We start from the raw sequence: 57,671 nt of genomic DNA on the forward strand, positions 1-57,671 counted from the left end.
CCCTACCCGCACCCAAGAAATAGAAAATGATACTTTGGAAAAACCTTCATATCTATTCATTCTGGGACTGTTGTTTTTTCTAAGCTTTGGCGGTCTAACCAATATTTATATGAAAATCACACAAGACTATAATATGCCTAAATGGTCTATTGTGATGTATCTTATTCCAATAAGTATTTCATTTTTTTGGCTAATTAAGAATCCACTGAAAACCATCAAGACAGCCATTACCGGTTTGCCATTATTATTATTTTGTATTTTTGCATTTTTATCGTTCAAATGGTCCAATCAACCAGATGTTAGCATGAGGCAAGGCTTGTTATTGTGTTTAACGTATATGGTTGCAACAACATTCGCCGCAAGGTTCAATTGGCGTAGCTTTGGCTTTGTACTGATAACCATTATGGGATTACAAACATTCATTTCCTTAATTCTAGCAGTAATATTCCCTCAGTGGGGCGTTATGTCGGATATTTACCCCGGTGCGTGGGCTGGCATATGGGGGTTTAAACAAACGCTTGGCGTTGCAATGGCGTTGGGCATAGGCTTCACTTCTGGATACGCAGTTGCCTTTAGATCAGCACGAATATTTTGTATTCCAATGATTTTGGTAATGCTTTTAGTGGTTTATAAAAGTGAAGCAACAACCGCAACCTTAATAAGCGGCATGGTCATCGGCATTAGCATTGCATTGTTTATTGCAAGTCTTAATCCAGCAACAGCTGTAATAAGCTTCTGGGGAATTGTTGTCGCCGGCGTTACGCTGGTTTTATCATTTACAGTTTTTAAAGACGTTATATTTCACGCATTAGGAAAAGCCCCGACATTGACTGGGCGCACAGACATTTGGAAAGCAATGGAAGGGCCAATTTCAGAACACCCAACATTTGGTTGGGGGTTTCAGGCGTTCTGGACAGACAAAAGCATTGCATCGCCTGTAGAAGGCATACAGCAGGCCATGGACGGCTTTAGGCCACCTGATGCCCACTCTACCCCTATGGATGTTAAGGTTCAATTAGGAAGCATTGGCTTCTTCCTATGGGTCTGGATGTTTATTCAATTATGGGTAAGTGGACTTTATAATTTAATAAACACCAAATACGGGCCAATTATAATTGGTGTAATTGCCGCGTGGTCTGGAATTTGCTTTACAGAAGCAATGTCGCTCTACCCAATGGATTATGCGACTTTTTTACTCCATTCTATATTAGCTAAATCAAGCCTAGAGATGTTTGATAAAATTTTTAAAAATAGACAGAATAATTAAATATAGTTGCCAGTTAAAACAAAAGCCCCCGATGTTAATCAGGGGCTTTGTTATTTTTGAAATGGCGCGAGTGACGGGGCTCGAACCCGCGACCCTCGGCGTGACAGGCCGATACTCTAACCAACTGAGCTACACCCGCGCAAATCAAAATGTGTGGGGTTGATAGCTGTTGCCTCTTCGGTGGTCAAGCAGATTAACTGCGATAGAAAACCATTTTGGCAGCGGGCTAAAAACCCTATTCTCTAATGGTGGGTGGTGAGGGGTTCGAACCCCCGACCCTCTCGGTGTAAACGAGATGCTCTTCCAGCTGAGCTAACCACCCGTCCCATTCAGAGGTCGGCTTGTTACCTTACCGACAAAAAAAATAAAAGCCCCAATCTCAGTAAATAGCATAAAATTGCAGCATCATTCTGCAGCTAGACTAATGACGCTTTTCATCCATATTCCCATTATCATTAGGAATCCGTGCTTGAAGCGCATGTTCAACGTCATTTGCAGTCCATTCAATTGCACTGAGCTTTTGCGTTAAAGCATGTGCTAAAACTTCATCAGCAGTTGAAACCGGAATAATTTCCAAGCCAGATTTCACATTTGCAGGAATGTCGGCAAGATCCTTTTCATTGTCTTTAGGAATCAAAACAGTTTTAATCCCTGCCCGCAGAGCCGCCAATAACTTCTCTTTTAAGCCACCAATTGGCAGAACTTTGCCACGCAATGTAATTTCACCAGTCATAGCGACAGTTTTTGATACCGGAACATTGGTCAAAAGACTTACAATTGCAGTCATCATTGCAATACCAGCAGAAGGACCATCTTTTGGGGTTGCGGCTTCTGGTACGTGAACGTGAATATCCGTCTGATCAAATATTGTAGGTTTAATTCCAAACAAAGGTGCACGTGATTTAACAAATGAAGATGCAGCGGAAATTGATTCTTTCATTACATCTTTCAAATTGCCAGTCACCGTCATACGGCCCTTACCAAACATTTGAACCGCTTCGATAGTAAGTGTGTCACCACCAACTTCAGTCCATGCCAAACCAGTAACAGCACCAACCTGATCTTCAAGTTCAACTTCTCCAAAGCGATATTTGGTAACACCAGCATATTTTGCAAGGTTTTCATCACTAACAATCAGTTTTTCAACTTTTTTCTGGCTAATTTCCCTGATTGCTTTACGCGCAATATTTGCAACTTCACGCTCAAGTGAACGAACGCCTGCTTCACGTGTATAGCTTCGAATCAATTCGATAATTGCAGAATCTGCAATTTCTAACTCGCCAGCTTTCACACCATGCTCAGCAAAGATTTTTGGCATCAAGTGGCGTTTAGTGATTTCTAGTTTTTCCTCTTCTGTATATCCAGGGATTCGTATAATCTCCATACGATCAAGCAATGCCTGATGGATATTCAATGAGTTTGCAGTTGTAATAAACATTACATTCGACAAATCATAATCAAGTTCAAGATAATGGTCATTGAATGTATTGTTTTGTTCTGGGTCTAGTACTTCCAATAATGCAGATGCAGGATCGCCGCGGAAATCAGCACCCATTTTATCAATTTCATCCAATAAGAATAAAGGATTATTTGATTTAATCTTTTTAAGTGACTGAATCACACGACCAGGCATAGAACCGATATAGGTTCTACGGTGACCACGAATCTCTGCTTCATCTCGTACCCCTCCAAGGGCAACGCGCACAAAGTCACGACCCGTTGCTTTTGCAATTGAACGCCCCAATGAAGTTTTACCAACACCAGGAGGACCAACAAGACAAAGAATTGGGCCGCGAATCTTATTTACACGCCCTTGCACTGCAAGATATTCTAATATCCGCTCTTTTACCTTTTCAAGCCCATAATGATCTTCATTCAAAACCTCTTCAGCTTTGTTGATATCATTTTTAACTTTTTTATAGGTACCCCATGGCAAAGCAAGCAACCAATCAAGGTAATTACGAACTACGGTTGATTCAGCGCTCATAGGAGACATTTGTTTTAGCTTTTTAAGCTCGCTAATAGCCTTTTGACGGGCTTCTTTAGAAAGCTTTGTGCGCTTTATTTTTGTCTCAAGCTCTTTGATTTCGTCTTTACCATCATCAGCTTCACCCAACTCACGCTGAATAGCCTTCATTTGTTCATTTAGGTAATATTCGCGTTGGCTTTTTTCCATTTGGCGACGCACGCGGTTTTTAACCCTGCGCTCAACTTGGAGTGCACCAATTTCAGATTCCATAAAGCTAAGAATTTTTTCAAGGCGTTTTCCAACGTGTGTGGTGGCAAGCAAATCTTGTTTTTCAGAAACTTTAATATTCAAATCAGCAGCAATAATGTCTGCAATACTTGATGGATTATTATTTTCTTGCAAGCCAGCGGTGACTTCTTGCGGGATCTTACGGTTTAATTTTCCATAATTTTGGAATTGTTCCATAACAGCTTTTGAAAGAACCTGTGTTTCAGCACTGTCTTTATCGCTATCTTCAAGTTCAACAATATTAGCTATAAAAATATCATCTTCTTTTTCATAAGATTTAATTTTTACACGCTTCTGCCCCTCAACAAGCACACGAACTGTACCATCAGGAAGTTTTAGCAATTGCAAAACATTGGCAATTGTTCCGATTTCATAAATATCACTTACTTGCGGATCATCTACGCCGGCATCTTTTTGCGCAGCAAGCACCACAATTTTATCATTTGCCATGGCCTCTTCTAATGCGCGAACAGATTTTTCGCGGCCAACAAATAATGGAGAGACTCTCTGCGGAAATACAACGATATCACGCAACGGAAGTAATGGAAGTTTTTTCATTTCACTCATAGTTTAACCTTTAGCACACAAGTACGGAATTAATCGTTAAAAAACCCCATTACCTGTGCAGAAAAGAAAATGGCGCTTGTCCTTACTTGTTTCAAGGGGACAAAACGCCATTTATTGTTATAAATCTGTAAAAAATTGTTAACTAGCTTTATTTGTATTCTCGCGACGCTCTGAATAAATAAGCAATGGCTGCGCCCTACCCTCAACAACTTCAACATTGATAACAACTTCTTCGACGCCTTCAAAAGAAGGTAAGTCAAACATTGTATCAAGAAGTATTCCTTCAAGAATTGAACGAAGACCACGCGCACCAGTTTTACGCGCAATCGCTTTAGAAGCAACAGCGTGCAATGCCTCATCAGTAAAGGTTAGCTTGCAATTTTCCATGTCAAACAAACGCTGATACTGTTTAACCAAAGCATTCTTTGGCTCGGTAAGGATAGTAACCAATGCAGGTTCATCCAAATCTTCCAAAGTAGCAAATACAGGCATACGACCAACAAATTCAGGTATAAGACCGAATTTCAACAAATCTTCTGGCTCAAGATCTTTCAACAAATCGCCAGTTCTACGGTCATCAGGGTCACGGACATCGGCACCAAAACCAATACCAGCTCCTTTACCACGACGCGAAATAATTTGCTCAAGGCCTGGGAATGCGCCACCGGCAATAAAAAGAATATTTGTTGTGTCAACTTGCAAGAATTCTTGTTGCGGATGTTTACGACCGCCTTGTGGAGGAACAGACGCAACGGTTCCTTCCATCAATTTTAATAGCGCTTGCTGCACACCTTCACCAGAAACGTCACGGGTGATAGATGGATTGTCAGATTTACGAGAAATCTTGTCAATTTCATCGATATAAACAATGCCGCGTTGCGCGCGTTCAACGTTATAATCAGATGCTTGCAATAGTTTCAAAATGATATTCTCAACATCTTCACCTACATAACCAGCTTCGGTCAATGTAGTTGCATCTGCCATAGTAAATGGAACATCAATAATGCGCGCCAAAGTTTGCGCCAAAAGAGTTTTACCGCAACCAGTTGGACCAATTAGCAAAATGTTTGATTTTGCCAATTCAACATCATTATTTTTTTGCGCATGTGCAAGACGTTTATAATGGTTATGTACCGCAACAGAAAGCACACGTTTTGCTTTCGATTGACCGATAACATAATCGTCAAGAACATCTTTAATTTCTTGCGGCGAAGGAACACCTTCTTTAGATTTAACGAACTGTGTTTTGTTTTCCTCGCGGATAATATCCATACACAATTCAACACATTCGTCACAAATGAAAACAGTTGGTCCAGCAATTAGCTTGCGGACTTCATGTTGGCTTTTCCCACAGAAACTGCAATAAAGCGTATTTTTTGAATCACCACTTGCGGCTTTTGTCATTCACTCTCTCCGACCAGAGACTTCTCCGGATAGTCTGACCCCAACTTATGCAGGAGTCAATGTTGTTTTTGATGCCTTTTGATACACCACAAACCTATTAATAGTTACACAGCATCTTCCGTGCCAACCGCACGTTTTTCTAGCACATTATCAATTAAACCAAATTCCTTAGCTTCTGCCGCAGTCATAAAATGGTCGCGATCAAGCGTTTTCTCGATTAATTCATATGATTGACCAGTATGCTTAACATATATTTCGTTTAAACGTTTTTTAGTCGCCAGCATGTCTTCTGCATGGCGCTCAATATCAGATGCAGGCCCACGGAAACCACCAGAAGGCTGATGCACCATAACGCGTGAATTTGGCGTTGCTGCACGCAAGCCTTTTTCGCCAGCAGCCAAAAGCAATGAACCCATTGAGCACGCCTGCCCCATTACAAGAGTTGCAATTGGCGAACGAATATATTGCATTGTATCATAAATAGCCAAACCAGAGGTAACAACACCACCTGGGCTATTGATATACATTGAAATTTCTTTCTTAGGATTTTCAGATTCCAAAAATAGTAATTGCGCACAGATTAATGACGCCATACCATCTTCAACAGGACCAGAAACAAAAACAATACGTTCGCGCAAAAGGCGTGAAAAAATATCAAAAGCACGTTCACCACGTGAAGATTGCTCAACAACCATAGGAACAAGATTATCGGTATGGTCATATCCAGAGCTTAAAAGCGGATGGCGTGGAAATTCGTTAAACATATAAAACCTCAAACAGAGCGTTAAACTCAGGCAGATTATTTAAAAACGGCTTATTTAAGACCTGACACCCTAAATAATTTATGAATCTTGTCATGATATTTGCGCATTAAATGCAAAAATTCAATGTTAAACCTGTGGAAAAAAAAGCCGGCACGATGTCATGCCGGCTTTTTTAATAACAAATTCTCGTTTTAAACGATTATTCTTTTGCTTTAGCAGCTTTTTTAGCAGGTGCTTTTTTAGGCTTTTCTTCAGAAGCAGCTTCGTCCTTAGCTTTTGCAGCTTTCTTAGGTTTCTCTTCGCTGGTTTCTTCTTTTTTAGCCTTAGGAGCCGCTTTTTTAGCTTTTGCAGGTTTTGCATCCGCTTGTGGCTCTTCGTCTTCTGCCTCTAATTCTTCACGAGTTACTTTTACGTCGTCAACTTTTGCTTTTGAAAGTACGTAATCAACAACTTTTTCTTCATAAAGAGGTGCGCGTAGTTGCGCCATCATGTTTGGATTCTTTTGGAAGAATTCAAGAACTTGACGCTCTTGGCCTGGGTAGCGAGAAGCTTCACGGAAAAGTGCGCCTTGAAGTTCTTGATCAGTAATTTGTACTTCACCAACGCGACCGATTTCAGCCAAAACTAAGCCAAGACGTACACGACGTTCTGCAATAACTTTATATTCACCCTTAAGCTCGTCTTCTGATTTGCCTTCATCATCTGGGTCAACATTGCCTTGCGCTTTATCAGCTTGAACCTGCTGCCAAATAGCGTCAAATTCAGCCTCAACCATTTTTGGTGGCAATTCAAATGAATGTGAAGCATCCAACGCATCAAGCAATGAACGTTTTGCTTTTGTACGAGAAAGTGATGCAAACTGACGCTCGATATCAGCTTTGACAGCGTCTTTCAAAGAATCAAGGGTTTCAAGACCAACAGTTTTCGCAAGCTCATCATCGATTTTGCTTTCTTTTGGCGCCTTAACTTCTTTGACTTTGATGTCAAAAGTTGCTGCTTTACCCGCAAGCTCGACAACGCCGTAATCAGCAGGGAAAGTTACGTTAATGACAGTTTCATCTTCTGCCTTAACGCCAACAAGCGCATCTTCAAAACCAGGAATGAAGGTGTTTGACCCAAGAACAACTTGTGCGTCATTCGCCGCACCACCTTGGAACTCAACACCGTCAATTTTACCAACGAAATCACAAATAACCGCATCGCCATTTTTGGCTTTGCCAGTTTTTGCTTCATATGCTTTTGAGTTAGCTGCAATTTCTTCAAGTGCTTTGGTAACTTCTTCTTCAGTTGCTTCGGTAACTGGACGAGTAATTGAAAGCGTTGCAACATCAACAACTTCAAACTCAGGTAAGATATCCATAGAAACATCAAATACCAATGCAGCTTTACCATCAAGAATGGCATCAACATTATCAACATTGCCAACTTCTGGATTAGACGCCGGGCGAACATTATTGTCATTAACTGCTTGGTCGATACCTTTTTGAACCAATTCGTTCAAAAGATCGCCCATAATGCCTTTACCATAAAGACGCTTAACATGTGCAGTTGGCACTTTGCCTTTACGGAAACCTTTTAGGTTTAGAGTTGGTGCAATTTCTTTAATTTTCGCATCCAAAGACTCATTCAATTCGGCAACTTCAACAGTGATATTATAAACAACGGACAAACCGTCTTTTGATTTCTCAGTAATTTTCATCTTTTCTTCCTGCGATTGCAGCTTATTTAAACTTAGCTAACCCGCCGATTTATAAGGAAAACCAGACAGAATCCGCCATAAGCAAAACTCGAATGCGCGCCTATGCCACTAAATTGTTAATTAGTCTAGATTCTGTTATGCTTTTACGCAGTTAATATATAAAACAAATAAGGGCAGGAAATTGGATGTTATCGCAAATTTTATTTGTATTGGGCGCGGCATCAGCCGTGATTGGGTTTGGATTCCTAATTGGTTTATCACAAAACATTACGATTGATAATGAACTGGCAAGACAGGCTGCATATAATTATGATTCCAACATCATATTTGATAAATTGATTATTTCTGATGATAAAACAGCCGCACTTACGCTCTCTAATAAAGGAATACTATTATTTAAAGCTATAGGAAGCCGCGTTTCTGTTAGAATTATTAGCAAAAATAATATTGAAAAACATGGTGAAGTAATTCTTTTTGCTTTGCATGACTTAGGCTTTCCAGATTTCAAAACCCGATTTCATAATAATAATAATATTGAAACTCTGTTTGAAGAACCGAATTTAGGAGGGGCTGCAAATGCTTGATTATGTGCCGCTTAACCTTCCCTCGCCTGTTGTTTGGGCGACCCCATTTTTTGGATTTCTTGTAATTACAGAAATGCTATATTCAAAATTTGGAAAATCAAAAACTGCTAACTATGAAGCAAAGGATAGCTTCGCAAGCCTTATGATGGGGGTTGGAAATCAAATTATTGGCTTTGCGACCGCGTCACTATTTTTTGCAATTACTGTGTTTGCATACAAACATAGAATGTTTGAAATTGGCACGGGGCCAATTGTCTTTATCGTTTGTTTCTTTTTAGAGGATCTATCTTTTTATTGGTTTCATAGAATCTCACACGAAAGTCGTTATTTTTGGGCAAGCCATATAATACATCATTCTTCGCAACATTATAATTTATCAACCGCTTTGCGACAAACTTGGACTGGTACATTGTCAGGTGGTTTTATATTTTGGTTGCCTTTGGCCTTTCTAGGTTTCCATCCAGCGATGATTGGCTTCTTTTCTGGCCTAAGTTTGGTTTATCAATTTTGGATTCATACCGAAGCAATTGATAAAATGCCAAAATGGTTTGAGGCAATTTTAAACACCCCAAGTCATCACCGTGTCCATCATGCCGTAAACCCTGATTATCTGGATGCAAATTATGCCGGCGTTTTTATAATTTGGGATAAAATATTTGGTACATATGTTGATGAAAACGAAAACAACAAGCCAAAATATGGCGTTGTTACCAATATTGCCACCTTTAACCCATTACGGATTGCGTTTCATGAATGGTTTGGAATTTTCAAAGATATCACAACTGCAAAACCAAATCACATTATTGGATACTTATTTGGCCCACCCGGATGGTCACCAGATGGCAGTAGAAAGACCAGTAAGATTATAAAGCAAGAACGCATCGATAATAAAACTCAAACCTAATCATCCATCCCTTTCCCGTTCAATATTTTGGGAATATATTTTTCAATACGGGAAATTCTTGTTTTTTGTTGTTTAGCACTAGAAAAATAAAGTAGATATGCGCGTTGTCGCCCTGGCGTTAATTTTTCGAATGCCATCTTTAGAACTACATCCACATTAAATAAATTCAACAATTCGGGGACTATTACAAACTCTTCGGTTTTCTTAAATTCAACTTTTACACCTGAATTTTCAACTGCAACTGCCTGCGCAATATACTCCTTTATCATATTTTGCATTGATAGGATCTGTTGAGAATTTTTAAACCTAATTTGTCGGGCCGATTGCACGTTGTCTGTTTGTTTTATCAATATGTTGGCATTATCATTCAAAAGGGTACCTTTGAAAAACAATAATGCACAATATTCTTTGAATCCATGAATTAGGAATACATTAGCGTCGTTCAGGGTATAGCAAGGCTTACCCCATTTAAACTCTTCTAAAAGTTCTGTCTCTCTTGCAATATTTATCAATAGCCTAAATTCTTCATTCCAGAGTTTGGCTTTATCTATAAATTCAATGACTTTTGGGTTTTCCTTATATTGCATTTAAAACCTCGTTATGTGCAAGGTTAAATATATCTAAGAAAATAAAAATATTAATAGAGCAAAATAAAAAAAGCCTGAACTAAGTTCAGGCTTTAATTTTACTTATGGTGCGGACGGAGAGAGTCGAACTCTCACGCCTCGCGGCGCTGGAACCTAAATCCAGTGCGTCTACCAGTTTCGCCACGTCCGCACTACATAAGTGGCGGGTTTATTCCTAAAAAATAAGCCAAAGGTCAATCATGAATTTCAGGTTTTACTGCTTAAACTTTCAAAGCCTTTATAAATTCGTATGCAATAAGGCTGCAAGAACCCAAATCTGCGTTCTCCCATGCCATAATTAGATTGCGATCTTTGGCAACGATGAAGGGAATCTCCCCGCCTATTGCTGCGGTTTTTATTGCAGGAAGCAATTTATCAGCCAAAGTTTGCGCACTGTCCCGTGCAGTTAAGTTATTATATGACCATGCTTCACATAACAGTTCAGGCGGCAAAGTAACAGGAACCAGTTTTTTGTCGGTCGGCAACCCGTAAACCCAAAATTTTCCACGCGCATTGAATAGAACCATAGTTTTAAATGGTTCCTTGACCCTAATCACACAATATTTATATGGCGATGATTGTAGTAACACAATTGGGCAGTCTAAAAATTTGCCAGAAACACAATCTTCAAACTCGCGCATATCTTTTTGAATTAATGAAACTTTCTCAATTTCATCAAATGCCGCCATAATCGCGGCTTTGGCAATTGTACCACGTGTTTGCTTTTCAGGAAGCTGACTAGTTTTTTCTTCTTTCGAAATATCCAAAAGCAGTTTTATGGCAAGCCAAACACCAATTATAAGAACTAAAAATGGAATTATTGAAAATATTGTCTGAAATATGCCGGGCAATTTATATGCAACAGGCGCAAACAACGCCATTAACACAAAACCGAGAATCACCAACGCGGCAGAAAATGCAAGTTTCTGACCATTTCCGCCCATACGTTCTTTGGCAGCAGCAATGGCAAATTTTGCTTTTTGTATATTTTCTTTACTAAATGGGTTTTGCATACCAAAACGCTTAGCATGACTCGTATTTATGCACAGGCATTAATAATCGCATTAATTGCCGCACGCGCACCTTTTATTTTCGCATTATCAGTCTGCCAATTGCCATTAATAGTCATTTTGCCATCTGGACGAAGTCTGAACATTGCGGGCTGAGATTGAACCAAATTAATAAGCTTCATTGGATCTGGTGCAAATTCATCTTTAAAGTTTGCTATAGCACCATTTGGCGTAATAACGAGTTTTTCAATACCAACTTTCTTACATAATGCTTTTAGGCCTGCCACCTCTATTAAATGGCTAACCTCAAGAGGCATTTTGCCGAATCTATCAATTAATTCGGCGACAAAGCCATCACGCTCATCATCATTTTCAAGTTCAGCAAGACGACGATATAATGATAGGCGCAAGCCAAGGTCAGGCACATATTCTTCTGGTATCAATACAGCAAGACCAATTGAAATGTTTGGCGACCATGATTTTGAATTAGTGATGCCATCTTCATTTTTAAGCTCGGCGACGGCTTCTTCAAGCATTTGTTGATAAAGCTCGACACCAACTTCTTTTATATTACCTGATTGCTCTTCACCCAATAAATTACCGCCACCACGCATATCCAAATCATGACTAGCAATTTGGAAACCGGCACCAAGTGTATCAAGTGATTGTAAAATCTTTAGACGCTTTTCAGCTTGCGGAGTAATTTTAAATGTATCTGGAATGGTAAGATATGCGTAAGCTCGCGATTTAGAGCGACCAACACGGCCACGAAGTTGATAAGCAGCAGCCAAACCAAGCATATCAGAACGCCAAACAATCAAAGTATTGGCGCGCGGTATATCAATTCCAGACTCAACAATAGTTGTCGCCAATAAAACGTCAAAATCGCCATCGTAAAATGCATTGATTATGGGCTCAATTTCGGTTGGTGGCATTTGCCCATGAACGGTTCTGAATTTAACTTCTGGCAAATTGTCACGTAAAAATTCTTCAATTGGCTTTAAATGCTCAATACGTGGCGCAACAAAGAATGTCTGGCCACCACGATATTTTTCACGCAAAATTGCTTCACGAATTGTAACCGCATCGAATGGGGTGACATAGGTGCGAATTGCAAGCCTATCAACAGGTGGTGTCGCAATAATAGACATTTCACGGATGCCAGAAAGAGACATTTGCAATGTGCGAGGAATTGGTGTTGCCGTAAGTGTTAGGAAATGGGTATCGGCACGCATTTCTTTTAAGCGTTCTTTATGCTTGACACCAAAATGTTGTTCTTCATCAACAATTACCATCCCCAAATCATTAAAGGATACTTGTTTCGATAAAACTGCATGTGTACCAACAACAATATCAACGCGACCATCTGCAAGACAGTTGCGGGTTTCATTTGCCTCTTTTGAGCCAACCATACGCGATAATTGTCGGACACGAATTGGAAGGCCGTTAAAACGTTCGGAAAAGGTTTTATAATGCTGTCGCGCAAGAAGTGTTGTAGGGCAAACGACAGCAACCTGTCGCCCACTCATCGCAACAGTGAATGCAGCACGTAATGCAACTTCGGTTTTACCAAAGCCAACATCACCGCAAATAAGCCTATCCATTGGCTTGCCAGCTTGTAAATCTTCTAATACATCATCAATTGCATTGAGCTGATCTTCGGTTTCATCATATGGGAACCGCGCACAAAACTCTTCATAAACGCCCTGAATTGGGCTTATAACATCGGTTTTTTGCGAAGAACGAACTGCGGCAATACGAATAAGCCCAGCAGCCATTTCAAGCAGGCGTTTTTTTGCCCTAGCTTTGCGACCTTGCCACGCAACACCGCCAAGTTTATCAAGAATTGCCTCTGCGCCATCGGCCCCATAACGACTAATAAGGTCAATATTCTCGACTGGTAAGAATAATTTATCGCCGCCTTGATAAATAAGCTCAAGACAGTCGTGAGGCGACCCCATAACTTCGAGGGTTTTTAAACCATCATATCTGCCGATACCGTGATCAATGTGAACAATTAAGTCACCGGCATTAAGGCTTGATGCCTCCATTAAGAAGTTTGATGATTTGCGGCGTTTTCTTCCACGCCCTAACCTATCACCCAAGACATCTTGTTCAGAAATGATAACCAAATTACCAATTTCAAAACCGTGTTCAATTGGAAGAACAGCAAGTCCAATATTGGTTTTTAGCATCACACCCAATGCATCAAAATTCGGCAATGAATAAAGATTTTCCATGCCATGTTCGGTTAAGACATGCGCCAAACGTTCAGCTGAACCTTCGGTCCAGGCGGCAATTACCACATCTTTTTTATCTTTTTTAAGGGTGCGTATATAATCGCGCAGACTTTCCCAGACATTTATATTTGTATCGGCACGTTCTGGTGCAAAATCACGTGATGGCTTGGAATTTATATTTATTGCCGCCCCTTCAAGCCCAGAAACAAATGGATTAAATCCACGTTGCTTATAATTAGAAGATACCTTTTCAATATCTTTTAAATCAAGATATAAACTATTTGGTTTTAATGCCTTATATGGCGATGAGCCTTTTGGTGGCGGCACAAGACGTGCCTGATAATAGTCTTCAATAAGTTTTTCGCGCTCGGCAAGCGCGTTTTCAAGCCCATGTTCATAACAAAAAATTGTTGTGTCTGGTACATAATCAAACAAGCTTTCGAGATGGTCAAAAAACATTGGCAACCAATGCTCCATTCCATTGCGTTTAATCTTACTGCTTACACTTTCATAAAGTGCATCACCTTGCGGCGCACCAAATTTTTCAAGATAGTTGGTTCGAAACAAGCTAATGCAATCATTATCTAGCAAAACCTCTGAAACCGGAACCAGTGACAAAGCCTCTAGCTTATCTATTGAACGCTGGGTTTCGACATCAAAAGTTCTAATGCTTTCAATATTGTCACCAAATAAATCCAGCCTGACAGGTGATTGCATTTGCGGCGCAAATAAATCAATCACCCCACCACGAATTGCAAACTCACCCTTTTCACGGACCGTAGCAGTACGATTATATCCATTTGCAGCAAGATAATTTTGCAAATCATCAAGATTTATATCGTCACCAACTTTTGCCGAAAATGCCGATTTCAAAAGACGCGCTTTTGGCAATGTCTTTTGCATTAATGCCGATGCAGTAGTTATTAAGACAAAATTTGCATCACTTTTTAAATTTGCAAGACGCGAAAGTGTTGCCAAGCGCATTGCCGAAATTTCTCCCGCCGGCCCTACTCTATCATATGGCAAACAATCCCATGATGGTAGTCGTAAAACCTCAATTTTAGGGGCAAAGAACTTTATCCCATTTGCAAATTTCTGTGCCGCCTGATCATCAGTTGCAACATAAACAAATTGCCCACCCTTTGCCTTGATGCTTTCAGACAAAATAAGAGCATCAACCCCAGAGGCAGCACCTTCAAGGAGAATCTTACCTTCACCATTTTGGAAAATTTGTAAAAGCGTTTTGTCCATCACAAATGCCTATTAAGGTGTGTTAAGGCATTTTTGAAGTGCGTATTACTGTAAAAATTGGTTTTAAGTCTCTAAATCAGAAATTCAATCTTTGAGCTTAAGAATTAATATCACCGACCCAAAGCGTGTTTTTTAAAGTAGCGAATGATTGTAAATCACTTAGGACTTTACCTTTGAATTCTTCTGGGGCTTCGCGTTGACCAATAATCCAGTAATACACGTCCCAATCTTGTTGATTTAAAAGTGCATCAAACTGATTCAACTCATCATCTGAAAGCGCCTCAAGGGTTTGATCGGCATATGTGCCCATCAAAAAATCATGCTCCCTAAAGCCACGACGCCATGCGCGGAATCTAAGTTGTTTTATGCGGGTTTCACGGTCAATTGTATCTGTGGTCATGATGTGGTCTTTAGACAAATTTTAAACAAAAGAAAAGCCCCCACTTTTGGTGGGGGCGTTCATTGCGGCTTTGTTACTCCTAATTGCCGCTATAGAAGATGTGTGAACCAATTTGAGCAACTTTTGGGAAAACCCCTGCCCAGCTAGGTCTAACTCGTGAAGCATGGAAATATGTTGCATTTCCAACTACACCTGGTTTCCAGCCATCGTACACACGTTGTGCAATCTCCTGAGAACGATTCCATTGTGGACCAGCAGGAGGTGCATTTCTGGTGCAGACCCAAGAGAATTGGCAAACATTACCTCTTCTTTGACGAACAACACCACAATAAGTTTTTGGATAAGCACGATTGTTAACACGATTAACAATTACTTCGGCAACAGCAAGTTTACCGCGGTCTGGCTCTCCACGAGCTTCATAATAAACGGCTTGGGCAAGGCAATTGATTTCTCTATCGCGTTCTGAACCCGTAGCAGATATTTTGCTCATAGTCGGTTGCGGTTGGAAAGCAGCCGCAACTGGCTTTGTGATTGGGGCAACTACGCCCGCAATTTGTGACGCAGCAGCTTCAAGCGCCGCATCAATGGAACCCACAGTTGATGACGTCGCTACGGTCGTCTTCTGTGTGGTAATAGTTTCGGTTTCAACCGACATTGGCTTGCCAATATCCGGTCCAGCCATTGCCTGTGTCGAAATAAAAGACACCGCAATAACAGCCCCTAAAACGGTCGCAGCATCACGCGCGAGGGCTTTAAGAGTACCGCCTAATCTATTAGACATGGTCGGGGTTTGACCATAAATAATTAACAAAGGCAACCCAAATATTAATAAATATTCCATAAAAAAAGTGCGGCAACTTGGCGCATAAACAATAAGGCACGGAAATTATTGCATTTTTTCCCGTGCCTTATAATTGTTTTAAATTACATTAAAATGCTGCAATGCCACAAATATGCCACCGAATCAGGCAATTTTCGTAGTTTATTTTGCGTTATTTAATGCCGCTTGTGCCGCTGCAAGGCGTGCAATTGGAACCCGATAAGGTGAGCAAGACACGTAATCAAGCCCAACTTTTTCACAGAATTCAATTGATGCCGGATCGCCACCATGCTCGCCACAAATGCCTAGTTTAATTTTCTCGCGAACAGAACGACCTTTTTCTTTTGCAATCTTGATCAACGAACCGACACCGTCTTGATCAATTGTTACAAACGGATCTTTTTCAAAAATACCTTGCGCAATATAATCATTCATAAAGCGACCAGCATCGTCACGTGAAATCCCCAAAGTAGTTTGTGTTAAATCATTTGTTCCGAATGAGAAGAATTCAGCCTCTTGTGCAATCTCATCTGCGCAAACTGCGGCACGAGGCAATTCAATCATGGTTCCAACCATATATTCAATCTTCATACCGGCTTGAGCCATAACTTCTTCGCCAATAGCGATTACACGCCCTTTAAGGATTTGCAACTCTTTACGAGTTGAAACCAAAGGAATCATAATTTCAGGAATTGGTGCGGTTCCAGAAGCTTTTGCAACCTCAATTGCCGCTTCAAAAATTGCGCGCGCCTGCATTTCATAGATTTCAGGGAATGTAATACCCAAACGGCAACCTCGGTGACCAAGCATTGGGTTAAATTCATGCAAATCTTTTGCGCGTTGCAATAATTTATCGCCATCAAGCCCTGTTGCTTTTGCAACCGCCTCCACATCTTCTGCACTATGCGGCAAGAATTCATGCAAAGGTGGGTCAAGAAGACGGATTGTAACAGGAAGACCAGCCATGATTGTGAAAAGGTCTACAAAGTCTTTGCGCTGCATTGGAAGAATTTTTGCAAGTGCGGCTTCACGTCCTGATTTTGCCTCAGACAAAATCATTTCACGAACTGCTGCAATCCGTTCTGCATCAAAGAACATGTGTTCAGTACGGCATAGGCCAATACCTTCGGCACCAAAATCACGTGCAGTTTTTGCATCAAGTGGTGTTTCAGCATTCGCACGAACTTTAAGGTGGCGCACATCATCGGCCCAAGCCATTAATGTCGCAAAATCACCGGATAGTTCAGGTTGTTCAAGTTCAGCAGCGCCAAACAGTACTTCACCCAAGCCACCATCAACAGAGATGATTTCACCTTTTTTGATTTCACGACCTTTTACAACAAACTTTTCTGCCGCTTCATCAATACGAATTTCACCAGCGCCAGAAACGCAAGGACGCCCCATGCCGCGTGCGACAACCGCCGCGTGCGAAGTCATACCACCACGTGAAGTAACAATGGCACGCGCCGCATGCATACCGTGAATATCTTCTGGTGAAGTTTCTTCACGAACTAGGATGACTGATTTACCTGCCTGTGCCATTTGTTCGGCTTCATCGGCATCAAAAACAACCTCACCAACCGCAGCACCAGGAGATGCAGGCAAGCCTTTGGTTAAAACATCGCGTTTATAGCTTGCTTTGATTGTTGGGTGTAATAATTGGTCAAGAGCGGCGGCATCAATACGTGCAACACCTTCTTCTTTGGTAATCATACCCTCGGCAACCATATCAACCGCAATTTTCAACGCCGCTTTTGCGGTACGTTTACCATTACGGGTTTGCAACATCCATAATTTACCATTTTCTGCGGTGAATTCGATGTCTTGCATATCGCGATAATGGTTCTCAAGCTTTTTATAAACTTCATCCAATTGTGCATAAACATCTGGCAGTGACTCTTCTAATGACTCACCGCTTTCGCCCATAGTTACACGTTGTACTTTGGTAATTGATTTTGGTGTTCTGATGCCCGCAACAACATCTTCGCCCTGCGCGTTGATGAGATATTCACCATAGAATAATTTTTCACCGGTAGATGGGTTACGCGTAAACGCCACACCAGTTGCCGATGTGTCACCCATATTACCAAACACCATCGCTTGAACGTTAACCGCAGTTCCCCAGCTTTGCGGAATGTCGTGCATTTTGCGATAGAAGATTGCCCGGTCGTTCATCCAAGATTTGAATACCGCACCAACAGCGCCCCACAATTGATCATTTACATCTTGTGGGAAAGGCTTGCCCATTTCAGCTTCAACGGCTGATTTATATTTTCTGACGATTTCCTCCCAATCCTCAGCATTCAATTCAGTATCATCTTTATAATCGTTGATTTCTTTGAAAGATTCCAAAATATCTTCAAACATATGATGTTCCAATTCAAGAACAACGTTTGAATACATTTGGATAAAACGACGATACGAATCATAGGCAAATCGGCGATTTCCTGATTTATTTGCCAAGCCCTCAACTGTTTCGTCATTAAGACCAAGGTTAAGGACGGTATCCATCATACCAGGCATAGATGCACGCGCACCAGAACGAACAGAAACCAAAAGCGGGTTTTCTTTGTCGCCAAATGTTTTGCCAACAGTTTCACCAACTTTTTTCGTTGCCGCCTCTACTTGTGCCGCAAGCTCATCAGGATATTTTTGACCCAATTCATAAAACGCGGTGCAGACTTCGGTAGTAATTGTAAACCCCGGTGGAACCGGCAAGCCAATCTTGTTCATTTCAGCAAGGTTGGCACCTTTTCCGCCTAAGAGGTTTTTCATACTAGCATCGCCATCAGCGTTACCAGCACCGAAACTATAAACATATTTTGTCATTATAATCCCCAGTATGACGTTAATTGTTTCCAGTCTTAAGATACATTTGCGGCAAAATTTAGCCGCGAATACACTCAAAGTCTGCAACCTGAGACATCATTTGTCTTAAATCACATAAAAGCGCAAGTCGATTTTTTCGCTTATTTTCGTCACTATCGTTGACCAAAACATTGTCAAGGAAATCAAAGATAGGGTCTCTAAGCAGTGTAAACGTTTTCATTGCCCCTACATAGTCCTCATTTTCGAGGCTTGTAGCAAGCGCGGCTTTAGTAGTATCAATTGCCGAAAATAATGCCTTTTCTGCATTTAATTCTAAATATTGTGCAGATGCAACAAAAGTGCCATCCAAAGCACCTTTTTTCTCTTCGGCCTTAAGAATATTTGACGCGCGCTTGTAACCTTCAAGAAGGGTTTTACCTTCTTCAGTTTTTAAAAATTCGCTTAGCGTTTTTACTTTCTGGGTAATGCGATAAATATCATCATCAGCACCCGCAAAAACCGCATCAATCACATCATATTCAAGCCCCTCATCTTTGAGGAAGACTTTAAGGCGGTCAAGGAAGAAGGATTGAAGCTCTTCATTAACTTGTGAAGTAAGTGGCATTCTAACCTTATTCTCAAGAATAATCCGAATAATGCCCAATGCCGCACGGCGAAGTGCGTATGGGTCGCCCGAACCAGTTGGCTTTTCACCAATCGCAAAGAATGAAACCAAGCTGTCGAATTTATCCGCCAAAGCAACCGCAATTGAAACCGGATTTGTTGGTGCATAATCCGATGGACCAACTGGTTTATAGTGCTCGGCAATTGCATTCGCGACATCTGCAGTTTCTTGGTCATTCTTGGCATAATAACGCCCCATAACACCTTGCAATTCAGGGAATTCGCCAACCATTTCGGTCACCAAGTCCGCCTTGCAAAGTAATGCAGCGCGTTTTGCCAATTCAACATCCGCGCCAACAATTGGCGCAAGTTCACCAGCCAATTCAACGACGCGTTTAACCTTGTCGCCAATTGAACCAATTTTTTGGTGGAATACAATTGTGTCAAGTTTTGGAACGCGCGCTTCAAGAGTGGTTTTTCTATCCAAATCCCAGAAATAGCGTGCATCATTCAAGCGCGCCGCAAGCACGCGCGCATTACCATGCGCAATTGCTTTGCCGCCATCTGTTGCATTTACGTTTGAAACCACAATAAAATATGGCGCAAGTTTTCCTGTTGCCTTGGAATTTACCACGAAATATTTTTGATTGATGCGCAATGTAAGGCGGATTACTTCGGGAGGAAGGTCAAGAAAAGCCTCATCCATTTGCCCCAAAATAACAAACGGCTCATCAACAAGGCCGCAAACCTCTTCTAAAAGTCCAATATCTTCGATAAGTTCAAGACCATTATCTGCACATAGTTTTTGTGCCTGTGCCATAATTGATTGTTTACGTTCTTCACGGTCAATTAAAACATGTGCGGCACGGGTTTTGGCCTGATAATCAGCAAAATCGGTTACGGTAAAATCTTCTGGCGCATGAAAACGGTGACCACGAGTTACATTGCCAGATTTGATGCCGTCAATTTCAAAATCAACAATTTCACCATTAAACATGCAAAGAATTGAATGAAGCGGGCGAACCCAGCGTAATGTACCCTCACCCCAACGCATTGATTTTTGCCATGGGAAATTACGCACAATGCTTGGTACTAATTCTTTAATAATATCAGTAGTTTTTGCGCCCTTTTTTATAATTTCAACAACGTAAAAATCACCCTTTTTTGGGTCTGAAACAACTTTTGCCTCGTCAATTGAAGAAATACCCGCCGCACGTATAAAGCCATCAATTGCAGGCTGTGGCGCACCGACTTTTGGCCCCTTTTTTTCTTCTTTAACATCTGGAGTTTCATTTGGTAGATTTTCAATACAAAGACCAAGACGTCGTGGCGCAACAAAATTGGTAATTTCGCCAACGGTCACACCAGCTTTTTCAAGGCCATCTTTGACCATTTTCGCCAAATCTTCTGACGCACGTTTTTGGAAACGCGCAGGAATTTCTTCTGAAAATATTTCTAATAAAAACTGGCTCATTACTTCTCACCCGCCTTTAATTCTTCTTGTTTTTCCATCCATGCGGCAGCAGAACCTTTGGCAAGGTCGCGCACGCGGGCAATAAAGCTTTGTCGTTCGGTCGGGCTAACGACGCCACGCGCATCCATCAAGTTAAATAAATGCGATGCCTTTAACGCCCAATCAAATGCTGGAAGCGGTAATTTTGCCTCAAGAAGGATATTGCATTGGGTTTCGGCGTCTTTGAACCATTGTTCAAGAATTTCAACTTTGGAATATTCAAAATTAAATTTTGATTGCTCTACTTCGTTTTCGTGGAACACGTCACCATAAGTTACGCCATTGCCGTTGAAATCAATGTCATAAACATTTTCGACACCTTGGACATACATTGTCAAACGCTCAAGACCATAGGTTAATTCGCCAGAAACAGGCTTACAGTCGAAACCACCAACTTGTTGGAAATATGTGAATTGTGATACTTCCATGCCGTCGCACCACACTTCCCAGCCAAGGCCCCATGCGCCAACGGTTGGGTTTTCCCAATCATCTTCAACAAAGCGAATATCATGAAGTTTTGGATCAATACCAATTTCATAAAGTGAATTAAGATATAATTCTTGTAGATTTGGTGGGTTTGGCTTTAGAATTACTTGATATTGGTAATAATGGCCCAAACGGTTTGGATTTTCACCATAACGCGCATCCTTAGGACGACGAGAAGGTTGCACATAGGCTGCCTTCCATGGCTTTTCACCAAGCGCACGCAAAGTGGTTGCGGGATGCAATGTCCCTGCCCCAACCTCGGTATCATATGGTTGTAAAATCACACAACCCTGACGCGCCCAATAATCAGACAGCGTAAGGATAATATCCTGAAAAGAAGGCTTACGACCCTGCGCATAAGCCCGCGAGCAAGCAGTAGAATATTCAACGTTTTCCATAATTGCGAGTTAGCGCAATTATCTTAATTAGGAAACAATTTTTATCCCGTTTTTAAGGAAATTTCATAAAAAAACTGCAATAAATTACTTTTTACTGTTACGTTAGGTAATGGCGAAACACTTTGTAAGTAATTTACATTTACAACTACTATACCTTGTTTTACAATTAAGTGGTTTTTAGGTATTTAATACATGAGTAGACCTGTTATTTTAATTATTGGCGCAGATGACATTTTTCAAACTGTCGCCAAAGCGGGATTTACTACTACCGATAAGATAGAAGATGTACCTGTTAACAGAGCGATTATTATTGATTTGCGTAATGTTGATATAGCCGAAGCGCAGATTCTACTCGAAGAATTGCGAAATATTAAATCACAAAAGCATTTACAAATCTATGGTTGGACAGAACCCAACGCTAGCCTAAATCAATATGAAATCTTTAAATTTGATGGCCTTTTAAACGAAGAAACACCGCTTTCTTATATAAAGGCTCGCCTTGAATCTGCGTCACGGATTGCAGCAATGTCACGCGAGGCAATGACAAGATTTAATACACTTGCACAATTTGGTGCGCAGGCAAAACCATCATATAACGCACATCAAATTCCGCCTAAAATACTTATTTACGGGGCACCTGGCCCGGATAATATGCGGATAACCGCAATTTTAGACCACCTTGGCATATTATGCGTTGCCGCCTTTTCTTCATTTAGCGCTTTTGAATATTTGCATAATGGCGGGTTTGATGCGGTAATAGTTTTTGCCCATGATGACAAAGCCGGCGCCATTAGCTTCTGCTCTGCACTACGGCGCAATTCACGCCTTTTCCATATCCCTTGCCTTTTGCTCGTTAACAGCGACTTTGGTAATTTTGAAGATGCGATACTAAAAGGCGCGACTGATGTTGATTTTATTGGCGTCTCGGAAGAAAATTCCATCATTCGCTTAATGACACATATTGATGAAAAGCGTCGTAGAGACGCCCTTAAGATGGCTTTCCGCCTTGCCAAGTCAGACAAGGCAATTGATCGCGCATCAGGGCTTTATAATTTCGCCTTCTTCAAAAGCCATTTAAATGCGCTTATCAACGAAGCCATTAATTTTAAAGAACAAGTTTGCATAATTGAAATCACAATTCATGTTGCGCCACAACATAATCCAAACCTTGAAATTCCTGATGATAAACGCCTTAGCGTTATTAATCAGATTGGTTCAATGATTGCCAGATTGGTTCGTACCGAAGACACTGCTGCACGGATTACACTTAATCGATTTGCAATAATATTGCCATTTTCAGATAAAATTACCGCATTTAATGCTGGGCAGCGCATTTGCGCTGTACTTGAATCATCTGCATTTGACATTGGTGTTAGCGATGAGGCAGCAATGGCAGAAGCAAAATTTGAAATCAGCGAAGTTACAGATAAAAAAAATCTTGAAACTGTAATGTTAAAATTTGCAAGCTAAACATTTTAAACCATTAAAAAGCCCCGCAGTGCGGGACTTTTGCATTATAGTGGAATGTTATCGTGCTTTTTCCAAGGATTGCTTAGTTTCTTTTTAGCCAGAGTTCTTAGCGATTGAGCAATCCTGAAACGTGTTGAATGCGGCATGATAACATCATCAATAAAACCAAGCGATGCCGCAACAAATGGGTTCGCAAAACGCTTTTGATATTCATCTGTACGTTCCTGAATCTTTGCAGCGTCACCAATATCTTGACGGAAGATAATTTCCACCGCACCCTTTGCGCCCATGACCGCAATTTCCGCGGTCGGCCACGCATAGTTTACATCACCACGAAGGTGTTTTGATGACATAACATCATAAGCACCACCATATGCTTTACGTGTGATCAAAGTTACCTTTGGAACGGTTGCTTCGGCATAAGCAAACAAAAGTTTTGCACCATGTTTTATCAAACCACCATATTCCTGTTTAGTGCCAGGCATAAATCCAGGAACGTCAACAAAGGTAACAATTGGAATATTATAACAATCGCAGAAACGCACAAAACGTGCCGCTTTACGTGAAGAATCACTATCAAGAACGCCGGCAAGGCTCATTGGTTGGTTCGCAACAACGCCAACTGTCTGCCCTTCGATACGTCCGAAACCAACAACAATATTTTTTGCGAAATCTTGAGAAATTTGCATAAAATCGCCGTCATCTACTGTTTTTTCAATTAGCTCAACAATATCATAAGGCTGGTTAGGATTGCTTGGAACCAGATTATCAAGAGAATAATCAGGCTCATTCTTAACAACAACACCTGCACGAACCGGTGCTTTTTCAGTGTTATTTGATGGAATGAAATCAATCAAACGACGCATTTGCAACAATGCTTCAAAATCATTTTCAAATGCACCATCGGCAACACCTGATTTTTGACAATGCACACGTGCGCCGCCCAATTCCTCAGCCGTTACAACTTCGTTGGTCACGGTTTTAACAACGTCAGGGCCAGTAACAAACATGTTAGAAGTATCTTTTACCATAAAGATAAAGTCAGTCATGGCTGGTGAATAAACGTCACCACCCGCACAAGGTCCCATGATTACAGAAATTTGCGGCACAACGCCTGAAGCCAAAACATTCTGCAAGAAAATATCGGCATAACCAGCAAGTGATTCAACACCTTCTTGAATACGTGCGCCGCCCGCATCAAACAATCCAATAATTGGCGCGCCATTTTTAACCGCCATTTGTTGAACTTTTACAATTTTTTCGGCGTGAGAACGAGATAGAGAGCCACCAAAAACCGTAAAATCTTTTGAGAAAACATAAACCAAACGACCATTTATTGTACCGTGTCCGGTTACAACGCCATCGCCTGCGATTTTCTTTTCAGACATACCAAATTCATTACAACGATGTTCAACATAAATGTCGTATTCTTCAAAAGAACCCTCGTCTAATAAAATTTCAAGACGCTCACGAGCAGTAAGTTTTCCTCTTGCGTGCTGCGCATCAATACGCTTTTGACCGCCACCCAACCATGCCTGATCGCGTTTTTCTTTTAAAGTTTCAATGATAGTTTTCATATAAGATTCCCCAGTTTTAAACTGAATAAGTAGAATTGTTTAATTATTATCGGCGTTTTTTTATGATAATTTGGTTACAATCACGCCTTCATTATTGCAAGTTATTTTATGGTCAATTCATGCTTTAGGCTAAGATTTATTAGCATATGAAGGGAAAATATTGCGTAATAACGGATTATCTTATTGATTTAATGTAATGAAGGTATAAAAGTTCAGTATGCCGCAAGTTGCAATAGATGTAACCAAAAACACAAAACCGCTTATGCCAAAGTGGCAAAAACTGCTTTTGGTGGCACTAGCGGTAACAACTATAATAAGTGGATTATTGGTTTTCTTCTTTAGAAATAATATTTTTAAGGCAATAATTAAACCGTCAATCCCCTTTCAAGTTGCACAAGAACCTTCAACTCCTAATTACAATGATGCTTCGGCATGGGTTTTGCGTCCGCAAATCATTGATGCTTCGAAACCTGCTGTATTCTTCGCTCACCCCGTAACCTATTATGATGGCTCAAAAGGTTGGAACGCAGATATTAACCAACCCGAAGCGCGACAAATTATTGATGAAATTGTTATTCCTAATCATGTTGCACCTTTCATGGATGGAACACAAGTTTGGCTTCCGCATTACCGACAGGCAACTTTATACTCAAATCTTAGCTTTAATGAGGATGCCAAAGAGGCATTAAACCTTGCATATAATGATATAGAAACTGCATTTAAAACCTTTTTACAACATAAGGCCCCAGGGCAAAAAATTATTATTGTTGGCATGAATCAGGGTGCATTACATTTATTGCGCCTTATGCAACAGCAACCACCTGAACTAAAAGAAGATATAATTGCCGTATATTTAATTGATCAAGCAATCCCAACAGATCTTATAAAACAAGAAGAAGGTAAAAGCCTTTTAGGCGTCATTCCACCTTGTAAAGAACTAAAAGAAACAAAATGCCTAGTAAACTTTTTGTCAGTGAGTGAGAACAACAATAGAAAGATATATCTGGCCCGTAAATATTCACCAGTTTATGATAAAAATAATGGATATTATAAACGTGGAAAAGCTGCTGTAATATGCGTTAACCCTTTAAATGGCGGCAGTAATGCTGATGCTGAAGAGAAACTTAATAGCGGTGCCGTTGCTGCTTCAAAATTAGAAGAAGGAACTGACCCAGCTCTTTTACCCGCGGCAACAGGTGCAAATTGTAAAGACGGCCTGCTATTGGTTGATAGCCTAAGACCAGCAGCTTTATCACCCCCTGTTTTTGAACTGGGAAGCTTTTACAAAGTTAGCTCTTATAATTTATTTTATGATAATCTTAAAAATGATCTAGCCGCTAGGGTTCTAGAAGATAAAAATCAAGCAGCTAAAAAGAAGTAATCGTCATTTAATTTATCGATTATTTCCTGAACTTCTTTACAAGAATTTATTATGTTCAACAAAATGCTTGAGCGCTCATCATCATCCGTTGCCGCTGATGCCAATGAAGAATATTTAAGCAATTTACCAGCACCTATCGCGGCAGAAATTGCGGCAAGTTCTTCTGCGGCTCGAATAAAGCTATCGGTATGATTGATTGTTAAGCTTAGTAGCAATTCTGCAATTTTAATTGGCCATTGTTTTGAAAAATCACGCAATACGCCGCTCACTGCTTCATTTCCAGCATTATCGCGATAACTCATCAATACGGCAACATCTACAATCAATGGCTCTTTATCAATATAATCAGAATTTTTTGAATTATCAATTTCGACATGGTTCACATCCATTATCGTATTGACCAATTCTTCAAGATCAACCGGTTTATTAAGAACAACGTCCATACCAGCATCAAGACATGCTAAAACTTCATGTTGTTCACTACGTGCAGTTAATCCAAGTATTGGAATTTTAGAGTTCGCATTATCCAAGGCACGTATCTTTTTCGCCGCCACCGTACCATCAATACGTTCCATTGTTACATCAAGGATAATCACGTCAAAGAGTTCTTGTTTGGCAAATTCTATCGCTTCATCGCCATCTTCACAGGCCACGATATCAAAACCGGTAGCCTCAAGAAAATGGGACACCATCTTTCGCATACCAGTATTATCTTCAGCGTATAAAATCTTTTTCATTAATAAAAACGACCCATTCCCCATGGACATCTAATAATAAAAAAGTTTCGAAAGGGTTACTCACAAGATACTAAAACTTATGATTTCGTACCTTAAAGCATGAATTTAATGTATAAACACGCACTAATTCATTGTTTTTCAGCTAAATTTTCCAGTTTTACTAAACCCGCGAGGTACCATGCGACCAACCGACGCGCGCTTTCCAACATAATCACGCCATTCCGGCATCTCACGATTTCGACCGGAACTATCAATCCATACTAAACCGTCTTCGCCTTTAAAACTAATAGCGTCCAATATCCCGCCATCACGATACGATTGTAATTTAACCCCCTTGCCACGAGACATAACAGGAAGCTCTTCAGAATTGAAAATCAATAGTTTGCGATTTTCACCAATAACACCAAGGAAGTTGCCTTTGATGACTTTGGTAACAGCGGCCTTTTGATTGTCACCAGTTGAAAGAATGGTTTTACCACCACGTTTTTGGCTTAGAAATTCATTTTCATCAATAACAAAACCGTAACCCTTTGATGATGCAACCAATCTTTTCTTTCCATCTTCTGGCACAAACATATCCAATATGTCGTATTCTTCACCAAGTTCGATAGATAAACGTATTGGTTCTCCTAATCCGCGTCCGGATGGTAATTTATCACCTTGAAGTGTGAACGCCCTACCGTCTGTTGCAAACAGCACGATTTTATCAGTTGTATAACATTGAAGTGACAGCGATAAATCATCATCATCTTTGAATTTAACCGATGATAAATCCTCAATTTTTCCTTTTAACGCTCTTATCCAACCACGTTTAGAAAGCACAACCGTGATTGGTTCTTTTGTAATGAACGCCTCAATAGAAATCGCAGTTGATGGATCTGGTGCGTCCGCAAAACTAGTTCTACGTTTTGCACTTATTGTATCTTTTGCAAAAATTTCTCTTGTTTTTTCCAGCTCGTTATAAACTTTGCGCCATTGCAATTTCTCTGAAGCCAGCAATTTATTTAATTCGTCAAGCTCTTTTTTAAGGTTAGCATCTTCAGTTTTAATTGCCATTTCTTCAAGTTTACGCAAATTACGTAAACGAGTATCAAGAATTGCATTAGCTTGGACATCATTCAAGTTAAACGTTGCCATCAAAACGGCTTTAGCATCATCTTCTTCACGAATAATACGTATGACTTCGTCTAAATTAAGATACGCAATCAATAATGCAGCCAAAATTTCTAAGCGCGCTTCAATTTTACCACGACGCCAATTAGCACGCCTGACAACAAGTTCTTTTTTAAATGTTATGAATGAAAACAGGCATTCTTTTACCCCCATCACACGAGGGATACCGTTCGCATCAATTACGTTAAGGTTGACTGAAAAACGGTTTTCCAAATCAGATAATTTGAAAAGACTTTCCATCAAATGTTCAGGTGTTACAGTTTTTGACTTTGGTTCAAGAACAATACGAATGTCTTCCGCGCTTTCATCACGTACATCTGCTAATAAAGGAGCACGTTTATTCTCAATCAATTCGGCAAGTTTTTCAATCAAACGCGATTTTTGAACCTGAAATGGTGGTTCGGTAACAATAATTTGCCATTGACCACGCCCCATGTCTTCAACATGCCATTTAGAGCGCACACGAATAGAACCTTTACCTGTTTCATAGGCATTAAGAATGTTCTCTTTAGGCTCAACAATAACGCCACCGGTTGGGAAGTCGGGACCGGGAATATAATCCATAATTGCTTCTGTGCTTAAATCATGGTCGTCAACCAATGCAAGACAAGCGTCGATAAGCTCTATCGCATTATGTGGAGGGATTGACGTTGCCATACCAACCGCAATACCCATTGCGCCATTTGCCAATAGATTTGGAAAAGATGCGGGTAAAACAACCGGTTCAAGATCTTCGCCAGAATAAGTTTCACGGAAATTTACACAGTCCTCATTGATACCTTCAAGCAACAAAGTGCCGGTATTTGTAAGACGCGCTTCGGTATAACGATATGCTGCTGCACTATCACCATCAATATTGCCAAAATTTCCTTGACCATCGACAAGACGATAACGCACCGAAAAGTCCTGCGCTAAACGCACCATTGTGTCATAAATTGCGCTATCGCCGTGTGGGTGAAATTTACCCATAACGTCGCCGACAATTTTCGCACATTTTTTAAAACGTGCATCACTATCAAGACCCAATTCACCCATCGCATGAACAATACGTCTTTGAACCGGTTTCAGTCCGTCACGGACATCGGGCAAAGCACGCGAAGTGATTGTTGAAAGCGCATAAACCAAATAACGGCTTTCTAAAGCCCTATCAAATGGTTCATTAATTATTTTTCCGCCTTCAGTAGGTTCAATTAAGTCTGAATTATCTGTCATTTTTATCGTTTCAATATCGAGTTTTATTTATAACTCTGCGAATCACAGGCGATAATACATAATTTTTAATGCGGTAAACCAAATAATTGCCGTGGCAAACAAACTCTGATTATGTTTCAAATGCATTAAACCATAGATATTACATAGACACGCCACACCTAACAATTAAGAATTAAAAGCATTTGAAAATTTATCCAATAGTTTTGCGACTATTTTTTATCATTTATATTAAACGGTTAATGCTTACCAAATCCGTACATCAGATAATTACCAATTTGTTTCATGATAAAACATCTTAACAATCAAAAAATAGACCCAGTCAAATGGAATAAAATAAGAAGTTAGAAATATGTAAAATTATTACAGCTATAAATAGAATCCATCTTGACCAACGCCCCATCTTAAGTAACTGTTACTGTGATAAAAGTTTAGGCATTGAAATGGGGCATCGATGTTAAAATTATATTTCAGACTAATAACTTTAATAATCGCTTGTCTATTTTCTAGTAACGCAATTGCTGATGAATGGCTCAAAGCTGAAACGAAAAACTTTATAATTATGAGCAATTGGAGCGAAAAAGAAACAATTGCCTATGCACAAAATTTAGAGAAATTTCGCTTTCTTTTGGTGAACTTTTATCAAGAAAAAGAAATTCGCGAGCTAGAAAACCCTAAACTTAATGTATATCTTTTGAAAAAAGATTCTGACCTGGACAAAGTTTGGCCCAATCATCCTAAAAATCTTGGTGGCTTTGCCAACAGCTCAATTGATGGTGTATTTGCATTTTCGCTCGCATTTGGTGGCGTTTTACAAAATTATAAAGATGCAAAACACCTAGATGAAAATGAAAATCAGGTTGTATTGTTCCACGAATATACGCACCTTTTAATGCAAATAACTTCGGGGTTCGCATATCCTAGATGGTATATAGAGGGTTTTGCAGAATATTATTCAACGACACGAATAACAAATGAAAATGCGCTTGTTGGCTATGGCTCCAATGAACGAATTTATACTTTATTGAACTTCTCAAAAATTAAATATGAAGACATATTGCGTGACAAAAACAGTAGCAAAAAAGACGATAGCGAATATGAGAGCATGTTTTATGCACAATCATGGATACTAACACATTACCTTATGTCGGATCCTGTACTTAGGTCTAAAATGCCTGAATACTTTGTAAAAATCAAAGAAGGACATGATGAGGTTGAAGCTTTTGAAGATGTGTTCTCTATAAAAGTTAAAGATTTAGACAAAATATTGAGTAAGTATTTGTATAATTTCAAAGCTACAATCTATAAATTTAGGGAAGTTCAAAAAGATATAAAGGTAGATGTATTCAAATACCCTAAATCTCTAAACAATCTAATTTTGCTTGATGCCGCATTGAGAGTTCATCCATCATACAATGAGTCAAGAGAATTAATAACCAAAATCGAAAATGAAGCAAATAATATAAAAGATTCCAGCTTTGCTAATGAATATTTAGCGCGGTCAGAAGCAATTGCTGGTGATGCTGGCAAGGCAATTGAATTTTACAAATCGGTATTGGTTACATCCCCCGATAACCCAGAATATTATTCACGAATTGGCGAAGCATATTTGAAAAAAGATTATGATGATAACAATGAACATATAGAAAATTTAAAGGAAGCAAGAAAAAATCTATATAAGGCCTATCAATTAGACCCAAATAACGCTCGAACCTTATATTATTTATCACAGACCGCACCAACAGGAATCTCAAACCCAGAAGAAGCATATGTTAATGCCGCCGTGGAGGCATATCTAATATCCCCTTCGGTAACAGATTACGCTTTTAATGCAGTGTTTATGTTGATTAGCACCAAAAAGTTCGATGATGCCAAAGACTTATTAAAAGCATTCTCAAATGACCCTCACGATAAATTACGTGGGAAAGTAAGCACGGCGGCTATAAAATTCATTGATGAAGGTGGAAAACCTTCATCAATAATTTCAAAAATTTTGAAGTATAAAAGAGAAGCTGAACTTGAAGAATTATAAAACTTAAGGGCGCCTCAAAGAGGCGCCCTTTTTATTTCCTGCCCTCGTTCCATGAACTATGCTGCAACTTTTTCTTCTTTTAATGCCACAATGTAATCGGCATCCGTATGTGCACGAATATCCTCAAGCGTAACGCCTTTTGCAAGCTCAATAAGGCGCATTGGGCCATTGCCATGTTTGTCAATTTCAAAAACACCGTGTGAAGTGATAACCATATCAATAACGCGCATCCCAGTTAGCGGCAGCGAGCATTTTTTAACAAGCTTTGGTTCACCATCTTTGTTAATATGCTCCATAACAACGACGCATCTTTTTACGCCTGCAACCAAATCCATCGCGCCGCCCATGCCTTTTGCCATTTTGCCAGGCACCATCCAATTCGCTAGATCGCCATGTTGTGAAACTTCCATGCCGCCCAAGATTGTCAAATCAAGGTGTCCGCCACGAACAATATTAAAGCTTTCGGCAGATGAAAAATATGACGAATATGGTAATTCAGAAATGGTTTGCTTACCGGCATTGGTTAAATCTGGGTCTATCTCGTCCTCATATGGAAATGGGCCCATTCCAAGCATTCCATTTTCTGAATGCAATATTACTTTCATGCCTTCGGGAATATAATTTGCAACATGAGTCGGCAAACCAATCCCAAGGTTTGCATAAAAGCCTTCACGTAATTCTTTTGCTGCGCGCGCCGCGATTTGTTCTCTAGTCCAAGCCATCTGAAAGTCCTCTATGCAATTTCTGTTATTGCTTCCCTTTTACGGAAAGTTCGTTTTTCGATACGTTTTTCAAAACTGCCCTTAAATATTCTATCAACATATATTCCTGGGGTATGAATATGATCAGGGTCGATTTCTCCACATGGAACAATCTCTTCAACTTCTGCAATTGTAATTGTCGCGGCGGTTGCCATTTGTGGATTAAAATTCTGGGTCGTTTTGCGGTAAACCAAGTTGCCTTCTTCATCAGCTTTCCAAGCTTTGATGATAGCGATATCAGCTCGAAGAGCACGCTCTAATATATAGGTTTCACCATTGAAGATTTTATGCTCTTTGCCTTCAGCAACAACTGTTCCAACACCTGTCTTAGTATAAAAAGCAGGAATACCGGCCCCACCTGCCCTAATCCGCTCTGCTAATGTGCCCTGTGGTGTAAATTCAACTTCAATTTCACCAGCAAGATATTGGCGACCAAATTCTTTATTTTCACCCATATAAGAAGTTGTTACATGTTTTACTTGCTTTGCATCAACAAGAATTCCTAGACCAAAACCGTCAACGCCACATGTATTGGCAATAATGTTTAAATTTTGCACACCTAGTTTATTTAATGCAGCAATAGAATTTTCAGGAATTCCACAAAGTCCGAAACCACCAGACATTATAGTAATGCCATCTTTGGTTAACCCTTCTAGTGCAGAAAGCGCATCTTTATATACTTTATTCATTTTGTCCTCTAGGCCTTCCATGAATTGTGTATAATTTGCCAATAGCTTCTTGGACAAAAGAAATCATGCTCTGCAATTTGCATTTGCAGATAGTATTTTTCAAACAATTACACGGAACAGTTTTATGATTTTTGTTGCATAAAGCTTATCATAAGAATTACGGATAAATATAATTCCTTAGTCTAATAACAGCTTGATTTTATACACTTTATCGCATTACACCCATGCAAAAATGAGTGACAACGAATTACGCATTGCACCCATGCAAATGCGCCTGCAACTAAAGTAAAAAAGGCAAAAAAAAAGACCCTGACAAGTCAGGGTCACGGAAAACTCCGATTAGCTAAGAATCACGAGGGACGGGGTTGGATTCCTAACCTCATCAGCTATTAACAAGTGCAACTTAAACCAAAGATGAACAAAAATATATATTACTGCAGAATTTGAATATTGGTTCTATATTTAAAATTACTTTCACTATTATCTGCAATCTATTTGACATATACAATTATCCAATATGATGCTTTTTTATGCATCATGTGCATTATTTTTAATCATCTGTAATAAGCTAGCAACATTTTCCTTTTAACGAATAGTAAAAAGAATGCGTTGCTACTACCAACTAACAAAGATTGATATGGCGTTTTTTTGACTTATGTGCCACTAAGAACGACCTAAATATTTGACTCGTTTAAGGGGAAATGAATGAAAAAGATTGAAGCAATAATCAAGCCATTCAAGCTTGATGAAGTCAAAGAAGCGCTTCAGGAACTAGGGTTACAAGGTATGACAATAATCGAAGCTAAGGGCTTTGGACGTCAAAAAGGTCATACGGAATTATATCGTGGCGCGGAATATGTTGTTGATTTCCTTCCAAAGTTAAAAATTGAACTGGTTGTAAATGATGATCAAGCAGAGGCCGCAATAGATGCTATCGTCCAGGCAGCACGCACTGGGCGTATTGGCGATGGAAAGATTTTTGTTTCAGATATTGCTGAAGTAATTCGTATCAGAACCGGTGAGACCGGCGCGGTTGCGATATAGATGCAATATAGGGAGTTGTTGTTTATCTCACACGATGAATAACTTATAGTTGGAGAATGTGATGTCTAAATTTGATAAAGTAATGCAATTAATTAAGGACGAAGAAGTCCAATACGTTGATTTCCGCTTCACGGATACACGTGGTAAAGTTCACCATATCACCTATGATGTAGATATGGTTGATGTTGACGCCCTTGAAGAAGGCGTAATGTTTGACGGTTCATCTATCGCTGGATGGAAAGCAATCAACGAGTCAGACATGGTTATGATGCCAGACCCAGATTCAGTAACAATTGATCCATTCTTCCAACAAACTACTTTGGCTATCGTTTGCGACGTTCTTGAACCAGGCACTTTGAAGCCTTACAACCGTTGCTCTCGTGGTATGGCGAAAAAAGCAGAAGCATATACAAAATCTCTTGGTATCGGTGATGCTATTTATTTTGGCCCAGAACCTGAATTCTTCTTGTTTGACGATGTAAAATGGTCAACCGACGCACACAACACTGGTTATTCATTTGATTCAACTGAATTACCTGCAAACACCAATAAAGAATATGAAGGTGGCAACATGGGTCACCGTCCTGGCCCTAAAGGTGGTTACTTCCCACTTCCTCCGATTGATTCTTGCCAAGACCTACGCGGTGAAATGCTTTCAGTAATGAAAGAACTTGGTCTTCACCCTGAAAAACATCACCATGAGGTTTCTCCAGCACAACACGAACTTGGTTTAAAATTCCAAACTCTTGTTAAAATGGCTGACAACACCAACCTTTATAAATACGTAATCCAAAACGTTGCGGCTGCTTATGGTAAAACCGCAACCTTTATGCCTAAACCTTTCTTCAAAGAAAACGGTAACGGCATGCACGTTCACCAATCAATCTGGAAAGATGGCAAGCCTGTATTCGCTGGCGATAAATATGCCGATCTTTCTCAAGAATGCTTGTGGTATATCGGTGGTATCATCAAACACGCAAAAGCAATCAACGCATTTGCTAACTCTTCTACCAACTCTTATAAGCGCTTGGTTCCTGGCTATGAAGCACCTGTGTTGCTTGCTTATTCTGCACGTAACCGTTCAGCTTCTATCCGTATTCCACACACCGCATCTCCAAAAGCAAAACGTCTTGAAGCACGCTTCCCAGACGCAATTGGTAACATGTACCTAACCTTCACTGCATTGTTGATGGCTGGTCTTGACGGTATCGTAAACAAAATCGATCCAGGCGCATCTTTCGATAAAGACTTGTACTCTCTTCCTCCAGAAGAACTTGCAGGTGTTCCAACTGTTGCGGCATCTCTTGCAGAAGCTCTTGCAGCACTAGATGCAGACCGTGACTTCTTGAAAGCTGGCGGTGTTATGGATGATGATTTCATCGATGCATACATCGAGCTTAAGAAAGAAGAAAGTGACAGACTTAATCTGCATCCGCACCCTGTTGAATTCGATATGTATTACAAAATGTAATCATTGTACTAAACTTTATATCAAAGCCCCAACATTTTGTTGGGGCTTTTTTATTGCCTTGTTAGATTTTAAATAAATAATATTTAATATGTTATTTTGGGTTGTGTTTTAAGGCCGTGTTAGGTATAAGTTGAACGCCTATCTATGTTTACATATGGGCAAACTATTAGAAACTCGGCACAATTACGCCGGCAGGTGATGCGCAACTTACCTCGTTCTAACTGCATCACCTGCCCTTTTTAAATAGTTTTGTGGCTTCATAACATAATCGTTTTTTTATTTTTTGATAATTGACCCATTAATATCTATAAATATATTGGAAACAAGTTGCAGTGCCGGGCCCCTCTGATGGTGATGCTGGATAGCCATGATGTCGGAGCTGCTTTGGCAACTATTTTCCAGCTATGGACACGCAACATGGATTTCATGAACGCTTTGGTAATGGGTGCCCCACTTTATTCGTGGGCATTATTTCTTTTAATAGTATTTGTTCTTTTGGCATTTGATCTTGGTATATTGAGTAGAGACAAAAAAGCAATTGGAATAAAAAAGTCACTTCTTTTATCGTCATTTTATATTGCAATTGGCTTGTCATTTTCTCTATTTGTAAATTGGCAAATGGGAAGCACAAAGGCATTTGAATATGTAACTGGTTTTATAATTGAAAAGACATTGGCAATTGATAACGTCTTTGTGATTGCCATGATATTTTCATATTTCGCAATACCTAATCACTTACAACATCGCGTATTATTATTAGGAGTCTTGGGTGTATTAATCCTACGTGGGATAATGATATTTGCAGGTGCTGCAATAGTTGAGAAATATGAGTGGGTTTTGTATATTTTCGCGATTTTCTTGATTTTCACTGGCATAAAAATGCTCTTGGACAAAGGCGGTCATAGCGATTTATCTGAAAATAAACTTTTACAATGGGTAACAAAAAAACTACCTATCACAGATAAATTACACGGTGAGAAATTCATTGTAACACAAGATGTCGGCGGCAAGATTAAAACCTTTATCACCCCCCTATTTCTAGCGTTATTAATGGTTGAATTTGCCGATCTGATTTTTGCTATTGATTCAATTCCTGCAATTTTCGCCATTACAACCGATCCATTCATTGTATTTACATCGAACATCTTTGCAATACTCGGCCTAAGGGCATTATATTTTGCCTTGGCTGCAATGATTGATCGATTTGAATATCTTAAATATTCATTGGGTGCGCTATTAATATTCATTGGTGGCAAAATATTCGCGGCAGATTTATTAGGCCTTGAGAAGTTTCCGCCGCAATGGGCACTAGGAATAAGTGCGGTGATTATCACACTCGGAATCTTACCGTCATTCCTAATTAAGGAACAAGGTAAATAACTTATAAACAACATTTTAAGCCGATTTTATCCATTATTTGTTATTATCATCAACAAACATCCAAATAAGTTGGTGGGAATTATGAAAAAGATAAAATCGGCTTTTGTGCTTTTGGCATTAATGTTTTCTGCGGGATGCGTAACAACAAATGTTGCGCCACCAAAAAACCAGGCAGATGCTTGTGCAATTTTATCTGAAAAAAACAAATGGGAAAAACCAACCTTTAATGCAGCATATGATTGGGGTGTTTCACCTGGAACAATATTATCATTCATAAAACATGAAAGCTCTTTTCGGCATGATGCAAAGCCAGTTGATAAAAACGGCAACAAACTTTCATCTGCTTATGGGTATTCACAAGCACTTGATGGAACGTGGGCTGACTATGAAAAGGCACGCGGTAGTGGAAAACGAAAAAAATATGAAGATAGCGCTGATTTCATAGGCTGGTACCTTGATAGAATATCAAATCAAACTGGCGTTCAAAAAAATGACGCCAAGAACCTATATTTGGCATTTCATGAAGGCCCAGCAGGCTATAAACGCGGAACATATAAAGGCAAAACTTGGCTTATAAATTATGCCGAACGCGTTGAAAATCAAGCCGAAATTTATGATAATCAACTTGCACGTTGCCAAAAAGGTAAAATGAAAAAATTTATGCGTTTAGCTGACAATTAAAAAATCAATGCCTGTTTTGCGGTAGATTTTCGCCTTTCATGCTATAAATTACCCGCATGAATAAAGAAATTTTAAAAACCGATTTTCAAAGCCTGTATAATGCATTATTGAGCCGTGATGATGCGTATGAAGGTTTGGCATTTGTTTGCGTAAAAACCACCGGTATATTTTGCCGACTTTCATGTGCGGCACGCAAACCCCTTGAAAGCAATATTGAATTTGTAGCCTCAATAATTGAGGCAAAAAATAAAGGATATCGCGCCTGTCTACGCTGCAAACCAGAAGAGAGCAAAAAGCCACTTTCGCTGCTTACAGCAAGAATGATTGAAGAACTCAACAAAAATCCGCAAAAACGCTGGGATAGTGATGCAATCAGGGTCTTGGGAATTGATGAAAGCACCTTGCGCCGTTCATTCCAACGTGATTTTGGCACAACCTTTCTAAAGTTTGCACGTGAACACCGCCTTGGTGCAATAGTCTCCGACCTTGAGAATGGCGGCAAAATAATAGAAGCACAATTGGATGCAGGATATGATTCTTCAAGTGGGTTTGTGGAAGCCGTTAAAAAACAAATAGGCACAAGCCCCAAAGGTATAAAATTTCAAAGAATCTTAAGCGCCAAATGGCTTGAAACACCGATTGGCCCGATGCTTGGGGTTGCAGATGATGAAGGCTTACATCTACTCGAATTTGCCGAGCGTAAAGGACTTCCTAAAGAAATTGAAACCACAAAAAAGCGTATTGGCGCAATTGTTTTCCGCAACCACCCCATATTAGAAACAACCGAAATTCAATTAAACGAATATTTCCAAGGTACACGTCAAATATTCAATATTCCGATTGCGCAATTTGGAACGCCATTTGAAAAATCTGTCTGGGCGCAATTGCAAACAATTCCTTTTGGCACAACACGTTCTTATGCCGCCCAAGCAAAGGCAATTGAAAACCCCAATGCAGTGCGTGCCGTTGCACGTGCCAATGGCTCAAACAAGGTTGCAATCATTGTCCCATGCCACCGTGTAATTGGCTCTGATGGCTCTATGACAGGTTATGCAGGAAAAATATGGCGCAAGGAGTGGTTATTGACGCATGAGCGCAAATTTATGCCTTCGCAGGAACAATCGTAACGCTTTCACCACAGCCACAAGCATCGGTTTGGTTTGGATTGCGGAAGGTGAATTTGGAATGGAATTTATTGGTTTCAATATCGATTTCGGTGCCGATTAAAAATAAAACTGCATTGGCGGCAATAATTATCTTAACGCCTTTATCCTCGATCAATTCATCATATTTTTCAGGGGCTTCGGCATATTCCATTGTATATTCCATGCCGGCACAACCACCATTTTTAACCCCAACACGCAAATAAGGTTTATCGCCATTGGCAATAATTTCCTTCACCCTTTCTGCCGCTTTATCAGAAAGGGTAACAAGTTTTGGTTTTTGGCGTATTTTTGTTTCCATAATCTCACTAAAACATATTTAAAATAAGTTTGGCTTCATCGGACATATTGTCTTTTGTCCATGGCGGATCAAAAGTTATAATCGCGGTTGCCGAATTAACCCCATCAACTGTCAACGCCGCCTCTTCCACCTGTTGCGGAATAATTTCAGCCGCAGGGCAAGCAGGTGCAGTTAGGGTCATGGTAACTTCAACATGACCTTCATCATTAATATCGACCTTGTAAATCAGACCCAGTTCATAAATATCAACCGGAATCTCTGGGTCATAAACCCCCTTGAACGCACTAATAAGATCATTAGTAATACGTTCTTTCACTTCTTGGTCGTCATAATCGTATATTTTTTGTTCTTTTAACATATCCTACCTATCAAGTAAGGAATTCAATTGCTTTTTCAAGAGATTTGGCAAAAATTTCCACCTCTTGAAGTGTATTATATGCAGCGAAGCTGGCACGCGCCGAGGCATTAACCCCCATCCGTGTCATTAGGGGTTGCGCACAATGATGCCCCGCCCGAATTGCAACACCATATTTATCCAAAATTTGGGAAATATCATGGGGATGAACACCATCAACAACAAATGATAAAATCGCTGCCTTATCAATGGTTTCGCCAAGGATTTTAACACGGTTATTTTTCCTAATTGCCTCAGTTGCCGCAATTAATAATTCTTTTTCATGGGCATGGATTGCATCACGATCTTGTGCTGAAATCCAATCAATTGCCGATTTTAAACCAACCGCTTCAGTAATTGGTGGTGTACCTGCCTCAAACCTAAATGGTGGCTCGTTAAAAGTTACACCTTCTTGGGTTACGGTCTCAATCATTTCACCACCACCCAAAAATGGCGGGAGTTTGTTTAATTCGGCAAATTTCCCGTATAAAACTCCAATACCACTGGGCCCATAAAGCTTGTGTGATGAAAATACGTAAAAATCGCAATCAATGTCTTTTACATCGACTTTTTCATGCACAATCCCTTGTGAGCCATCAATAATGACTTTTGCGCCAATTTCATGCGCCATGTTTGCCATTTCTTTGATTGGTAATCGTGTACCCAAAACATTTGAAATATGTGCAAAAGAAACAATTTTTGTTTTCTCGCTCAATAATGATTTGAAATGTTCTAGGTTTAATGCACCATCATCATTAATCTTAGCCCATTTAACCACAGCGCCACTTCGCATCGCCAGCATTTGCCACGGAACGATATTAGCGTGGTGTTCAAGCTCGGTAATTACAATTTCATCACCCGGAACGAGGCTTTGACCTAATGTATAAGCGAGCAGATTAAGCGCCTCGGTCGCTCCTTTGGTGAAAACTACTTCACCCTCATTGGCATTGATAAAGTTTTCAGTTGCTTTACGGGCATCTTCAAAGGCATTGGTGGCTTCATTGGATAAAGTATGTAAACCACGATGCACGTTCGCATATGAAGTGCTCATAAAATCACTCATGGCATTAATAACGCAATCAGGTTTTTGTGCCGATGCGCCACTATCCAAATAAACCAATGGTTTTCCATTCACTTGACGTGAAAGGATTGGAAATTGGGAGCGTATTTGGTTTACATCAAATGTCATTAGCCAACGATCTCATCAAGGCGGTTTTCAATCCGTGAAATTGCGTATTCACGTATATCGTCATATTGCAAATCATCAAAAACCTGCGACAAGAATGCTTTAATTAAAAGAATTTTGGCCGATTTTTGGCTTATACCACGTGCCTGCATGTAGAATAATGCGCTTTCATCCAATGCACCAATTGTATTGGCGTGTGAACATTCCACATCATCAGCATAAATTTCAAGACTTGGTTTGGCGTTAATCTTGCCACCATCTTCAAGCATAATTCCGCGATGCTCCATAACCGCACTGGTTTTTTGGGCGTTACGCTCAACCTGAATTTTACCTTGGAAAACTGCATTGCCGCCTTCGCCAACAATACCACGTACCATTTCTTTGGTTTCGCAATTTGGGGCATGGTGATAAACGGTTGTTGTAATGTCATTATGCGCATTTTTCAAAAGATAGGCGGCATTGAAATTGCATTTCGCCCCCTCACCTAATAAATGAACATCGGTTTCAATGCGTGACAACTCACCACCGCGCATAAGGGAAAATCCTGCAAACTCACCACCTTTGGCAACATTTACAATAGACTTCCTAATATCTTTTGCCCCAAATGTATCAGCATACATAATCCGTCTTAAAGACGCATTTTCGCCAATCTCAGCAAACATTAAGCCCGAAGAAAGCCCCGCATCGGCACCCTGCTCTTCAATAATTTCAAGATGCGCGCCATTTTCAACAATTATATGCATCGCCGTGCGCGAACCTGCACCACGTTGAATGGCTATGCGTGCCTTTTTGCCGGCTTTAAGCGTGATGCGCTGCGATGATTTAGAAAGACCCTGCACCAAAATTGTGGTTACATCTTCATCATAACCCGAAATTTTGCTTACGCTATCGATTTGCAAATCTTTTGACGCACCAGAAACAATTTCACCAAATTGTGTGGCATGAATAATAATATCGGCAGATAGGTTTGCGCTACGAACTTCACCGGATGGGCTTTCAATTTTATCTGACAAAGCCCGCGCCAAATCAGTGTAGTGAAAAAACTCTACACGTTTATTAGGCAACCCATTTTTTTCGATATATTCACGGGCTTTTTTACCCCATTCGGTTTTTGTAAGCTCGTTTAATATTGCAATATCGCTCATGAGACTAATGCCTCATATTTATCATAACCATTTTTTTCTAATTCAAGCGCCAATTCCGGCCCGCCCGTATCGACAATTTTACCATCAACCAAAACGTGAACCTTATCAGGCTTGATATAATCTAGAAGGCGTTGATAGTGTGTAATGACCAACATACCGCGATTTGGCGCGCGCATGTAATTCACACCATCAGAAACAATCCGCAGGGCATCAATATCAAGCCCTGAATCGGTTTCATCAAGTATCATGAATTTAGGTTCAAGCATTGCCATTTGGAAAATTTCCATACGTTTTTTCTCGCCACCGCTAAAACCGACATTAAGCGGACGTTTTAGCATCTCATCTTCAATTTTTAAGCGTTTTGCGGCCTCTTTGGCAGCTTTCATAAATTGCGGAACCGATAATTCATCTTCACCGCGATATTTGCGCTGTTCATTAAGTGCGGTTCTAAGGAAAGTTAAGGTCGGCACACCTGGGATTTCAAGCGGGTATTGGAATGACAAAAACAAGCCTTCTGCGGCACGCTCTTCTGGTTCAAGTGCAAGGATATTTTTACCATTTAATTCGGCAGTACCGCCCGTCACTTGATATGCAGGATGCCCCGTGAGAGCGTTAGAAAGCGTTGATTTACCAGCACCATTCGGACCCATAATTGCATGAACTTCACCAGCAGGGACATCTAAAGATAGCCCATTGGTAATTTGTTTGCCGTCAATTTCTACTTTTAAATCTTTAATTTTTAACATTTTATCATCCTGTGATATCTTTTACCGACCAGCAATATGATTTAAAATTACCGACATTAAAATAATGCCTTGCAAAAACCATAACAGACCGGAAATCAATAAAGAAAAAGCGAATTTTGTTGGATATCCATTTTCTTTTAATAATCTAATTTCGTTTCCATTGGTTTTAGGAATTATCCAAATCAACAATAAACACTTAAATATCAAAGCAGTAAAATCCAATGATTGTAAGCTGATATGATATTCATTTTTAGATATGATTGTCATAAAAAGAAAAAAACAAATAATCCACCTTACTGGTATTGGAATTGCAATCTTTGTAATCACCCCACACTCCCCTCAAGGCTTATGGCGACTAGCTTCTGCGCCTCAACTGCAAATTCCATCGGGAGTTTTTGCATAACTTCGCGGACAAAGCCGTTTACCAAAAGTGCGGTCGCGCTTTCTTCGGATAAACCCCGTTGGCGGCAATAAAATAATTGATCTTCACCAAGTTTTGTTGTGGTGGCTTCATGTTCAAAATGCGCGCTTGTATTTGCCGCCTCAATATACGGAAAAGTATGCGCGCCGCATTTATCACCGATTAACAAACTATCGCATTGGGTAAAGTTGCGGGCGTTTGTTGCCTTGGAATGTGCCGAAACAAGCCCGCGATAGGTTTGGTTTGAAACACCCGCCGCGATGCCTTTGGAAATGACGCGTGAAGAGGTATTTTTGCCCAAATGAATCATTTTTGTGCCTGTGTCGGCCTGTTGATGACCATTAGTTACGGCGATTGAATAAAATTCGCCGACACTTTCATCACCACGAAGAATACAGGATGGATATTTCCACGTTACCGCCGAACCGGTTTCAACCTGTGTCCATGATACTTTGGATTTTTTGCCACGGCAATCGGCACGTTTGGTCACGAAATTATAAATCCCGCCCTTTCCATTCTCATCACCCGGATACCAGTTCTGCACGGTTGAATAACGAATTTCTGCACCATCCAAAGCCACCAGTTCAACCACCGCAGCATGAAGCTGATTTTCATCGCGTTGCGGCGCAGTGCAGCCTTCAAGATATGAAACATAAGAATCGGCATCGGCAATAATTAATGTCCGCTCAAATTGGCCAGTATTGGCAGCGTTGATACGGAAATATGTTGATAATTCCATGGGGCAACGCACGCCTTTTGGGATATAAACAAATGTCCCGTCGGAGAATACCGCCGAATTAAGCGTTGCATAAAAATTATCAGATTGCGGAACAACCGAACCAAGATATTGTTTCACAAGCTCTGGATGTTCTTGAATTGCCTCGGAAATTGAACAAAAAATTACGCCAGCTTGTGACAATTCCTTGCGGAAAGTTGTGGCAACAGACACACTATCAAAAACTGCATCAACCGCGACCTTTGCGGCACCTTTTACGCCCGCCAGAACCTCTTGTTCACGGATTGGGATGCCAAGTTTTTTATAGGTTTCCAAAAGTTTTGGATCAACTTCATCCAGTGAGTTAATTTCTGGTTTTTGCTTTGGTGCAGAATAATAATATAATTCTTGAAACTTTGGTTTTGGATATGAAACCATTGCCCATTCAGGCTCAACCATGGTTAGCCAACGCTTATAAGCCTTAAGTCGCCATTCAAGCATCCATTCAGGTTCATTCTTTTTTGCGGAAATAAATTTAATTACTTCTTCGCTTAAACCAATTGGTGCGGTTTCAGATTCAATATCGGTTACAAAACCATATTTATATTTGTCACCTTCAAGCTCTTTAACAGCCTGAACGGTTTCTTTGTCGATATTGTCTTTAATTTTTATGTCAGTCATAATTTTACTTTAGGCGGCTTTTGAGACCATTATATTATAATTTTCAAGCAATTTATCTACAATGCGTGTTGCATCACTTTCCGATGAATTATGTCCAAATGAAACACGAACCACACATTTTGCATTTTCGTCACCAAGACCAATTGCTTTAATTACACGTGAAACTTTTACAGAGCCAGACGAACACGCTGAACCAGATGATAATGATACCCCAGCAAGATCAAGGGCAATCACCAAAAATTCAGACGACCATCCAGGAATGTAAAAACAAGATGTATTTCCAAGACGATTAGTATCTTCACCAATAATTACAACATCGGAAAATGATTTTTTTAGTTCCGTCTCAAAAATATCACGTATTGCTTTTACACGCGTTAATTCGTCGGTTATATCTATTATATCCTGTGCCGCAGCACCCATTCCAATAATCGCTGGCGCATTGTGTGTACCGGCACGAAATCCTTTTTCTTGACCACCACCAACGCGCCCTCTAAAGCCGTCAATCCCTGGTGCAAGCATTAAAATGCCCGCACCCATTGGTCCGCCTATTTTATGCGATGAAACAATTGTCCAATCACCATAGCCGGAAAATGCTTCAGGTAGACATTTTCCAAAGGCTTGTGTTGCATCAACCAATAATGCGCCACCATGATTACGAACAAGGCCAGATATTTTTGACAATGGAAATACGACGCCGGTTTCATTATTTGCAGCCTGCACAATTACCAATGGCTTTGCAATATTGTCTAAATTACGTTCAAGCCATTCAATATCTATCTGTCCATTAGGAAGTGATGGAATAAGATGCGCATCTTTCCACATAGTTAGCGCATATTGATAAATTGCGTCATGTTCTTGCGAGAAAAGGAAAACATTTTCAAAGCCAATTTGATTTGCACTTTCAATTGCAAGCTGTGCAGCTTCGGTTGCACCTGACGTAAAAATAACTTCATGCGAAGTTACGCCAAGTGCCGACTTAACACTACGTCGTGCATTTTCAATAAGCATACGAACTTTTTGGCCATCTTGGTGGATTGAAGATGGATTACCATATAAATCCAATGCCTCAACCATTGCACGTTTTGCAATTTCGCGCATAGGAACATTGGCGTTATAATCGGCGTAAATACGCATTTATGCCGCCTTTTCACCTAATTCTGCTTTTTCGAATTTATTTTGCAAAATATCTTCTAAAGTAACGCTTGCCATAAAGTCTTGAATATGTGCCGTCATAGCAACCCAAAGACCATGCGCAACACAGCGCGCCTTGCGACCGCCACAACCACCTTCTTTTTCGGGGTCACATGCCGTAAATTTTACAGTTTCATCCACTGCAAATACAACAGACGCAACATCAATAACACCAGCAGGTTTCGCAAGACGATATCCACCATTTGGGCCACGTTTTGCAACAACGATTCCACGGCGGCGCAAACGGGCAAATAATTGCTCAAGATAAGAAAGTGAAATTGATTGGCGCGAAGCAATATCTGCAAGTGAAACAGAGCCATGCTCTCCGCCATTTGAGGCAAGATCAATTAATGCCATAACAGCATAGCGCCCTTTGGTAGATAACTCCATATACATAAACCTTTATATCACTCTGGCATTAATAGCTAAAAAGCACCAGATGTAAAAAAATTGGAAATTAATCATGTTGTTGTGCTAAAGCAAATAAGTAATTAGTATTTCCTACTACTCAAGTCAAGAATTATTGTGAAAATTTATTGCGGAAGAAAAAATGGCAGAATTAATTTTAACCGGACCATCCGGTCGTATTGAAGCACGTTATGACCAGTCGGAGATTGAAGGCTCTCCAATTGCACTTGTACTTCACGGTCACCCTCGTGCGGCTAGCTCGATGCAGGATAGAGTTACCGTTATGATGCACCACTTATTTAAAGAAAAGGGTTTTTCAACGCTTCGCTTTAACTTCCGTGGTGTTGGCAAATCTCAGGGTTCGTTTGATAATGGCATTGGTGAACTTGCTGATGCTGCGGCAATGCTTGATTGGTTGCAATCTATTAACCCAAATGCAAAATTCACATGGGTTGCGGGTTATAGTTTTGGGGCCTATATCGCATTGCAATTATTGATGCGCCGCCCGGAAATTGATGCCTTTATCGCGGTTGCAACGCCTTGCAATCATTATGATTTGGCATTCCTTGCACCTTGCCCATCATCTGGCATGATGTTCTATGGTTCAAACGATCTTGTATCACCACCACTCGATGTTGAGCGTTCGGTTTCAAAAATCCGTACGCAAAAAGGCGAAGTTGTAGAATGGGAAGAAATTCCTGGTGCAGATCACTTCTTTAGAGATCAATTAGGTTTGCTAAAAGATCGTGCAGATGCCTATATTGAAAAAACCATGGCACTACCACGTAAAACGCCGGCAACTGGAAAAAGATAAAATCATTAAATTAGGTGCGGACACATGAGAAAACCGCACCTAATTTATCCGCAATCTCAATTTGCGATACACTATCAAGACCACGCACAACGACCATACCCCTATTATTCTTTACAACATTTGTTAGAATTTTTAGGTATTTTATATGGTGCTCTGGATTGCGTGCCAAAATCTGTCCATCAAATGAAAATGCGTCAAACCTATATTGTGGCATATTAGGTACGCTTAGCTTATCAACTGGTCCAGTTAGAATTGCGCCAAAAATCGCTTTCACACTAGGGCGAATTGTTGACGCCAATTCATAAACCTTTGAAACTGGATAGTTTTCATATTCCATAAATTCAAGAATTATATTTATATTTTCGCTATCCCTAATGTGATTTAGGACGGGAATAATTTTTCCCTTTGTTACCATGCTATTAAGAACGGCAAATGAAAACGGAATATAAATAAGATTTAGGTCACCACCAAAACGTAAAAACTTCTGAAAACCAATCTCAAAATTTGCATATTCAATTTGTTCTCTAATATTAGTAGGCAGATTGACCATATCTTTGAACAATAATTGCTTTCCGTGTGGAAGTTCAAAAATTCGAGGGGCAAAACGATAACCAATAACTTTTTGATTCTTGGTTTGATAAAATGGCTCTAAAGAAGAATCGACTATAAAGCGGTTATCAATTGTCACCTCATTTATTGCCGGAGCTTCTTCTTTTTTGTCGTCATTCAAATAATTATCGTTATTCGCAATTTTCTTATTTATCTTATTGTAATTTAGCTTCTTCATCTGGATTCTTGCGACTAAATCCACACTGACCGCAGCAACGGGCAGATTTTCAGGCCAAAAAGCACCGATAAAATGCTGCATAGTTTGTATATATATTTCTTTGCATGCAGCAGCTGAGCCAATTAAGCTCAAAGTAGGAATATAAAGTATTGCCCCATGTTCATTTGCAGCCATACACCAATTGGGAGCTTGGAATTTTTTTGAAAATGTCTGATTCACATATTCAAAAACAGCCTCTCTTTTATGAGGCCACTTTTCACCAAGTTTTTTTGATAATAGTGTAAAATCAATATAAAAAACTTGTCCATATTGATTTAGATTTTGGCGCCCAAGGCGCATAGCAACCTTTGCGTCAACATATTCAATGTTTACCGCATCGCTTGAAATCTCTTCTTCAACAAATAAATCTGCGTCAGTTGTTGGTGATATTTTTAATAATTCAACCGGCATGATTTACTCCTCCGGTAATTATATTATTGCGTAATACTAAACAAATTATATCTATTATATCAAAAACTTTAGATAATTTTGCTTGAATTCGCTGTTTTTATGAAGAAATAACACCACCGGACAGCGGTTTTTTAACACCAGTAGTTTCGGGAAACGAAATAGGAAGCCCCAAAGCAGATCGGACCGCAAGAAACGCAAAACATTCTGCCTCAACCGCATCCCCCCTAAGCCCAATTTCATCGGCATCAATAATATTGGTTTTTGTTATAGTTTTAATATCTTCAACGAGTTTTGGGTTTTTACGACCGCCACCCGCCACAACAAGTGTTGTTGGTCTCTTTGTAAATAGGTCAAGCCCTTTGTTTATAGCTTGTGCAACTAGTGAAGACAGGGTTGCACATCCATCTTCTAACGAAAGACCAGATACTATATTTGCATTATAATCATAACGATCCAATGATTTAGGATATGGCTTAATAAACCAATTATCGGCAAGCACTTTGTCAATTATATTTTGATGAACCGTCCCAGACCGTGCAAACACCCCATCTTTGTCATATTTGCCTTTATTGTGAAGTTCCACCCACTCATTAATAGGGCCATTAGCAGGGCCACAATCAAACGCCGCTAATTCATCAAAACCATCGGTTTCACCACCCCAATAGGTCAAATTTGCGACACCCCCCAAATTTAAAACCGCAGCAGGAGCATCGATTCGAGCGTATTTTAACATTGCAGCATGGTAAATTGGCGCAAGTGGTGCCCCTTGCCCGCCATGCATCACGTCATTTGTTCGAAAATCATAAACTGTTTTTATGCCGGTCAGTTTTGTAAGTTTTTCGCCATCTAGCAATTGAAGTGTTTTCCCCTTTTCACCATCTTTTGGCGGAATGTGTAAAACAGTTAAACCATGACCACCAACATAATCAATGTCGGTTGATTTCATATTAGCCTGCTTTAATAATGTATTGATTGCATTGGCATAAATTTCGGTAATAGTTTCCGTTGCCAATTCAAATATTTCAGGGGTGTTACCATTAAATTGCCATTTAAGGGCCGCCTTAACGGCGTCTGCCAAAATTGTACGTTTCTCATCTGAATATGGCACAAGGGCATATTCGCCAAGCTCAAGAACTTTATGGCCATCGGTTTTTATCATGGCAACATCTGCATAGCCATCAAGCGCCGTTCCCGTCATTAAACCTATCGACCAGAAAGATTGCACATTTTTCCCCTTAATTATGCCATAAAGACCTTTAAAAAAGGCTTTGTCTTTGTTAATGCCAAACATCTAAATTTAAACTAACCAACCAATTAGAGGTATTTGATTAAAATGTCATCGCAAAACACCACCATAATTTCTGATTTCAAGCCAAAATCGGCTTTCATCAATATGATTATGGAACGCGGTCATTATTATCAATCATCCGACCTTGAAGGTCTTGATAAGATTGCGCTTGAGGCAGAACAAGGCAAGCGTGAGCTGGTTGGATATATCGGTTATGATTGTACTGCGCCAAGCCTTCACGTCGGGTCATTAACACAAATCATGTTTCAACGCCGATTTCAGCAATGTGGCGGTAAGCCGATTACGTTGATGGGTTCTGGCACCACACGTATTGGCGACCCATCTTTTAAGAATGAAGCACGCCCAGTTTTAACCCTTGAGAAAATCGAGGAAAACAAACGCGGCATTCAAAAAGTATTTGATAAATTAATTGATTTTTCAGATGGCAAAGCCTTAATGGTTGACAATATCGAATGGCTTGAAAAAGTTTCATGGCTTGAAATGCTTTCAGAAATTGGACGCCATTTCACCGTCAATAAAATGATTTCGTTGGAAATTGTAAAACGTCGCCTTGATGATGAAATTCCAATTACCTTCCTCGAGTTCAACTATATGCTTTTACAAGCATATGACTTTCTTGAATTATCAAGACGCTATGGATGCGTGTTACAAATGGGCGGTTCAGATCAATGGGGTAATATTATCCAAGGGGTAGAGCTTTGCCGACGTGTTGATAACCGCGAAGTATTTGGCGTAACCCAGCCACTTTTGATGAACTCTGCGGGGCAAAAAATGGGCAAAACCGTTTCTGGCGCAGTGTGGCTTGATGGCGATATGTTACCAAGCTTTGATTTTTGGCAATATTGGCGCAATGTTGATGATGCTGACGTTGGTAAATTATTGCGCTTATTTACTGAATTACCGCTTGATGAAATCAAACGCCTAGAAGAATTACAAGGCGCAGAAATCAACGAAGCTAAAAAAATATTGGCGAATGAGATTACCGCACTCCTTCATGGACGCGATGCAGCTAATAGCGCGTTACAAGCTGCACAAGCGCAATTTACGTCACAAGGTGGTGATGCATCAGGGCTTCCAACTGTTGAACTTGAAATTGACGGTGAACTAAGCATCGCGGCATTATTCGTTAAAGCTGGGCTATTTGCGTCAAATTCCGAAGCTAAGAAAGCCGCAGCAAACAATAGCGTAAGCATCGATGATATTAAAATTAGCGATGTAACTTCGCCTGCTGCTGCCATATTCGAGGGTAAAGCCAGTGTAAAACTGTCTTCAAGCAAAAAGAAACACATTATTGTCAAGAAAAAATGATACCAAAAAATTACGGGAGCAATAAATGACACTTAATATCGGCGATACCGCACCAACATTCAAACTTCCTGCTGATAACGGCGTTGATTTTGATTTAGCACTGCAAAATGGGAAAAAAGTTGTTGTATATTTTTACCCAAAAGATGACACCTCTGGCTGCACATCAGAGGCCATCCAATTTACTGAAAACGCTGCAGAGTTTGAAAAATTAAACACTGTTGTTGTAGGAATATCCAAAGATAGCGTTAAAAGCCACGATAAATTCAAAGCCAAACATAACTTACAAGTGGTTCTGGCTTCTGATGAAGATACAAAGGTTCAAACTGAATATGGCGTTTGGGTTGAAAAATCTATGTACGGTAAAAAATATATGGGTACTGAACGTTCAACATTTTTATTAGATGAGAACCTTAAAATTGCCCAAATTTGGCGCAAAGTTAAAGTTACTGGGCACGTTCAGGAAGTTTTAAAGGCAGTTAAAGAGATTTAATCTGCATTAATCCGAAAATTTTTATTTTTAGCTTGCCTAAATTATCAAATTTTGGGAAGCACAGGTTTTAAAATCGAAAGGTCTAAATATGTGGGGACGCAAAAAAGAAAAAGCAACTATTGTTGAGATGCCAACTCCTGAGGCTACTCCTGCACCGGTCGTTGTTAAAAAACCAACCTCGGTAATTGCCAGTGATGTAAAAATACTTGGTTCAATTATTTCTGGCAGCGATCTTGTGGTTGAAGGTGCTGTTGAAGGCGATATCCGCTGCGGACTTTTTACTTTGGGTAAAGAAGGAATTGTTTCCGGTAATGTTGTTGCTGAAACAGCAACTGTTCGCGGCAAAATTACTGGCAATGTAACCGCACGTACTATCATGCTTGCTGGCAATGGTGCTATCGAAGGCGATTTAACCCACAGCGTTCTTATTATCGAAGAAGGTGGTATGTTCGAAGGCCGTTCAAAACGCGTTGCAGACCCACTTTCTGAAGAAACTTTAGCAATTGAAGATAAAGCAACTAGCGAAGATGTTAAACCCAAAGCGAAAAAGGCAACTAAAGCTAAGGCAGAAAAAAAAGCTGAAGAGAATACCGTTGAAATAAGCGACGAAACCAAAGAAGCCGCAGAGACCGAAACTGAAACTGAAGCAAAAGAAAGCACTGAAGAAGCTGCGATTTCAAAAGAATTAAAAGAAGCATTTGCCGTTTAAAAAACTATAAACAGCATTATAGAAGCCCCCGAGTTTACGGGGGCTTTTTTATTCTTCGGTGTGACCAACTTTTTGTGCAAGCGCAGCAGCCATAAAGGCATCCAAATCACCATCCAAAACACCTTGTGTATCAGAAGTTTCAACATTAGTGCGCAAGTCTTTAACCATTTGATATGGCTGTAATACATAAGAGCGAATTTGGTGGCCCCAGCCAATATCTGTCTTATTATCTTCAACTGCTTGGGTTGCTGCTTCACGCTTTTGTAATTCAAGTTCATAAAGACGTGCCCTTAACATATTCCAAGCAATCTCACGGTTACGATGTTGCGACCTGTCTTGTTGTGATGCTGCAACTATACCGGTTGGAATGTGCGTAATACGAACCGCAGAATCAGTTTTATTAATATGCTGCCCACCTGCACCCGATGCACGATATGTATCAATCCGGACATCTTTTTCCTGCACATCTACTTCGATATTATCATCAATAACAGGATACACCCAAACACTTACAAATGAGGTATGACGGCGGGCATTAGAATCAAACGGCGAAATACGCACCAAACGATGTACCCCCGCCTCTGTTTTTAACCAACCATACGCATTAAGGCCTTTTATAAGCAATGTTGCCGACTTTATTCCGGCTTCTTCACCAGCATTCTCATCAACATATTCAACATCATATCCCGATGCAGCCGCCCAACGTGAATACATTCTGAGCAACATGGATGCCCAATCACAGCTTTCAGTACCACCAGCACCGGCATTGATTTCTATATAGCAATCATTGCCATCCGCTTCACCAGACAAAAGTGCCTGTATTTCTGCTTTGCTGGCGTGCTGCTTTGCATTCTCTAGATTGGATTGTGCTTCGTTTATAAGGTCTTCATCACCTTCTAAATCTGCAAGTTCAGCCAGTTCGATATTGTCGTTTAATTCGCGTTCCAATGACGTAATTTCATCAACGGAAATTTGAATCTTGTTTTTTTCCCGCATCAAAGCTTGTGCTTTTTGCGGATTATCCCAAAAATCCTGTGTCTGGCTAAGTGCTTCTAATTCATCAAATCTGCGTGTTGCCTCATCCCAATTAAGGCGCTTACGCAACAAATTAATAGATTTAGTAATATCCGCTTTCAAAGCCTCAATTTCGGCTCGCATAAAAAAACCCCATTAAGCCGTAATTATTCTATAACTTCATCTTTGGCGACAACGTTTGTCTTTGGTTTAATACCCACAGTATTACTAGGGGTCTTTTTCCCGCCATTATTAGGTGAATTAGATTGTAAATTTGCAAGAATATTCAAACGTTCTTCTGCACCAATCTCGTCAAGAACCTCTTTGGTTGGAACAAATTGCTCAATCGGCTTATCTTTAAGCATTGCTTCCATATAACTTCTGAATATTGGCGCCGAAACAACACCGCCCGCCGCACCACCTGCGATAGTTTTCGGGCGGTCATAACCGACATAAACACCGGTTGCATAAGATGGTGTATAGCCAATAAACCATGCGTCTTTATAATCGTTAGTAGTACCGGTTTTGCCAGCAACAGGGTGGCTAAATTGTGCCGCGCGTCCTGTACCACTTGTGACAACTTCACGCATAATGGTCATCATTTCCCATGCGGTACGCGGCGAAATAACCTGTGTTCCATTTGGTTCAATATGTGGAGGTTGGGCATTCGGGTCAAACGCCACATCGCAATCAGAACATGTTCTTCTATCTGCACGCCAAACAGTTTTACCGCGCATATCCTGAAGTCTATCAAAATAAACCGGTGGCACATAGCGCCCACCATTTGGGAATACCGCAAAACCAGACGTCATGCGCAACACAGTCGTCTCACCAGCACCAAGCGCCATGGTCAAATCATTTGGTAAATCATCATAAACACCAAAACGACGCGCATAATCGGCAATGCGGCGCATACCAATACGGCGTGCAATACGAACTGTTACAGTGTTACGCGATAAAACCAAACCTTGTTTAAGGGTGATAACACCATAATAGCGTCTATCAGAGTTTTCAGGCCCCCAACCGCCGCCAGTAATTTTAGAATCAGAAATCTTTGTTTCAGGTGTCATGCCGTTTTCAAGTGCAGCCGCGTAAATGAATGGCTTCACAGTTGAACCAACCTGACGCTTCGCTTGTGTAGCACGGTTAAAGCCTGAATCATCGGCGTCATAACCACCTGCCATCGCAATTACCGCACCAGTATGAACATTCAAAGAAACGAGTGCGCCCTGTAAGTTTTGCGAACGAAGCAATTGGAATGTTTTGGAATCTAGGCGGTTAACCCATACAATTTGACCATCACCAAGAGCCTTACCCGACCTAAATGCCCAATCCTTATCAGCCTGTGGAATTAAGAATTTTTCACCAGTTTGCAAACCATAATTTTGACCATTATCCAAAACTACTGCAAGCCTTGAAGCAGGATCAGGACGCCAATATTTTGCATTCGCTAATTTATTTTTCCATTGGTCATCAATATTTAAAACCCCAACCGCACCTTTAAAGCCGCGCATACGTGTTGGGTTCATACGATCAAGACCAGCTTGTAATGCTGCACGAGCGGCTTTTTGCGCCTCTAATTCAACAGTTGTAGAAACGATGAAACCTTTATTATATGGTGCGCCTTTACCAAAACGACGAATGAGGTCGCGGCGCACTTCTTCAACAAATTCCCCGGCATCACTATCAGTCCATGAACCACGTGGATGTGGTTGATAATCAATCGGATCCTTCTTTGCTTCTTCGCCTTGTTGCGCAGTAATAAAACCATTGGCAACCATACGTGAAATAACCCAATTACGACGTTCAAGTGCACGATCTGGATGCTTTACAGGGTTATAATTATTTGGTGCTTTTGGAAGTGTGCCAAGGTATGCAGCCTGTGAAATACTTACATCCCGTACACTTTTTTGGAAATAAGTTTGTGATGCCGCTTCAACGCCATAAGACCTAAAGCCAAGAAATATCTGATTAAGATAGATTTCCATGATTTGGTCTTTGGTGAGAATTTCTTCAATACGTACAGAAATCAATGCTTCTTGAATTTTTGTTATATATTTATCAAGACCGCGCTTTTGATTGCCATCAGGAATAAGTACGTTTTCAGCAACCTGTTGCGTAATGGTTGAAGCACCCTGCATGCGGCGGCCTTCACCGATTGTTGTAATATTATAAACCATTGCCCTGGCAATACCCATCGGGTCAACACCATTATGGCTATAAAAATCCTTGTCTTCCGCCGCCATAAACGCCGCAATAACGTGATTAGGTATTTTTTCGAGCGGCATATAAGCACGAGTTTCAAGGGCAAAAGAGCCAATTTGCTTGCCTTCAGCAGAATAAACGCTTGAGGAAACATTTGGTTTATAATCAGCAAGTTTTTGGTGATCAGGCAAAGTTGAAAGCGATAATGATAATAATATTGCAGCACCAACAACGCCGAGTGCAATTCCGGCAAGTATAATAACGCCTAGTAATTTTTTAAAAAAGCGCATCTGCAATCCGTATTTTTAAACTTTGCCGAATTTTGAATAGTTTCACCATTTACGCGAAACTGATTTGGCTTATGGCTTTTGCCACATGGTTTCAAGTCCATAACGCACAGAATTACAGACTATTATGTCTATATAGACTACCATAATGATAATTATTTTTTCAAATCCTTGTTATCAAAATAGTCTTTAATCGCTTTTGCAACGCCAGACATTTGTCGATTCCTGAAATCAGGGTTGGTTAGGCGCGCCTCATCATCAGCATCCGTTATAAAGCCCATCTCTAGCAAAACAGCCGGTACTGTCGGCGACAAAAGCACAAAAAAGCCAGCGCGACGGTGCGAAGAAGACGTTAAAGGCCCCGCATCTTTGATATTCAACAATATATTTTCTGCAAAAACCGCTGATTGGTTTTTGGTATCACGTTGTGTTAAATCGCGCAAAATTTCGGTTACTGTATTATCGTTTGTTCTATTTGGTGGAACCACAGTCCAGTTATCACGATTTAATAAACGCCGCGATCTGTCGCCACCTTCTTCGCTTAATGTATAGACAGTTGCACCCTGTGCCTTTCCACCGCCAGCAGAATCGGCATGCAGCGAAATAAACAAGTCTGCACGTAAATCACGTGCAATAATGATTCTCTTTTCTAACGGAAGAAAAACGTCACTTGAACGTGTCATAATAACGTTAAAGCGTGGGTCACGACGTAGTATGTCGCGCAATAACAATGCACTTGATAAAGTTACATTTTTCTCAAATACCCCGTTTGTAAAACCCAATGCACCAGGGTCATGACCACCATGCCCCGCATCAATCACAATCGTATATTTGCCTTTGCCAGTTTTTGGCGAAACCGGTGCCATAATTTGCGTTGATTTTGGTAATTGTTTTGGCTGTTGGCTAGCAAAAGTTTTTGCGTCAGTATTATCAAGCCTAATAATTAAAAAACGACCGCTAATCTCATTATTGAATTGTTGGCTTGCGACCTTGGCCGGTTTTTGCAAATCAAGAACAATGCGTGCTTGTTGTTCTGACTTTGGGGCATAACGAATTTGTTTAATCAAGCCTTTTCCGGCAATTAAACCACCATTAGGCGAGCCAAATTTCCATTCTGCCCGTTCAAAGTCAATTACCAATCGATTTGAAGGCTGGGTTAGTGAAAAAATCTTGTAATTAAAATCACGACTAGTTTTAATCGAAATAAAGGTTGAATTATCCTTTTCCTCTAACCTAAAACCATAAATTTTTAGAGATTGATTTTGCGCAGCAACCGCATCAGCAGCTTGCGCATAACCTGCAGATTGTGCAGCAAGAGATTCAGGTGAACTAGAAAGTATGCCGACCGCTTTGGTCATTCCAAATATTATTAGCGGCACAAAAACTAGTGCTAAAATGATTAAACGTAAAATTTTTTTCTGTAAAAACATATTTAATCTTTTGCTAACGTAAATCTAAACTCGCTATTATTAGTTTGTCACCAATATGTCGAGTCAGTGTCATATACAAATATTATGAAATGGTGCAAATATAACTTATGCGCATATCTATTAATCTAGTATTGCTATTTTAACTTTTTCACCTTAATGGAATCTGAATTGGGTGGAAACTTATAGGTTAATTGCCCAAATTTCGGATTTATGCGCGTGAATTCTTGAATTGTATAAATAATTCTAGGGTTTGGGCGCAAAGTTTTTAAGTATTATTGTGTGCGTAGAAATGGCATTTTTTGCCCAGCTTATAAAAAGGCAATTCTTTAATAATAGTGTGTCTGCTGACGGCTGTTTACAAATCTGCACACCCCATTCGCAAATAATTTCAAAATTATTTTTTAAACATTACGCGGGATTTGATGCAATCTGCCGCCTTGGTGCTGCATTAAGAATATTGTTATCTCCCGCAGGAGAGAAATTTAATGTCAAAAACAATGTTAATAGACGCTGCACACGAGGAAGAGACCCGTGTAGTAGTTTTGGATGGTCAAAATTTAGAAGAATTTGATATCGAGACCAAAGCCAAACAACAAATTCGTGGAAATATCTATCTTGCAAAAGTCACACGCGTAGAGCCGTCTCTACAAGCGTGTTTTGTTGATTTTGGCTCACCGCGCCATGGTTTCCTTGCGTTTTCAGAGGTTCACCCTGATTATTATCAAATTCCGGTTGCCGACCGCGAGGCATTGATAGAAGAAGAAGCCAATAGCGTTGACGAAGAAGCTTTTGAAGACGATGAAGAGAATCAACGCGCACGTCGTGCCGTTGCCCGTCGTTATAAAATCCAAGACGTATTAAAACGCCGCCAAATCATGTTGGTACAAGCCGTAAAAGAAGAACGCGGCAACAAGGGTGCAGCCCTAACCACATATCTATCACTTGCAGGTCGTTATTGTGTATTAATGCCAAATACCCCACGTGGTGGCGGTATTTCACGTAAAATCACCGCAGCAGGCGATAGAAAACGTTTAAAATCAATCGTTTCACAGCTTGAAGTGCCAAAAGGTATGGGTCTTATCATTCGTACCGCCGGTGCAAAACGCAATAAAACCGAAATTAAACGTGACTATGAGTATTTGTTGCGTCTATGGGATAATATCCGCACACGCACTTTGGAATCGGTGGCCCCTGCCCTAATTCATGAAGAAGAAAGCCTTGTTAAGCGCGCTATTCGCGATCTTTACAACAAGGATGTTGGCTCAATCGTTATCGAAGGCGAAAACGCAT

47 protein-coding genes and 3 tRNA genes (2 of these 50 only partly in view) are annotated in these 57,671 nt (G+C 40.2%); 16 read left to right on the forward strand and 34 right to left on the reverse strand.

Going from position 1 to position 57,671, the window contains the following annotated elements; all coding sequences use genetic code 11:
- Window positions 1–1,267 carry the 3' portion of an O-antigen ligase family protein gene (locus KXV15_RS08200; RefSeq protein ID WP_240007684.1) on the forward strand. It extends 77 nt beyond the left edge of the window, so the window shows 1,267 of its 1,344 coding nt (coding positions 78–1,344); its start codon lies beyond the left edge, outside the window; it ends in the stop codon at window positions 1,265–1,267.
- Between the two features lie 62 nt (window positions 1,268–1,329).
- Here KXV15_RS08200 and KXV15_RS08205 read toward each other — a convergent pair.
- The 6 genes from KXV15_RS08205 to tig all read right to left on the reverse strand — a co-directional run bounded on the left by KXV15_RS08205 (window position 1,330) and on the right by tig (window position 7,958).
- Window positions 1,330–1,406, reverse strand: a tRNA-Asp gene (locus KXV15_RS08205).
- Between the two features lie 107 nt (window positions 1,407–1,513).
- A tRNA-Val gene (locus KXV15_RS08210) sits at window positions 1,514–1,589 on the reverse strand.
- 99 nt (window positions 1,590–1,688) lie between these two features.
- Window positions 1,689–4,091 carry an endopeptidase La gene (lon, locus tag KXV15_RS08215; RefSeq protein WP_240007685.1) on the reverse strand — a complete coding sequence of 801 codons (2,403 nt, stop codon included), beginning with the start codon at window positions 4,089–4,091 and terminating at the stop codon, window positions 1,689–1,691.
- 138 nt (window positions 4,092–4,229) lie between these two features.
- The gene (gene clpX, locus KXV15_RS08220; protein WP_240007686.1) at window positions 4,230–5,495 is read right to left on the reverse strand and encodes an ATP-dependent Clp protease ATP-binding subunit ClpX; all 1,266 of its coding nucleotides are present in this window, start codon (window positions 5,493–5,495) and stop codon (window positions 4,230–4,232) included.
- Window positions 5,496–5,599: 104 nt separating this feature from the next.
- Complete coding sequence (locus KXV15_RS08225; RefSeq protein ID WP_240007687.1) at window positions 5,600–6,259, reverse strand: ATP-dependent Clp protease proteolytic subunit; 660 nt, start codon at window positions 6,257–6,259, stop codon at window positions 5,600–5,602.
- Window positions 6,260–6,458: 199 nt separating this feature from the next.
- Window positions 6,459–7,958 (reverse strand): trigger factor, encoded by a 1,500-nt coding sequence (gene tig, locus KXV15_RS08230; protein ID WP_240007688.1) that lies wholly within the window; start codon window positions 7,956–7,958, stop codon window positions 6,459–6,461.
- Between the two features lie 209 nt (window positions 7,959–8,167).
- Here tig and KXV15_RS08235 point away from each other — a divergent pair, with 209 nt between their 5' ends.
- Together KXV15_RS08235 and KXV15_RS08240 are read left to right on the forward strand one after the other, a co-directional pair.
- Window positions 8,168–8,542 (forward strand): hypothetical protein, encoded by a 375-nt coding sequence (locus KXV15_RS08235; RefSeq protein WP_240007689.1) that lies wholly within the window; start codon window positions 8,168–8,170, stop codon window positions 8,540–8,542.
- A complete protein-coding gene (locus tag KXV15_RS08240; RefSeq protein WP_240007690.1) occupies window positions 8,535–9,446 on the forward strand; it encodes a sterol desaturase family protein in 912 nt (303 codons plus the stop codon). Before KXV15_RS08235 ends, KXV15_RS08240 begins: the two co-directional genes overlap by 8 nt.
- Here the strand turns inward: KXV15_RS08240 and KXV15_RS08245 are convergent.
- From KXV15_RS08245 to KXV15_RS08285, 9 genes are all read right to left on the reverse strand, one after another.
- Entirely contained in the window at window positions 9,443–10,033 is a 591-nt protein-coding gene (locus KXV15_RS08245; RefSeq protein ID WP_240007691.1) for a YdeI/OmpD-associated family protein, read from the reverse strand. The genes KXV15_RS08240 and KXV15_RS08245 overlap by 4 nt on opposite strands.
- A gap of 105 nt (window positions 10,034–10,138) precedes the next feature.
- A tRNA-Leu gene (locus tag KXV15_RS08250) sits at window positions 10,139–10,223 on the reverse strand.
- A 70-nt stretch (window positions 10,224–10,293) separates the two neighbouring features.
- Entirely contained in the window at window positions 10,294–11,085 is a 792-nt protein-coding gene (locus KXV15_RS08255) for a hypothetical protein (protein WP_240007692.1), read from the reverse strand.
- Window positions 11,086–11,111: 26 nt separating this feature from the next.
- Window positions 11,112–14,573 carry a transcription-repair coupling factor gene (gene mfd / locus KXV15_RS08260; protein WP_240007693.1) on the reverse strand — a complete coding sequence of 1,154 codons (3,462 nt, stop codon included), beginning with the start codon at window positions 14,571–14,573 and terminating at the stop codon, window positions 11,112–11,114.
- 97 nt (window positions 14,574–14,670) lie between these two features.
- The gene (locus KXV15_RS08265) at window positions 14,671–14,973 is read right to left on the reverse strand and encodes a succinate dehydrogenase assembly factor 2 (protein WP_240007694.1); all 303 of its coding nucleotides are present in this window, start codon (window positions 14,971–14,973) and stop codon (window positions 14,671–14,673) included.
- Window positions 14,974–15,052: 79 nt separating this feature from the next.
- Window positions 15,053–15,754, reverse strand: a complete 702-nt coding sequence (locus tag KXV15_RS08270) for a cell wall hydrolase (protein ID WP_240007695.1) — start codon at window positions 15,752–15,754, stop codon at window positions 15,053–15,055.
- Window positions 15,755–15,955: 201 nt separating this feature from the next.
- Window positions 15,956–18,622, reverse strand: a complete 2,667-nt coding sequence (gene ppdK, locus KXV15_RS08275) for a pyruvate, phosphate dikinase (protein WP_240007696.1) — start codon at window positions 18,620–18,622, stop codon at window positions 15,956–15,958.
- Between the two features lie 58 nt (window positions 18,623–18,680).
- Window positions 18,681–20,699: a glycine--tRNA ligase subunit beta gene (glyS, locus tag KXV15_RS08280; RefSeq protein ID WP_240007697.1), complete on the reverse strand. Its 2,019-nt coding sequence runs from the start codon at window positions 20,697–20,699 to the stop codon at window positions 18,681–18,683.
- Complete coding sequence (locus tag KXV15_RS08285) at window positions 20,699–21,622, reverse strand: glycine--tRNA ligase subunit alpha (protein ID WP_240007698.1); 924 nt, start codon at window positions 21,620–21,622, stop codon at window positions 20,699–20,701. Before KXV15_RS08285 ends, glyS begins: the two co-directional genes overlap by 1 nt.
- Window positions 21,623–21,814: 192 nt before the next feature.
- On the opposite strand from KXV15_RS08285, the gene KXV15_RS08290 reads away from it, so the two are divergent.
- Complete coding sequence (locus tag KXV15_RS08290; protein WP_240007699.1) at window positions 21,815–23,092, forward strand: diguanylate cyclase domain-containing protein; 1,278 nt, start codon at window positions 21,815–21,817, stop codon at window positions 23,090–23,092.
- 44 nt (window positions 23,093–23,136) lie between these two features.
- Here the strand turns inward: KXV15_RS08290 and KXV15_RS08295 are convergent, their stop codons facing one another.
- Window positions 23,137–24,669 (reverse strand): acyl-CoA carboxylase subunit beta, encoded by a 1,533-nt coding sequence (locus tag KXV15_RS08295; RefSeq protein WP_240007700.1) that lies wholly within the window; start codon window positions 24,667–24,669, stop codon window positions 23,137–23,139.
- 217 nt (window positions 24,670–24,886) lie between these two features.
- Here KXV15_RS08295 and KXV15_RS08300 point away from each other — a divergent pair, with 217 nt between their 5' ends.
- Window positions 24,887–26,050 carry a DUF3089 domain-containing protein gene (locus KXV15_RS08300; RefSeq protein ID WP_240007701.1) on the forward strand — a complete coding sequence of 388 codons (1,164 nt, stop codon included), beginning with the start codon at window positions 24,887–24,889 and terminating at the stop codon, window positions 26,048–26,050.
- On the opposite strand, the gene KXV15_RS08305 is transcribed toward KXV15_RS08300, so the two are convergent.
- Together KXV15_RS08305 and parC are read right to left on the reverse strand one after the other, a co-directional pair.
- Window positions 26,029–26,787: a response regulator gene (locus KXV15_RS08305; RefSeq protein ID WP_240007702.1), complete on the reverse strand. Its 759-nt coding sequence runs from the start codon at window positions 26,785–26,787 to the stop codon at window positions 26,029–26,031. The two genes, KXV15_RS08300 and KXV15_RS08305, sit on opposite strands and share 22 nt — an antisense overlap.
- Window positions 26,788–26,925: 138 nt before the next feature.
- Window positions 26,926–29,172, reverse strand: coding sequence for a DNA topoisomerase IV subunit A (gene parC / locus KXV15_RS08310; protein WP_240007703.1), 2,247 nt, complete (start codon window positions 29,170–29,172; stop codon window positions 26,926–26,928).
- A 451-nt stretch (window positions 29,173–29,623) separates the two neighbouring features.
- Between parC and KXV15_RS08315 the strand changes: the two genes are divergently transcribed.
- Window positions 29,624–31,201 carry a tetratricopeptide repeat protein gene (locus KXV15_RS08315; protein ID WP_240007704.1) on the forward strand — a complete coding sequence of 526 codons (1,578 nt, stop codon included), beginning with the start codon at window positions 29,624–29,626 and terminating at the stop codon, window positions 31,199–31,201.
- Window positions 31,202–31,257: 56 nt separating this feature from the next.
- Here KXV15_RS08315 and KXV15_RS08320 read toward each other — a convergent pair whose 3' ends face one another.
- Both KXV15_RS08320 and KXV15_RS08325 read right to left on the reverse strand, forming a co-directional pair.
- Window positions 31,258–31,923 carry a CoA transferase subunit B gene (locus KXV15_RS08320; protein WP_240007705.1) on the reverse strand — a complete coding sequence of 222 codons (666 nt, stop codon included), beginning with the start codon at window positions 31,921–31,923 and terminating at the stop codon, window positions 31,258–31,260.
- A gap of 11 nt (window positions 31,924–31,934) precedes the next feature.
- Window positions 31,935–32,651: a CoA transferase subunit A gene (locus tag KXV15_RS08325; RefSeq protein ID WP_240007706.1), complete on the reverse strand. Its 717-nt coding sequence runs from the start codon at window positions 32,649–32,651 to the stop codon at window positions 31,935–31,937.
- A gap of 705 nt (window positions 32,652–33,356) precedes the next feature.
- Between KXV15_RS08325 and KXV15_RS08330 the strand changes: the two genes are divergently transcribed.
- From KXV15_RS08330 to KXV15_RS08350, 5 genes are all read left to right on the forward strand, one after another.
- Window positions 33,357–33,695, forward strand: coding sequence for a P-II family nitrogen regulator (locus tag KXV15_RS08330; RefSeq protein WP_240007707.1), 339 nt, complete (start codon window positions 33,357–33,359; stop codon window positions 33,693–33,695).
- A gap of 61 nt (window positions 33,696–33,756) precedes the next feature.
- Window positions 33,757–35,166 carry a type I glutamate--ammonia ligase gene (gene glnA, locus KXV15_RS08335; RefSeq protein WP_240007708.1) on the forward strand — a complete coding sequence of 470 codons (1,410 nt, stop codon included), beginning with the start codon at window positions 33,757–33,759 and terminating at the stop codon, window positions 35,164–35,166.
- A 348-nt stretch (window positions 35,167–35,514) separates the two neighbouring features.
- Window positions 35,515–36,546, forward strand: coding sequence for a TerC/Alx family metal homeostasis membrane protein (locus KXV15_RS08340; RefSeq protein ID WP_338050431.1), 1,032 nt, complete (start codon window positions 35,515–35,517; stop codon window positions 36,544–36,546).
- Between the two features lie 81 nt (window positions 36,547–36,627).
- On the forward strand, window positions 36,628–37,227 hold the full coding sequence (locus tag KXV15_RS08345; protein ID WP_240007709.1) for a transglycosylase SLT domain-containing protein: 600 nt from the start codon (window positions 36,628–36,630) through the stop codon (window positions 37,225–37,227).
- 56 nt (window positions 37,228–37,283) lie between these two features.
- Complete coding sequence (locus KXV15_RS08350) at window positions 37,284–38,354, forward strand: bifunctional transcriptional activator/DNA repair enzyme AdaA (RefSeq protein WP_240007710.1); 1,071 nt, start codon at window positions 37,284–37,286, stop codon at window positions 38,352–38,354.
- On the opposite strand, the gene KXV15_RS08355 is transcribed toward KXV15_RS08350, so the two are convergent.
- The 9 genes from KXV15_RS08355 to KXV15_RS08395 are packed head-to-tail and all read right to left on the reverse strand — an operon-like array spanning window position 38,329 to window position 45,560.
- The gene (locus KXV15_RS08355) at window positions 38,329–38,691 is read right to left on the reverse strand and encodes a HesB/IscA family protein (RefSeq protein WP_240007711.1); all 363 of its coding nucleotides are present in this window, start codon (window positions 38,689–38,691) and stop codon (window positions 38,329–38,331) included. The genes KXV15_RS08350 and KXV15_RS08355 overlap by 26 nt on opposite strands.
- Window positions 38,692–38,698: 7 nt before the next feature.
- Window positions 38,699–39,049, reverse strand: a complete 351-nt coding sequence (locus KXV15_RS08360) for a DUF59 domain-containing protein (RefSeq protein WP_240007712.1) — start codon at window positions 39,047–39,049, stop codon at window positions 38,699–38,701.
- A gap of 10 nt (window positions 39,050–39,059) precedes the next feature.
- Window positions 39,060–40,274: a cysteine desulfurase gene (locus tag KXV15_RS08365; RefSeq protein WP_240007713.1), complete on the reverse strand. Its 1,215-nt coding sequence runs from the start codon at window positions 40,272–40,274 to the stop codon at window positions 39,060–39,062.
- Window positions 40,274–41,416: a SufB/SufD family protein gene (locus KXV15_RS08370; RefSeq protein WP_240007714.1), complete on the reverse strand. Its 1,143-nt coding sequence runs from the start codon at window positions 41,414–41,416 to the stop codon at window positions 40,274–40,276. Before KXV15_RS08370 ends, KXV15_RS08365 begins: the two co-directional genes overlap by 1 nt.
- Window positions 41,413–42,162 (reverse strand): Fe-S cluster assembly ATPase SufC, encoded by a 750-nt coding sequence (gene sufC / locus KXV15_RS08375; RefSeq protein ID WP_240007715.1) that lies wholly within the window; start codon window positions 42,160–42,162, stop codon window positions 41,413–41,415. Before sufC ends, KXV15_RS08370 begins: the two co-directional genes overlap by 4 nt.
- A gap of 21 nt (window positions 42,163–42,183) precedes the next feature.
- The gene (locus KXV15_RS08380) at window positions 42,184–42,489 is read right to left on the reverse strand and encodes a hypothetical protein (protein ID WP_240007716.1); all 306 of its coding nucleotides are present in this window, start codon (window positions 42,487–42,489) and stop codon (window positions 42,184–42,186) included.
- Window positions 42,486–43,979, reverse strand: coding sequence for a Fe-S cluster assembly protein SufB (sufB, locus tag KXV15_RS08385; RefSeq protein ID WP_240007717.1), 1,494 nt, complete (start codon window positions 43,977–43,979; stop codon window positions 42,486–42,488). Before sufB ends, KXV15_RS08380 begins: the two co-directional genes overlap by 4 nt.
- 9 nt (window positions 43,980–43,988) lie before the next feature.
- Window positions 43,989–45,113: a cysteine desulfurase family protein gene (locus tag KXV15_RS08390; protein ID WP_240007718.1), complete on the reverse strand. Its 1,125-nt coding sequence runs from the start codon at window positions 45,111–45,113 to the stop codon at window positions 43,989–43,991.
- Window positions 45,114–45,560: an Rrf2 family transcriptional regulator gene (locus KXV15_RS08395; protein ID WP_240007719.1), complete on the reverse strand. Its 447-nt coding sequence runs from the start codon at window positions 45,558–45,560 to the stop codon at window positions 45,114–45,116.
- Window positions 45,561–45,720: 160 nt separating this feature from the next.
- Between KXV15_RS08395 and KXV15_RS08400 the strand changes: the two genes are divergently transcribed.
- Window positions 45,721–46,392: an alpha/beta hydrolase gene (locus KXV15_RS08400; protein WP_240007720.1), complete on the forward strand. Its 672-nt coding sequence runs from the start codon at window positions 45,721–45,723 to the stop codon at window positions 46,390–46,392.
- 10 nt (window positions 46,393–46,402) lie between these two features.
- On the opposite strand, the gene KXV15_RS08405 is transcribed toward KXV15_RS08400, so the two are convergent.
- Both KXV15_RS08405 and KXV15_RS08410 read right to left on the reverse strand, forming a co-directional pair.
- Window positions 46,403–47,629: a hypothetical protein gene (locus KXV15_RS08405; protein ID WP_240007721.1), complete on the reverse strand. Its 1,227-nt coding sequence runs from the start codon at window positions 47,627–47,629 to the stop codon at window positions 46,403–46,405.
- Between the two features lie 97 nt (window positions 47,630–47,726).
- On the reverse strand, window positions 47,727–48,920 hold the full coding sequence (locus tag KXV15_RS08410; protein WP_275671586.1) for an anhydro-N-acetylmuramic acid kinase: 1,194 nt from the start codon (window positions 48,918–48,920) through the stop codon (window positions 47,727–47,729).
- A 42-nt stretch (window positions 48,921–48,962) separates the two neighbouring features.
- Here KXV15_RS08410 and tyrS point away from each other — a divergent pair, with 42 nt between their 5' ends.
- The 3 genes from tyrS (at window position 48,963) to KXV15_RS08425 (ending at window position 51,445) form a co-directional block, all read left to right on the forward strand.
- The gene (gene tyrS, locus KXV15_RS08415) at window positions 48,963–50,246 is read left to right on the forward strand and encodes a tyrosine--tRNA ligase (RefSeq protein WP_240007723.1); all 1,284 of its coding nucleotides are present in this window, start codon (window positions 48,963–48,965) and stop codon (window positions 50,244–50,246) included.
- Window positions 50,247–50,271: 25 nt separating this feature from the next.
- The gene (locus KXV15_RS08420) at window positions 50,272–50,736 is read left to right on the forward strand and encodes a peroxiredoxin (RefSeq protein ID WP_240007724.1); all 465 of its coding nucleotides are present in this window, start codon (window positions 50,272–50,274) and stop codon (window positions 50,734–50,736) included.
- An 88-nt stretch (window positions 50,737–50,824) separates the two neighbouring features.
- Window positions 50,825–51,445, forward strand: coding sequence for a bactofilin family protein (locus tag KXV15_RS08425; protein ID WP_240007725.1), 621 nt, complete (start codon window positions 50,825–50,827; stop codon window positions 51,443–51,445).
- A gap of 48 nt (window positions 51,446–51,493) precedes the next feature.
- Here the strand turns inward: KXV15_RS08425 and prfB are convergent, their stop codons facing one another.
- The 3 genes from prfB to KXV15_RS08440 all read right to left on the reverse strand — a co-directional run bounded on the left by prfB (window position 51,494) and on the right by KXV15_RS08440 (window position 56,309).
- The gene (gene prfB, locus KXV15_RS08430; protein ID WP_240007726.1) at window positions 51,494–52,603 is read right to left on the reverse strand and encodes a peptide chain release factor 2; all 1,110 of its coding nucleotides are present in this window, start codon (window positions 52,601–52,603) and stop codon (window positions 51,494–51,496) included.
- A 23-nt stretch (window positions 52,604–52,626) separates the two neighbouring features.
- On the reverse strand, window positions 52,627–54,954 hold the full coding sequence (locus tag KXV15_RS08435; RefSeq protein WP_240007727.1) for a penicillin-binding protein 1A: 2,328 nt from the start codon (window positions 54,952–54,954) through the stop codon (window positions 52,627–52,629).
- A 152-nt stretch (window positions 54,955–55,106) separates the two neighbouring features.
- On the reverse strand, window positions 55,107–56,309 hold the full coding sequence (locus tag KXV15_RS08440) for an N-acetylmuramoyl-L-alanine amidase (RefSeq protein ID WP_240007728.1): 1,203 nt from the start codon (window positions 56,307–56,309) through the stop codon (window positions 55,107–55,109).
- 557 nt (window positions 56,310–56,866) lie between these two features.
- Between KXV15_RS08440 and KXV15_RS08445 the strand changes: the two genes are divergently transcribed.
- Window positions 56,867–57,671, forward strand: the 5' portion of a protein-coding gene (locus KXV15_RS08445; protein WP_240007729.1) for an Rne/Rng family ribonuclease. Its footprint extends 1,604 nt past the window's final position; only the first 805 of its 2,409 coding nucleotides appear in the window; its start codon is at window positions 56,867–56,869; the stop codon falls past the right edge of the window.

The organism is Pseudaquidulcibacter saccharophilus (genome assembly GCF_019455445.1).
GTDB lineage: Bacteria > Pseudomonadota > Alphaproteobacteria > Caulobacterales > Aquidulcibacteraceae > Pseudaquidulcibacter > Pseudaquidulcibacter saccharophilus.

Coding starts and splice junctions, on each gene's coding strand:
- lon (WP_240007685.1), bottom strand. CDS start 4,091: ATGAGTGAAATGAAAAAACTTCCATTACTTCCGTTGCGTGATATCGTT.
- clpX (WP_240007686.1), bottom strand. CDS start 5,495: ATGACAAAAGCCGCAAGTGGTGATTCAAAAAATACGCTTTATTGCAGT.
- KXV15_RS08225 (WP_240007687.1), bottom strand. CDS start 6,259: ATGTTTAACGAATTTCCACGCCATCCGCTTTTAAGCTCTGGATATGAC.
- tig (WP_240007688.1), bottom strand. CDS start 7,958: ATGAAAATTACTGAGAAATCAAAAGACGGTTTGTCCGTTGTTTATAAT.
- KXV15_RS08240 (WP_240007690.1), top strand. CDS start 8,535: ATGCTTGATTATGTGCCGCTTAACCTTCCCTCGCCTGTTGTTTGGGCG.
- KXV15_RS08245 (WP_240007691.1), bottom strand. CDS start 10,033: ATGCAATATAAGGAAAACCCAAAAGTCATTGAATTTATAGATAAAGCC.
- KXV15_RS08255 (WP_240007692.1), bottom strand. CDS start 11,085: ATGCAAAACCCATTTAGTAAAGAAAATATACAAAAAGCAAAATTTGCC.
- mfd (WP_240007693.1), bottom strand. CDS start 14,573: ATGGACAAAACGCTTTTACAAATTTTCCAAAATGGTGAAGGTAAGATT.
- KXV15_RS08265 (WP_240007694.1), bottom strand. CDS start 14,973: ATGACCACAGATACAATTGACCGTGAAACCCGCATAAAACAACTTAGA.
- KXV15_RS08270 (WP_240007695.1), bottom strand. CDS start 15,754: ATGTCTAATAGATTAGGCGGTACTCTTAAAGCCCTCGCGCGTGATGCT.
- ppdK (WP_240007696.1), bottom strand. CDS start 18,622: ATGACAAAATATGTTTATAGTTTCGGTGCTGGTAACGCTGATGGCGAT.
- glyS (WP_240007697.1), bottom strand. CDS start 20,699: ATGAGCCAGTTTTTATTAGAAATATTTTCAGAAGAAATTCCTGCGCGT.
- KXV15_RS08285 (WP_240007698.1), bottom strand. CDS start 21,622: ATGGAAAACGTTGAATATTCTACTGCTTGCTCGCGGGCTTATGCGCAG.
- KXV15_RS08290 (WP_240007699.1), top strand. CDS start 21,815: ATGAGTAGACCTGTTATTTTAATTATTGGCGCAGATGACATTTTTCAA.
- KXV15_RS08295 (WP_240007700.1), bottom strand. CDS start 24,669: ATGAAAACTATCATTGAAACTTTAAAAGAAAAACGCGATCAGGCATGG.
- KXV15_RS08300 (WP_240007701.1), top strand. CDS start 24,887: ATGCCGCAAGTTGCAATAGATGTAACCAAAAACACAAAACCGCTTATG.
- KXV15_RS08305 (WP_240007702.1), bottom strand. CDS start 26,787: ATGAAAAAGATTTTATACGCTGAAGATAATACTGGTATGCGAAAGATG.
- parC (WP_240007703.1), bottom strand. CDS start 29,172: ATGACAGATAATTCAGACTTAATTGAACCTACTGAAGGCGGAAAAATA.
- KXV15_RS08315 (WP_240007704.1), top strand. CDS start 29,624: ATGTTAAAATTATATTTCAGACTAATAACTTTAATAATCGCTTGTCTA.
- KXV15_RS08320 (WP_240007705.1), bottom strand. CDS start 31,923: ATGGCTTGGACTAGAGAACAAATCGCGGCGCGCGCAGCAAAAGAATTA.
- KXV15_RS08325 (WP_240007706.1), bottom strand. CDS start 32,651: ATGAATAAAGTATATAAAGATGCGCTTTCTGCACTAGAAGGGTTAACC.
- KXV15_RS08330 (WP_240007707.1), top strand. CDS start 33,357: ATGAAAAAGATTGAAGCAATAATCAAGCCATTCAAGCTTGATGAAGTC.
- glnA (WP_240007708.1), top strand. CDS start 33,757: ATGTCTAAATTTGATAAAGTAATGCAATTAATTAAGGACGAAGAAGTC.
- KXV15_RS08340 (WP_338050431.1), top strand. CDS start 35,515: ATGGTGATGCTGGATAGCCATGATGTCGGAGCTGCTTTGGCAACTATT.
- KXV15_RS08345 (WP_240007709.1), top strand. CDS start 36,628: ATGAAAAAGATAAAATCGGCTTTTGTGCTTTTGGCATTAATGTTTTCT.
- KXV15_RS08350 (WP_240007710.1), top strand. CDS start 37,284: ATGAATAAAGAAATTTTAAAAACCGATTTTCAAAGCCTGTATAATGCA.
- KXV15_RS08355 (WP_240007711.1), bottom strand. CDS start 38,691: ATGGAAACAAAAATACGCCAAAAACCAAAACTTGTTACCCTTTCTGAT.
- KXV15_RS08360 (WP_240007712.1), bottom strand. CDS start 39,049: ATGTTAAAAGAACAAAAAATATACGATTATGACGACCAAGAAGTGAAA.
- KXV15_RS08365 (WP_240007713.1), bottom strand. CDS start 40,274: ATGACATTTGATGTAAACCAAATACGCTCCCAATTTCCAATCCTTTCA.
- KXV15_RS08370 (WP_240007714.1), bottom strand. CDS start 41,416: ATGAGCGATATTGCAATATTAAACGAGCTTACAAAAACCGAATGGGGT.
- sufC (WP_240007715.1), bottom strand. CDS start 42,162: ATGTTAAAAATTAAAGATTTAAAAGTAGAAATTGACGGCAAACAAATT.
- sufB (WP_240007717.1), bottom strand. CDS start 43,979: ATGACTGACATAAAAATTAAAGACAATATCGACAAAGAAACCGTTCAG.
- KXV15_RS08390 (WP_240007718.1), bottom strand. CDS start 45,113: ATGCGTATTTACGCCGATTATAACGCCAATGTTCCTATGCGCGAAATT.
- KXV15_RS08395 (WP_240007719.1), bottom strand. CDS start 45,560: ATGGAGTTATCTACCAAAGGGCGCTATGCTGTTATGGCATTAATTGAT.
- KXV15_RS08400 (WP_240007720.1), top strand. CDS start 45,721: ATGGCAGAATTAATTTTAACCGGACCATCCGGTCGTATTGAAGCACGT.
- KXV15_RS08405 (WP_240007721.1), bottom strand. CDS start 47,629: ATGCCGGTTGAATTATTAAAAATATCACCAACAACTGACGCAGATTTA.
- KXV15_RS08410 (WP_275671586.1), bottom strand. CDS start 48,920: ATGTTTGGCATTAACAAAGACAAAGCCTTTTTTAAAGGTCTTTATGGC.
- tyrS (WP_240007723.1), top strand. CDS start 48,963: ATGTCATCGCAAAACACCACCATAATTTCTGATTTCAAGCCAAAATCG.
- KXV15_RS08420 (WP_240007724.1), top strand. CDS start 50,272: ATGACACTTAATATCGGCGATACCGCACCAACATTCAAACTTCCTGCT.
- KXV15_RS08425 (WP_240007725.1), top strand. CDS start 50,825: ATGTGGGGACGCAAAAAAGAAAAAGCAACTATTGTTGAGATGCCAACT.
- prfB (WP_240007726.1), bottom strand. CDS start 52,603: ATGCGAGCCGAAATTGAGGCTTTGAAAGCGGATATTACTAAATCTATT.
- KXV15_RS08435 (WP_240007727.1), bottom strand. CDS start 54,954: ATGCGCTTTTTTAAAAAATTACTAGGCGTTATTATACTTGCCGGAATT.
- KXV15_RS08440 (WP_240007728.1), bottom strand. CDS start 56,309: ATGACCAAAGCGGTCGGCATACTTTCTAGTTCACCTGAATCTCTTGCT.